Source organism: Dehalococcoidia bacterium, assembly GCA_025054935.1.
Taxonomy (GTDB): domain Bacteria; phylum Chloroflexota; class Dehalococcoidia; order SpSt-223; family SpSt-223; genus JANWZD01.
Map to the genome: position 1 here is coordinate 1 of JANWZD010000017.1, position 56,963 is coordinate 56,963.

50 protein-coding genes and 1 tRNA gene (1 of these 51 running past the window's edge) are annotated in these 56,963 nt (G+C 68.1%); 17 read left to right on the forward strand and 34 right to left on the reverse strand.

The window, feature by feature from the left end; translation table 11 throughout:
* Positions 1-1,570: hypothetical protein (locus NZ773_14790; protein ID MCS6803191.1), on the forward strand; the 1,570-nt coding region annotated here is incomplete at its 5' end.
* Here NZ773_14790 and NZ773_14795 read toward each other — a convergent pair.
* Positions 1,551-3,143 (reverse strand): MmgE/PrpD family protein, encoded by a 1,593-nt coding sequence (locus NZ773_14795; GenBank protein ID MCS6803192.1) that lies wholly within the window; start codon positions 3,141-3,143, stop codon positions 1,551-1,553. The two genes, NZ773_14790 and NZ773_14795, sit on opposite strands and share 20 nt — an antisense overlap.
* 502 nt (positions 3,144-3,645) lie before the next feature.
* Positions 3,646-4,743, reverse strand: coding sequence for a Gfo/Idh/MocA family oxidoreductase (locus NZ773_14800; GenBank protein MCS6803193.1), 1,098 nt, complete (start codon positions 4,741-4,743; stop codon positions 3,646-3,648).
* Positions 4,744-4,809: 66 nt separating this feature from the next.
* Between NZ773_14800 and NZ773_14805 the strand changes: the two genes are divergently transcribed.
* Positions 4,810-5,277 carry a BON domain-containing protein gene (locus NZ773_14805; protein MCS6803194.1) on the forward strand — a complete coding sequence of 156 codons (468 nt, stop codon included), beginning with the start codon at positions 4,810-4,812 and terminating at the stop codon, positions 5,275-5,277.
* Between the two features lie 309 nt (positions 5,278-5,586).
* On the opposite strand, the gene NZ773_14810 is transcribed toward NZ773_14805, so the two are convergent.
* From NZ773_14810 to NZ773_14825, 4 genes are all read right to left on the reverse strand, one after another.
* Positions 5,587-6,411, reverse strand: a complete 825-nt coding sequence (locus NZ773_14810; protein ID MCS6803195.1) for a slipin family protein — start codon at positions 6,409-6,411, stop codon at positions 5,587-5,589.
* Between the two features lie 5 nt (positions 6,412-6,416).
* The gene (locus NZ773_14815; protein ID MCS6803196.1) at positions 6,417-7,757 is read right to left on the reverse strand and encodes a nodulation protein NfeD; all 1,341 of its coding nucleotides are present in this window, start codon (positions 7,755-7,757) and stop codon (positions 6,417-6,419) included.
* A gap of 313 nt (positions 7,758-8,070) precedes the next feature.
* Positions 8,071-9,249: a M24 family metallopeptidase gene (locus NZ773_14820; protein MCS6803197.1), complete on the reverse strand. Its 1,179-nt coding sequence runs from the start codon at positions 9,247-9,249 to the stop codon at positions 8,071-8,073.
* Between the two features lie 370 nt (positions 9,250-9,619).
* Positions 9,620-11,065 carry an FAD-dependent oxidoreductase gene (locus NZ773_14825; GenBank protein ID MCS6803198.1) on the reverse strand — a complete coding sequence of 482 codons (1,446 nt, stop codon included), beginning with the start codon at positions 11,063-11,065 and terminating at the stop codon, positions 9,620-9,622.
* Positions 11,066-11,817: 752 nt separating this feature from the next.
* Here NZ773_14825 and NZ773_14830 point away from each other — a divergent pair.
* Positions 11,818-12,768, forward strand: coding sequence for a class II aldolase/adducin family protein (locus NZ773_14830; protein MCS6803199.1), 951 nt, complete (start codon positions 11,818-11,820; stop codon positions 12,766-12,768).
* Between the two features lie 10 nt (positions 12,769-12,778).
* Positions 12,779-13,264 (forward strand): DinB family protein, encoded by a 486-nt coding sequence (locus NZ773_14835; GenBank protein ID MCS6803200.1) that lies wholly within the window; start codon positions 12,779-12,781, stop codon positions 13,262-13,264.
* A 1,090-nt stretch (positions 13,265-14,354) separates the two neighbouring features.
* Here NZ773_14835 and NZ773_14840 read toward each other — a convergent pair.
* From NZ773_14840 to msrA, 7 genes are all read right to left on the reverse strand, one after another.
* On the reverse strand, positions 14,355-15,305 hold the full coding sequence (locus tag NZ773_14840; GenBank protein ID MCS6803201.1) for a glycosyltransferase: 951 nt from the start codon (positions 15,303-15,305) through the stop codon (positions 14,355-14,357).
* A 2-nt stretch (positions 15,306-15,307) separates the two neighbouring features.
* Positions 15,308-17,713 carry a glycosyltransferase family 39 protein gene (locus NZ773_14845; protein ID MCS6803202.1) on the reverse strand — a complete coding sequence of 802 codons (2,406 nt, stop codon included), beginning with the start codon at positions 17,711-17,713 and terminating at the stop codon, positions 15,308-15,310.
* Between the two features lie 182 nt (positions 17,714-17,895).
* Positions 17,896-19,806: a hypothetical protein gene (locus NZ773_14850; protein ID MCS6803203.1), complete on the reverse strand. Its 1,911-nt coding sequence runs from the start codon at positions 19,804-19,806 to the stop codon at positions 17,896-17,898.
* Positions 19,803-21,362 carry a hypothetical protein gene (locus tag NZ773_14855; GenBank protein MCS6803204.1) on the reverse strand — a complete coding sequence of 520 codons (1,560 nt, stop codon included), beginning with the start codon at positions 21,360-21,362 and terminating at the stop codon, positions 19,803-19,805. Before NZ773_14855 ends, NZ773_14850 begins: the two co-directional genes overlap by 4 nt.
* Entirely contained in the window at positions 21,359-22,621 is a 1,263-nt protein-coding gene (locus NZ773_14860) for a glycosyltransferase family 4 protein (protein MCS6803205.1), read from the reverse strand. Before NZ773_14860 ends, NZ773_14855 begins: the two co-directional genes overlap by 4 nt.
* A complete protein-coding gene (locus NZ773_14865) occupies positions 22,618-23,700 on the reverse strand; it encodes a glycosyltransferase family 4 protein (protein ID MCS6803206.1) in 1,083 nt (360 codons plus the stop codon). Before NZ773_14865 ends, NZ773_14860 begins: the two co-directional genes overlap by 4 nt.
* 61 nt (positions 23,701-23,761) lie before the next feature.
* Positions 23,762-24,292: a peptide-methionine (S)-S-oxide reductase MsrA gene (gene msrA / locus NZ773_14870; GenBank protein MCS6803207.1), complete on the reverse strand. Its 531-nt coding sequence runs from the start codon at positions 24,290-24,292 to the stop codon at positions 23,762-23,764.
* Between the two features lie 120 nt (positions 24,293-24,412).
* On the opposite strand from msrA, the gene NZ773_14875 reads away from it, so the two are divergent.
* On the forward strand, positions 24,413-25,084 hold the full coding sequence (locus NZ773_14875; protein MCS6803208.1) for an acetyltransferase: 672 nt from the start codon (positions 24,413-24,415) through the stop codon (positions 25,082-25,084).
* On the opposite strand, the gene NZ773_14880 is transcribed toward NZ773_14875, so the two are convergent.
* The 11 genes from NZ773_14880 to phnC are packed head-to-tail and all read right to left on the reverse strand — an operon-like array spanning position 25,071 to position 34,469.
* Entirely contained in the window at positions 25,071-25,829 is a 759-nt protein-coding gene (locus NZ773_14880; GenBank protein ID MCS6803209.1) for an MBL fold metallo-hydrolase, read from the reverse strand. The genes NZ773_14875 and NZ773_14880 overlap by 14 nt on opposite strands.
* Positions 25,820-26,551, reverse strand: a complete 732-nt coding sequence (locus NZ773_14885; protein ID MCS6803210.1) for an ATP-binding cassette domain-containing protein — start codon at positions 26,549-26,551, stop codon at positions 25,820-25,822. Before NZ773_14885 ends, NZ773_14880 begins: the two co-directional genes overlap by 10 nt.
* Before the next feature lie 9 nt (positions 26,552-26,560).
* Positions 26,561-27,415, reverse strand: a complete 855-nt coding sequence (locus tag NZ773_14890) for an ATP-binding cassette domain-containing protein (protein MCS6803211.1) — start codon at positions 27,413-27,415, stop codon at positions 26,561-26,563.
* On the reverse strand, positions 27,412-28,284 hold the full coding sequence (locus tag NZ773_14895; GenBank protein ID MCS6803212.1) for an alpha-D-ribose 1-methylphosphonate 5-phosphate C-P-lyase PhnJ: 873 nt from the start codon (positions 28,282-28,284) through the stop codon (positions 27,412-27,414). The genes NZ773_14890 and NZ773_14895 overlap by 4 nt, the downstream gene beginning before the upstream one ends.
* Before the next feature lie 2 nt (positions 28,285-28,286).
* Entirely contained in the window at positions 28,287-29,399 is a 1,113-nt protein-coding gene (locus tag NZ773_14900; GenBank protein ID MCS6803213.1) for a carbon-phosphorus lyase complex subunit PhnI, read from the reverse strand.
* Complete coding sequence (gene phnH, locus NZ773_14905; protein ID MCS6803214.1) at positions 29,399-30,016, reverse strand: phosphonate C-P lyase system protein PhnH; 618 nt, start codon at positions 30,014-30,016, stop codon at positions 29,399-29,401. Before phnH ends, NZ773_14900 begins: the two co-directional genes overlap by 1 nt.
* Positions 30,017-30,031: 15 nt before the next feature.
* Complete coding sequence (locus NZ773_14910) at positions 30,032-30,451, reverse strand: phosphonate C-P lyase system protein PhnG (protein MCS6803215.1); 420 nt, start codon at positions 30,449-30,451, stop codon at positions 30,032-30,034.
* Positions 30,441-31,730, reverse strand: coding sequence for an alpha-D-ribose 1-methylphosphonate 5-triphosphate diphosphatase (locus NZ773_14915; GenBank protein ID MCS6803216.1), 1,290 nt, complete (start codon positions 31,728-31,730; stop codon positions 30,441-30,443). Before NZ773_14915 ends, NZ773_14910 begins: the two co-directional genes overlap by 11 nt.
* On the reverse strand, positions 31,727-32,800 hold the full coding sequence (locus tag NZ773_14920; GenBank protein ID MCS6803217.1) for a phosphate/phosphite/phosphonate ABC transporter substrate-binding protein: 1,074 nt from the start codon (positions 32,798-32,800) through the stop codon (positions 31,727-31,729). Before NZ773_14920 ends, NZ773_14915 begins: the two co-directional genes overlap by 4 nt.
* Entirely contained in the window at positions 32,797-33,699 is a 903-nt protein-coding gene (gene phnE, locus NZ773_14925) for a phosphonate ABC transporter, permease protein PhnE (protein ID MCS6803218.1), read from the reverse strand. Before phnE ends, NZ773_14920 begins: the two co-directional genes overlap by 4 nt.
* Positions 33,696-34,469 carry a phosphonate ABC transporter ATP-binding protein gene (gene phnC / locus NZ773_14930; GenBank protein MCS6803219.1) on the reverse strand — a complete coding sequence of 258 codons (774 nt, stop codon included), beginning with the start codon at positions 34,467-34,469 and terminating at the stop codon, positions 33,696-33,698. Before phnC ends, phnE begins: the two co-directional genes overlap by 4 nt.
* A gap of 115 nt (positions 34,470-34,584) precedes the next feature.
* On the opposite strand from phnC, the gene phnD reads away from it, so the two are divergent.
* A complete protein-coding gene (phnD, locus tag NZ773_14935; protein ID MCS6803220.1) occupies positions 34,585-35,985 on the forward strand; it encodes a phosphate/phosphite/phosphonate ABC transporter substrate-binding protein in 1,401 nt (466 codons plus the stop codon).
* Between the two features lie 279 nt (positions 35,986-36,264).
* Positions 36,265-37,641 (forward strand): GTPase ObgE, encoded by a 1,377-nt coding sequence (obgE, locus tag NZ773_14940; protein ID MCS6803221.1) that lies wholly within the window; start codon positions 36,265-36,267, stop codon positions 37,639-37,641.
* A 62-nt stretch (positions 37,642-37,703) separates the two neighbouring features.
* Here the strand turns inward: obgE and NZ773_14945 are convergent, their stop codons facing one another.
* Positions 37,704-38,426 carry an enoyl-CoA hydratase/isomerase family protein gene (locus tag NZ773_14945; GenBank protein MCS6803222.1) on the reverse strand — a complete coding sequence of 241 codons (723 nt, stop codon included), beginning with the start codon at positions 38,424-38,426 and terminating at the stop codon, positions 37,704-37,706.
* 150 nt (positions 38,427-38,576) lie between these two features.
* Between NZ773_14945 and NZ773_14950 the strand changes: the two genes are divergently transcribed.
* Positions 38,577-39,701 (forward strand): kelch-like protein, encoded by a 1,125-nt coding sequence (locus tag NZ773_14950; protein ID MCS6803223.1) that lies wholly within the window; start codon positions 38,577-38,579, stop codon positions 39,699-39,701.
* A gap of 18 nt (positions 39,702-39,719) precedes the next feature.
* Here NZ773_14950 and NZ773_14955 read toward each other — a convergent pair whose 3' ends face one another.
* Positions 39,720-40,595 (reverse strand): alpha/beta hydrolase, encoded by an 876-nt coding sequence (locus tag NZ773_14955; protein MCS6803224.1) that lies wholly within the window; start codon positions 40,593-40,595, stop codon positions 39,720-39,722.
* A gap of 25 nt (positions 40,596-40,620) precedes the next feature.
* Here NZ773_14955 and NZ773_14960 point away from each other — a divergent pair, with 25 nt between their 5' ends.
* A complete protein-coding gene (locus tag NZ773_14960) occupies positions 40,621-41,373 on the forward strand; it encodes a polysaccharide deacetylase family protein (protein MCS6803225.1) in 753 nt (250 codons plus the stop codon).
* A gap of 311 nt (positions 41,374-41,684) precedes the next feature.
* On the opposite strand, the gene NZ773_14965 is transcribed toward NZ773_14960, so the two are convergent.
* Together NZ773_14965 and NZ773_14970 are read right to left on the reverse strand one after the other, a co-directional pair.
* Entirely contained in the window at positions 41,685-43,412 is a 1,728-nt protein-coding gene (locus NZ773_14965) for a thiamine pyrophosphate-binding protein (protein MCS6803226.1), read from the reverse strand.
* A 72-nt stretch (positions 43,413-43,484) separates the two neighbouring features.
* Entirely contained in the window at positions 43,485-44,105 is a 621-nt protein-coding gene (locus NZ773_14970) for a DUF1684 domain-containing protein (GenBank protein ID MCS6803227.1), read from the reverse strand.
* A 48-nt stretch (positions 44,106-44,153) separates the two neighbouring features.
* On the opposite strand from NZ773_14970, the gene NZ773_14975 reads away from it, so the two are divergent.
* From NZ773_14975 to NZ773_14985, 3 genes are all read left to right on the forward strand, one after another.
* Positions 44,154-44,507, forward strand: coding sequence for a helix-turn-helix transcriptional regulator (locus NZ773_14975; protein ID MCS6803228.1), 354 nt, complete (start codon positions 44,154-44,156; stop codon positions 44,505-44,507).
* The gene (locus tag NZ773_14980) at positions 44,504-45,544 is read left to right on the forward strand and encodes a TIGR03617 family F420-dependent LLM class oxidoreductase (protein ID MCS6803229.1); all 1,041 of its coding nucleotides are present in this window, start codon (positions 44,504-44,506) and stop codon (positions 45,542-45,544) included. Before NZ773_14975 ends, NZ773_14980 begins: the two co-directional genes overlap by 4 nt.
* 102 nt (positions 45,545-45,646) lie before the next feature.
* A complete protein-coding gene (locus NZ773_14985) occupies positions 45,647-46,066 on the forward strand; it encodes a ferredoxin:thioredoxin reductase (GenBank protein MCS6803230.1) in 420 nt (139 codons plus the stop codon).
* On the opposite strand, the gene NZ773_14990 is transcribed toward NZ773_14985, so the two are convergent.
* From NZ773_14990 to NZ773_15000, 3 genes are all read right to left on the reverse strand, one after another.
* On the reverse strand, positions 46,058-47,410 hold the full coding sequence (locus tag NZ773_14990) for a hemolysin family protein (protein MCS6803231.1): 1,353 nt from the start codon (positions 47,408-47,410) through the stop codon (positions 46,058-46,060). The two genes, NZ773_14985 and NZ773_14990, sit on opposite strands and share 9 nt — an antisense overlap.
* Positions 47,411-47,508: 98 nt before the next feature.
* Positions 47,509-47,940, reverse strand: coding sequence for a hypothetical protein (locus NZ773_14995; GenBank protein ID MCS6803232.1), 432 nt, complete (start codon positions 47,938-47,940; stop codon positions 47,509-47,511).
* Between the two features lie 35 nt (positions 47,941-47,975).
* Positions 47,976-49,793: a glycosyltransferase family 39 protein gene (locus NZ773_15000; GenBank protein ID MCS6803233.1), complete on the reverse strand. Its 1,818-nt coding sequence runs from the start codon at positions 49,791-49,793 to the stop codon at positions 47,976-47,978.
* Between the two features lie 53 nt (positions 49,794-49,846).
* On the opposite strand from NZ773_15000, the gene NZ773_15005 reads away from it, so the two are divergent.
* The 3 genes from NZ773_15005 to NZ773_15015 all read left to right on the forward strand — a co-directional run bounded on the left by NZ773_15005 (position 49,847) and on the right by NZ773_15015 (position 52,843).
* Entirely contained in the window at positions 49,847-50,794 is a 948-nt protein-coding gene (locus NZ773_15005) for an LLM class flavin-dependent oxidoreductase (GenBank protein ID MCS6803234.1), read from the forward strand.
* 73 nt (positions 50,795-50,867) lie between these two features.
* On the forward strand, positions 50,868-51,596 hold the full coding sequence (locus NZ773_15010; GenBank protein ID MCS6803235.1) for a hypothetical protein: 729 nt from the start codon (positions 50,868-50,870) through the stop codon (positions 51,594-51,596).
* 116 nt (positions 51,597-51,712) lie between these two features.
* Entirely contained in the window at positions 51,713-52,843 is a 1,131-nt protein-coding gene (locus tag NZ773_15015; protein ID MCS6803236.1) for a PAS domain-containing protein, read from the forward strand.
* Here the strand turns inward: NZ773_15015 and NZ773_15020 are convergent.
* The 3 genes from NZ773_15020 to NZ773_15030 all read right to left on the reverse strand — a co-directional run bounded on the left by NZ773_15020 (position 52,840) and on the right by NZ773_15030 (position 55,145).
* The gene (locus tag NZ773_15020; GenBank protein ID MCS6803237.1) at positions 52,840-53,859 is read right to left on the reverse strand and encodes an LLM class flavin-dependent oxidoreductase; all 1,020 of its coding nucleotides are present in this window, start codon (positions 53,857-53,859) and stop codon (positions 52,840-52,842) included. The genes NZ773_15015 and NZ773_15020 overlap by 4 nt on opposite strands.
* Positions 53,856-54,998 carry a glycosyltransferase family 4 protein gene (locus NZ773_15025; protein MCS6803238.1) on the reverse strand — a complete coding sequence of 381 codons (1,143 nt, stop codon included), beginning with the start codon at positions 54,996-54,998 and terminating at the stop codon, positions 53,856-53,858. Before NZ773_15025 ends, NZ773_15020 begins: the two co-directional genes overlap by 4 nt.
* Before the next feature lie 73 nt (positions 54,999-55,071).
* Positions 55,072-55,145 (reverse strand) — tRNA-Val (locus NZ773_15030).
* A gap of 346 nt (positions 55,146-55,491) precedes the next feature.
* Between NZ773_15030 and NZ773_15035 the strand changes: the two genes are divergently transcribed.
* Positions 55,492-56,379 (forward strand): 1,4-dihydroxy-2-naphthoate polyprenyltransferase, encoded by an 888-nt coding sequence (locus tag NZ773_15035; GenBank protein ID MCS6803239.1) that lies wholly within the window; start codon positions 55,492-55,494, stop codon positions 56,377-56,379.
* A gap of 95 nt (positions 56,380-56,474) precedes the next feature.
* On the forward strand, positions 56,475-56,963 hold the 5' portion of the coding sequence (locus NZ773_15040) for a hypothetical protein (protein ID MCS6803240.1). Its footprint extends 204 nt past the window's final position; the window shows 489 of its 693 coding nt (coding positions 1-489); it begins with the start codon at positions 56,475-56,477; its stop codon lies off the right edge, out of view.

Here is a 56,963-nt window from a genome sequence, read left to right on the forward strand (position 1 = left end):
CGGCACGCTGGCACTCTGCGCCGCGCTCGCGCTCCTGCCGCGGTTCCTTGAGGCTGCGGGGACGGTCACCAGCTGCACCACCCAAACCGACCTTGAGGCGAAGCTCGCCGGTGGCGGGACCGTGACCTTCAACTGCGGCGGGACGAACCAGCCGGCAACCATCCCCATCGCCAGCACGCTCGTCATCACCTTGCCCACCACCATCGACGGCGGCGGCGTCATCACCCTCGACGGCCAAGATGCGCGCCGCATCATTACCGCCAGCGCGCCGCTCACGCTCGTCAACCTCACCCTCTGGCGCGGGCGCGTCACCGGCCCGGAGGACGGCGGAGCGGTCCGCTCGACCAGCGCCGTCACGCTCGACCGGGTGAAGGTCATCTCCAACACTGCCGGCCGCAGCGGCGGCGGGCTGATTGCCGACACCGCCACCATCACCGCCAGCACCTTCCTGAGCAACTTCGCCGGCGGCAGCAGCGGCGGCGAAGGCGGCGGCGGGCTGGCCACCTCCGGCACAGCGGTCATCACCGGCAGCGCCTTCACCAGCAACACCGCCAGCCGCGACGGCGGCGGGCTGCTTGCCGGCGCCGCCACCATCTCCGCCAGCACCTTCACCAGCAACTCCGCCAGCCGCGACGGCGGCGGGCTGTGGGCCAGCGCCGCCACCATCTCCGCCAGCACCTTCACCAGCAACTCCGCCGCCGCGGAGGGCGGCGCCGTCAGCGCTTTCGGCCCCCTCACTCTCACCAACAGCACCCTCCACGCCAACAGCGCCATCACCGGCAGCGCCGTCTTCAACGCGAGCGCCTCCCAGCCGACCCGCCTCGCCTTCAGCACCGTCACCGACAACCCCGCCACCAATGGCACTATCGCCACCAGCGGCGGCAGCCGCATCCTCGCCAACAGCATCGTCTCCGGCACGGCGTCCGTCTGCGCCGGCCTCGCCACCAGCGCCAACGAGGGCGTCAACCTCGTCTCCGACGCCAGCTGCGGCGCGCCCGCCTCCGGCGACCCGCTGCTCGGCCCCTTGGCCAACAACGGCGGGCCGACCCTCACCCGCGCCCTGCTCCCCGGCAGCCCCGCCATCAACGCCGCCACCGACACCTGCCCGCCCACCGACCAGCGCGGCGTCCTCCGCCCGGTCGACGGCGCCTGCGACGCCGGCGCCTATGAGTACGGCGCCAAACCGACCCTGACTGCGCTCCAGCCGGTCAGCGCCCTCCAAGGCAGCCCCAGCTTCACCCTCATCGTCACGGGAACGAACTTCCTCTCGGGCACAGTGGCGCTCTGGAACGGCAGCGCGCGCGCCACCACGGTCCTCAACAGCACGACGCTGAGCGTCGCCATCCCCGCCAGCGACCTCACCACAGCCGGCACGGCGACAGTGACGGCGCGCTACGGGCAGGCGGCGGACAGCGTCTCCAACGGCCTGCCCTTCAGCGTCCTGCCGCCGACCCCAACGCCCACGCCGACCCCGACCGCCCCGCCGTCGCCCACGCCCACCCCGACGTCCGGCCGGACGATCACGCGCATCCTCGTGCCGCTCTTCTCCTTTAACGAGCCCGGGGGCTGAGCGGACGAGGCGCGGCCGCCGAAGGAACGACCGGCAGCGCCGCCATGACGCGCTCGACGGCGCCGCCGTCCGGCAGGGCCTCGACCGCGCGGATAAGGGCGTCCGGCGTCCGCCACGCCGGCAGGCCGGCAACGCTCCAGCAATGGGCGACTTTTGCCAGCCGTTCGTCGCGGCTGAGCGGGCGCGCGCGGCTGCCGCGGAGCGCGGTCACCTCGCGTCGCAGCACGGCGCCGGCGCGGGTGCGTACCTGAAGGCGGACCGGGACGAACGCCCCCGGAGGAATATCCGGCGCGGCGCGCACCTCGATGCGGGCCATCAGCTCGCGCGCGGCAGGGTCGGCCGCCGCTCCCGGCGCGATCTCGCCCAGCCCCACGCGGCCGCGCAGGAGCGCTTGAGCGACCGTAAACGGCACGCTCAGCCGCTGGTGGACAAGGGAGGCATCCGGCGCGGGTGTGCGGCCAGTACGCTCCGCAATCACGGCGCTGCACTCGATGACAATCCCCTCGACCTCCTCGGGACGCAGCCCTTCGGCGCGGAGCGCAAGCGCTCCGTCGATCGCGCCGTGGGTCAGCCGCCCGCAGGGATACGGCTTGAGCTCGCTGTCGAGCAGCAGCCACCGCTCGCCCAGCCCCTCGAGCGCGCGCGCGCGGTCCCAGCGGCCGCCTTCGTAGGTGCGGTAGTAGCCCGAGGGGCCTTCAAGCACGTCCGCCGGGCCGGTGCCGCCGTGGCGGGCAATCGCCACCGCCAGCAGGCCCGCCCGTGCCCCGAAGCCGGGCAGCGCGCCATGCACCGATGACCCTTCCGCATGGGGCTGCCAGCACGGCGCGCCGAGGCTGGCCGCGATGCCGAACGCATGCCGCGCCGCCATCCGGTCGAGACCGGCGACCCGCGCCCCGGCAGCCGCGCCGGCGAAAGCGCCCATCGCCCCGCAGCGGTAGACCGTCGGCACGCCGAGCGCCGCCGCGCTCACGCGGCAGGCAACCTCGCCCGCCACCGCGATCGCCGCGAGCAGCGCTCGGCCATCATTCAGCCGGGCTTCGGCTGCCGCCGCCAGCGCCGCCGGGACAGCCCCCGCAACCGAATGGATCAGGCCAGCCTCGAAGGCAGGGTCGAACTCGGTTGAATGGACGAGCGCCCCGTTTGCGAGGGCAGCATCCGGCGCCGACAGCCGGTCCGGAAAGCCGATCACCGGCGCGGGACCGCGGCTGCCGGCGCGCAGCGCCGCCACGAGCCCGGTCGTCCCCTCCGCGATCCTCCCCGCGAGCGCGACCGCAAGGCAGTCGAGCAGGAGCGTTGCTGTGAACTCAAGCACCTCGCGCGGCACCCGCTCAGCCGGCAGGCCAACGAAGGCCGTGAGCGGGCCGCTCAGGTCGTCTGCCTCGATGTCGACCGGAGCAGCGGCCGCCGGAGTGACGGCGGGAGCGGCGCCGTTTGGACTCGGACGCCCGCCCTCCCTTCCAAGAGCGCGCAAGCGGTCACGCGCTGCCGGCGTGACGATCGCGCCGGGCGGAATGACCAGCGGCGCGCCCGCTGCAGCCGCCGCCTCGACATCGCGCTCGGTGAAAATCCGCATCGCTCAATCATAGATCGCGCAGGGGGCTGGCCTGCGTAGCGACCCGGCAGCCCGCCCACCCCTCTGCGCATCAGCCTCCCCCGCAAGAGAAGCGCCCGGCCCGAAGGAGCAGCGCCGCCTCGCTCCCCGCGCATGCCCGCGGCACGGGGCGCAGAGAGCAAGACCGGCGCTCCGCTTGGAGCCCGGAATGCCACGGTAACCGCGCTCCTGACCGGGCTGCTCGTCGACGGCGTCCGCCTCCTCGCCGGCCCCGCCGCGCACGACCGGCAGACGATCCTCAAGAGGCCGTCATCCGGCCCGACCCCGCGCCGCCGAGCGACCCTTCATCATCGGCGGCGCTGTGCGAAGCGGCCGCTGAGCGAGCCGCGAGTGCCCCCAGAACGCATCGCCGCGTCCGCGCGCTGATGAGGGCGCCCCCTGCTTCGGCTGCTCGGTCAAGGCGCTCGCCGCGCTCGTTCGACTTCCCGGCGCTGCTGCTCCCGCAAAGCCAGTCCCCCGCCCCTTACGGGCAAGCGGGAGGATCCGGCCTCGTCCGGTGCCGCCACGGCGCGTCGATCTCCGCCGGGATCGCTATTGTCGTCCCCATCTCGGCAGCTGCCAGCGCCGCATCGATGATCTGGAGATCCTTCGCCGCCTCCCACGCCGTGCCGAGCGGCGGCGACCCTGTCGTCAGCGCGCGGTGGAAATCGGCAAGCTCCTGCACAATGCCCCCGGCGCTGTCCTCAAGCGGGATGACGTCCCGCCTCCCCTCAGCCTCGACTTCGATCCAGTCGTCGTAGCGCGCTCGGCCCTCGCCCTCACGCCGCTGCTGCAAGAGCGCCAGCGTGCCGCCCGTGCCGTAGACATGCATCGCGTTTGTCCAGCGGCTGGAGCTGCTAAACGAGAGCGCGAGCCGTCCTGCGGCGCCATCCGCCAGTTCAACCGTCGCGAGCAGCGTGTCGGGCTGGCCGCCGAAGAGGTCGGGAAGGATCGAGCGCGTCACCGCCTGCACTGTCGTCACCTCAGCGAGCGCCACCTGTCGGAACGCCGCGACCGCATGAACGCCGGAGTCGAGCAGCCAGCCGCCCTGATGATGCCCCTCGCGCCGCCAGACAGAGCCGGCGTACGGATTGTCCGGCGTCATCCGGCTGAGGACGGCGAAGTCATAGACAATCGGACGGCCGATCCGTCCCGCCTCAAGCAGCGCCCGTCCGGCGAGGAACCGGCCCTGATAGCGGAAATTCTCTGCAACGAAGTGCGGCACGCCGCGCTCCGCAGCAAGGCGCAGCAGCTCGGCGGCCTGGGCGACTGTCTCAGCAATCGGCTTCTCGGAGATGACGGGCTTGCCGGCGAGCAGCGCTTCTCGGACAATCGGCGCCGTCCGGTGGATCGGGACAGCGACGAGCACGACATCAACCTCGGGCGACATAAGCACCTCGCGGAAGTCCCGCGCTACCCGAGGTCGCGACGGCAAGGCTGCGCTGACCGCTGCGGCGCTTGCGCCCCGCTCGCTGCAGACCATGGTTATTCCGTAACGGTCGGCGAGCTGCGCCAGAGCCGGCAGATGACGCTGGCGGACAAAGTACCCCGTGCCGATCAGGCCGAGCCGCAGCCGCTCCATCGCCGCAACGGTAGCGGAGCTGCAACCGCCGGACAAGCCGCTTCGAGTAGAATGACACTACTCCTGTTGGCCAGAGGCGCTATGCCGTCCTCCACCTCGCGACTTGTCGAAACCGTTACCGATGCCCTGAACGACGCGGAGCCGTTGGCCGCCGTCGGCTTTCGGATCGCGGTTGAGGAGCAGGATGGCGTCGTTCATCTTCGCGGCGTCGTCCGCACTGAGGTCCACCGCCATTTGGCAGAGCGCATCGCCGCAGCGATCCCGCAAGTCAAGGCCGTCCGGAACGAGTTGCGCAGCGACACGGCGATCGCTGCCGATGTCTCGCGCGCCCTCGCTGCCGATCCAGCGCTCGCGCGGGTCTCCTTCCTCGTCGAGTCGACCCTCGGCGAGGTTCGGTTGCGCACTTCCGCCACCGACCCGCTCATCATCGACCGCGCCGTCGCGATCGCGCGTCAGATCCCCGGCGTGATCGAGGTGAGCGCGCGATCGATCGGCGGACACGGCGACGCGCCGCCGCTCCGCCGCGCCTCTTAACCGCGCTGCCGCAGCGGACCGAGCGGCGACAGTCGACCCGCGACGGGGCGGCTGCGCCTAGCAGGGCGGCATTCCTCTGCTGCTGCCCTCCCGGCCGTTGCCCGCCGCTGCCCCCTCAGCCGGCCTGTGACAAGGCGAACGACGAACCACGCCCCGCTCCCTGAGAGCGCCGCGTGCAGGGGACAGTCGGGGAATGGCGCATCGCGCGCCGCGGTCGCCTTGGGCGCTCTGCTCTTCGCCGTTGACCGACGCGAGGAGAGTGCCGCGGCCAGCACGCTCAGCGCGCCTGAGCAAGAGCGGGGTTCAGGGTCACCCGAGCGGCGGGGAGACCGTCGGACGGTCGACCGGCTGCGCCGGACGCGGCGCGGCGCCGTTCGCTCCTCCCAAGAATGGTGAGAGGAGATCGATCGGGATCGGCAAGACCAGCACTGTCCCGCGATCGTTCGACAGGTCGGAGAGGGTTTGGAGATAGCGCAGCTGCAGGGCGGTCGGCGTGGTCGCCATCACTCGCGCTGCTTCCGCGAGCGCGCGCGACGCCTGCAGTTCCCCATCGGCATGGATGATCTTGGCGCGTTTCTCGCGCTCAGCTTCCGCCTGACGCGCCATTGCCCGCTGCATGTTCTGCGGGAGCTCGACGTCCTTCACTTCCACGGCGCTCACCTTGATCCCCCACGCCTCGGTCTGCTCGTCGATGATCCGCTGCAGGCGAGCATTGATCTCGTCACGCTTCGCGAGGAGTTCGTCGAGCTCCGACTGCCCGAGCGTGCTGCGCAGGGTTGTCTGAGCGATCTGCGACGTCGCCCGAATGTAGTCAAGGATGCGATTGACCGCATCCGCCGGATTGATGACGCGGAAATAGAGCACCGCGTTCACCTTGATCGTCACATTGTCCCGCGTGATCACCTCTTGAGGGGGCACATCCATCGTGATCGTGCGCAGGTCTACGATGCGCATTCGCTCAATGACCGGGATCAGGAGGATGAGCCCCGGTCCGCGCGTGCCGACAAGCCGGCCGAGGCGATAGACCACCCCACGTTCGTATTCCTGAACGACCTTAATCGCCGAGAAGAGCAGAAAGAGGAGGATAATGATTGCGACAACCAGCACGACTGGCGCGCCGAAGAGAAGGTCCATCGTCCCTACTTTCTGGTCGGCTCCGGGCCGGCGGGCTCGACCTTCAACGTCAGTCCATCGATCGCCACAACCCGCACTCGCGCCCCCGGCTCGAGCGGAGTGTCGGCCACCGCTTCCCACAATTCGCCTTCGACAAAGACCATGCCCGCAGGCGCGAGGGGCGAGCGGACGACGCCGGTCGCCCCAATCAACGCCTCTTTGCCGGTGGTGACCGGCACGCGGCGGGTCCGCGCCCCAAACCAGCTCAGGATGAGGACCGCCGCCGTCAACCCAACCACCACTCCGAGGATTGCCGGCCGCGACACTTGCAGATAGGGCGCTGGGCTGTCGACCATCAGCAGCAGCCCGACGCCGAGCGCGATTGCGCCGCCAACCCCGAGCACGCCGCCGCTCGCGGTGTAGGCCTCTAGGCCCAGCAAGACTAGGCCGAGGATCGCCAGCGCGAGGGCGGCGATGTTCAGGGGGAGCGTCCCGAGACCGAACAGGCCCACGATCAGGGCGATCACGCCGACGACCCCGGGCACGATCGCCCCCGGGTTCTGCAGTTCAATGAAGATCGCAAGTCCGGCTATGCCGAGCAGCAGCGCCGCGATCGTCGGGTCGGTCAGAATGAGCAGCAGCCGCTCGACCGCGCCCATCGGCCGGTCGACGACCGCCGCGCCGCTCGTCCGCACTCGCACCGTCCCGAGCGCAGTGGGTACCGTCCGGCCATCACTCTGGGCAAGCAGCGAATCGAGGTCGGTCGCGATGAAATCGACCACCTTAAGCTCCACTGCCTCGCGGGAGGATGCTGAGATCGCCTCGCGAATTGCGCGGTCGGCCCAGTCTGCGTTGCGGCCGTTGCGCTCGGCGAGGTCGCGTGCGTACGCGGCTGCATCGTTCACCGCCTTCGCGCGCAGATCGCCCTCGACACTCTCGCCGCTCGAGGCGACCGGTGTCGCCGCGCCGATTGCCGTGTTCGGCGCCATTGCTGCGATCGGCGCGGCAAGCGCGATGAACATGCCCGCGGAGGCAGCACGCGCTCCGCTCGGCGCGACCCAGACGATCACCGGCGCAGGGCTGGCCAAGATCGCTTGGACGATCTCCCGCATTGAGGTGTCGAGACCGCCAGGCGTATCGAGCTTAATCACGATCGCTGCCGCGCCGGCGGCGTTCGCGCTCTCGATCCCGCGCGTCAGATAGCGCGCCTGCACCGGATTGATCACGCCCTGCACCGTCAGGACATGCACTGCCGCCTGCTGCGCTGCCGCCCGGCCGGTCTCCGCAAGCAGCGAAGCGCTCACTAGGACGAGGATGCCGAACCAGATAAAACGGAGCACCCGCTGCGCTGTGAGCTGTGCTGTCATCTGACGAACCTCGATTCACTGTATCACGGCGGCGCGCCTCCTGGCGAAACCCCGGGCGGACAGCCGACCGTCAGCCGCGCGCAGCGCACGGTTTGCTCACGCGGCGCGCTGAAAAACCCCGCACCCGGGGGCCGCTGAACTGCCGGCGCCGGATCATCGCTTCTAGGCAGGGCACGCCAGCCGCTGCCGTTGGCGTCGGGGCGCATCCCCGGGGAGCGATGCCCTTTTCACGCTGAAAGAGCAGCGTGTCGCGGCAGCACAAAACCGCCCGCTCTCGGCTCCCCGCGCGAACGCGCGCTTTCGCGCGGCAGCCTCAGCCTGCAAGCAGGGGGACGATCGCCTGCTGAATCTCGCCCGTCACCTCGACCGAGGCCGGCAGCAGCAGAACGTTCACCTCGCTTCGCACGCCGATATCAGGCAGATAGATGCCCGGCTCAATCGAGAAGCAGGTGTTCGGCAGGAGCACACGTTCATCGTGCGTCTCGTAGTCATCAATGTTCGCGCCTTCGCCATGGACATCCTGCCCGATGTTGTGGCCGGTGCGATGGACAAAGGCGTCGCCGTAGCCCGCCCGCGTCACGACCTCGCGGGCAACGCGATCAACCTCGTAGCCGCGGAGCGGCCGCCCTTCCTGCACGGCGCGCCGGACGGCGTCGATCGCAGCATCGCGCGCGGCGGCAACGATGGCAAAGAGTGCCGCCGGCCGCTCCGGCACGCTCTCCCCAACGTAGGCCATCCACGTATAGTCGGCGTAGACGGCGCCCGGCTCATCCAGCTTTGCCCAAACGTCGAGCAGCACCACCGAGCCAGGCGCGATCGGCGTCTGACGATCGGCCGCAGGCGAGAAGTGAGGGTCAGACGCATGGCCGTCGGTCGCTACCTCCGGCGCATGGTCGGTCACCATGCCTGCTGCGTTGATCCACGCCATGATCTGCTGCTGCAGCTGCCAATCGGTGATCGGCTGTCCGGCGCGCACCGCCTCGCGGAGAGCAGCAAAGGCGCGATCTTTGATCGCCAGCAGGCGGCGGGACGCCTCGCGATGCTGGGCGATCTGCTCCTCAGACCAGACGGCGACAGCGCGCTGAACGAGATCCGCCGAGCTGACAACCTCGACGCCGAGCGAACGGATCAATTCGATTGTGCCAGCGTCGACCGCGCCGACGGCGGGATTTTGGCCGTGGGGCGAATATTCGGCGGCAACGCGGGTGTGGCCGGCGAGGAGGAGCGCAAGCCCTGCCTCGCGCTCCTGCCAAGTGCGGTAGACATGTTTATCGCCCGGAAGACGGTCGAGCACGCCGGGCTCGACCGCGCTCACTAGCTTCCGCGGGGGCCCCTCTTTTGGAAGGAGGTAGTACCAGCGCCGAGTAGCGATCCCTCGCTCGTCGAGGCCAAGGGCACGGTAGGCAATCCGGTTTGAGCGGCGAAAGTCTGTCAGCAGCCAAGCCGAGCAGCCGCTCTCGGCGACGATAGCGCGCAGACGCTCGATGTCCACGAAAGGAGCATAGCACGAACGGCCGCCAACCTCGTCCTGCCCTGAAGGGAGGCTCACCGTCTCCGCCCCGCAGCCGCAAAGCGCGTTGCGCCGTTCGGCTGCCGCCTGCCGGCGGAGCAGCCGCGTCCCGTACTGCCACGCTCAGCGACGCCGCCTCCCTTCAGGGATACCGGCTCGACGTCGGCGGCAGTGCTCGGCTCTCGCGAAGTCCGGGGACGCCTCGCCGTCAAACGCTCCCGTTCAGGGCAGAGCGCTGGCAGCGCGGCGCAGGAGAAGCGCCTCCTCCAGCAGGAGATGCGCCGTCCATCGCGCCGCCAGCGTTCGCCCCGCAGCGCCCGGGTGTCCGCGCCAAAACCGGCGCGAGAGGGACCTAGACGGCCGCAGGAGCGGCGATGCCGAGCGCAAAGCGGACGGCGAGCCGCCCTGTCGTGACGGCCGCGCCGGCGGACATCCCTGAACAGAAGGCATCGCCCATCACTTGACCTGCACCCAGCACTTCGCCGGCAGCGTACAAACCTTCGATCGGCGTGCCGTCAGCGCGCACGACCTGCAGGTTGCTATTCACTTTGATCCCGCCCTGACTGAGGATTGTCACACCGTCCGAGCGGATGGCATGGAACGGCGGCTCGTCGATCGCTTTCGGCATCTCCTTGCGTCCCAGCCGATCGTTGCCCGACTCGACAGCGGCGTTGTACTCATCGACCGTGCGACGGAGGTTCGCCGGCGGGACCCCGATCTTCTCCGCGAGCTCCTCAATCGTGGGAGCGCTCGTAATCAGCCCAAGCAGGCCTAGCCGCCGCGTCAGTTCGTTGATCTCCTTGGTGAACCCTTGGCGCATCAGGTCGTCGAAGATCGCCCACATCACCCAGCCGGGCGTGCTCATGATCGCCCGCTCCTTGGCGTCCGGGTCTTTGGTGTCTTCGGCGATGAAGCGCTCGCCGTTGGCATTGACCCAGATATCGCCCGAAATCGCCGGGTTGCGACCATAGTGGAGGGTGATGCCGGGACGAGCATAGCCGGGGTTCTCTGGGTCCTCGACGAAGCCGAGCAGCGGGATCAAAAGATCCATATTGACGGTCGTCCCTCCGATCGCCTCAACGATCGGAATGGCGTCGCCAGTCGCGTGCGGACCGCAGAGCGTTACCAGTTTGGCGCCAACCGGGTGATACTTTTGCATGAGCTGGGGGTTTGCCATGTAGCCGCCGGTGGTGAGAATAACCGCATCGCCGCGGATCTCAACCGGCTGGCCATTTGCCTCTGCGCGAATGCCGACAACGCGCCCTTCCTCGACAATGAGGCCCGTCATCTTCGTCTTCAGCCGCACGTCGACTTTGCCCGCCTCGATCCGCTTTTGGAGCTCCTTGTTCAGCTTCTCGAAGATGATGCCGCCACCGCGGAAGCCACCCGTTGTCGAGGGACCGGGCTGGTTTGCATAGTAGCTGCGCGGCACGCTGTAGAGCGGATGCTCGGGAGCAAAGCGCGGCGACTCGGCGGTGTAGGGCACGCCGATCGACTCAAGCCAGTCGATTGTCTCCGCTGCATTCTCGACCGCCAGCCGCAAGATCGCCGGGTCGTTGCGACCACGACCGATGCGCATGCAGTCTTCGAAGTGCAGCTGGGGGCTATCGACGATCCCTTTTGCCTTCTGCATTCGCGCGCCGGCCGCGCTCATCGTCGCACTCGACCAATGGAGCATGCCGCCAAGCTGGTCGGTCTTCTCGACGAGAATGACATTCGCGCCGCGATCGGCCGCTTCAATTGCTGCTGGCATCCCGGCATTGCCGGCGCCGACGATGATCAACGTTTGCGCCATCATTTCCTCCAAAGAATGGTCACTTCAGAATATCGCGTTCCGGACACGATGAAAAGCGCCGTCAACTGCTCACCTCCTGCCGAGCGCCCCGCTTCACTCCGTCGGCACCGAGTGCGACACGTCCTCCCTCGGGCGCCGCTCCTGCCCTGCTGATTGCGGGCGGCGCGACCAATGCGCCCAGCCCGCCGTCAAGCAGCGCGAGGCGCCTCGCGGTGACCCAGCTTGTCGCCTGCATGGGGGTCACTCGGCGGGAATCGCGCTAGGCAAATTTCTCCTGTCCGCTCCTCTCACCGACAGGAGGCGTTCCCTCGGCCGGAATTGCTGCGGCACCTGCGGGAACTCGCAATGAGGGGAAGCATGCCCTAGTAACCATAAACCACGGGGTCCGCCGATACGCAACGATGCCCTCAACTCATCGTGACGGGAAGTACGCCCTGTCAGCCCGCCATCCGCTGCGCGCGTTTTCTGGCACTCCCTGACTGATTCGGTACGTCCACTTCGCAAAAGGACTGCCCCTCGGCCGTGTCGGCAGCGCCCTGCGCTGCTCCCCGCGCTTGGCTGCTCGCGCAATCCGTCCGTGAGGCGATTCCTCATGGGCAGTCAGAAATGGCTCTTATGAGAACTGCAGATGAGGAGAGGGGGTCGGCTGTCATGAAAGCAGAACAGTTGTCTTCCCCTCGGCCGCCGTGCCCCCCACATGCTGGTCGCGCCAGCAGTTCCGAGCGGCGCGCCCTATCATTCAAGAAAGGGGCCGAATGATGGATGAACCACGGCGTCTCGGGATTGATGAACTGGTCGAGTCGATCGGTCTTGCCGCTGAGCGGCTTGATGCCATTCAGGCGACGGAAGGCGCGGCGGGCAACATTTCTATCGGGGTCCGGTGGCCGCTTGCGGTGTCGGTCCGCTTTCCTCAGCAGGAGCCGATCCGCTTGCCAGAGCGCGCTCCCGAGCTAGCGGGGGCAGCCTTTATTGTCTCCGGCTCGGGCTGCCGCCTCGCCGCCATTCGACGCGATCCGGACGCGCATCTCGGCGTTGCTGTCGTCGACCAAGGCGGCGAGGCGGCGACGCTTCACACCTCGCCCCGCCGCAGCTTTCGTCGGCTGACAAGCGAGTTCAGCAGCCACATTGCCCTTCACCGCGAGGCGATGGCAGCCGGCGCGGAGTACCAAGCGGTCATCCACGCGCAGCCGCCGTACCTCACCTTTCTCAGTCACATTCCCCGCTACCAAGACGAAGCCGTGTTCAACCGCCGGATCCTGCGCTGGCAACCGGAACTGATCGTTCACTTCCCCAACGGGATCGGGGTTGTGCCGTTCATCGTGCCGGGGTCGGCGCGCCTAGCGCAGCTGACAGCAGAGCGGATGCGCGGCCGGACGCTGGTTGTCTGGGCGAAGCATGGGGTCATCGCCCGCTCGACCTACGCCATTGAGCATGCGTCCGACCACATCGAATATGCTGAAGCGGGAGCGCGCTACGAGCAGCTGAACCTGATGAGCGGCGAGCCCGCGGAAGGCCTGTCCGTCGAGGAGATGCTGACGATCTGCCGCGAGTATGGCGTGGCGCAGACGGTCTTCCACGAGCCAGGCCGTGCAGAAGGACAGCGGAGCATTCGGGAGTCGACTGTCGCCGTCGAGCTGGGCGGCCCTGCGCTCTCGATCGCCTTGTCATTGAATGGACGGCGGCGGCGTACCCGTCAGCCCGCCTGAAGGGAGCACGATGAACGGCGCATCCGCGCTTGCGGGGCTGCTCGCCATCGGCGAGCGCAACCTCCGGCGAGCGACTGAGGGACTGACGACCAAGGCACTGAGCTGGGCCCCGCCCGGAACAGCGAACCCTATCGGCGCAACATGGCTGCACGCCCTTGCAGTGCACGATTGGGGCATCCATCTCTTGCACGGCCAGCCATCGCTCTGGGACCGCGATGGCTGGAGCGATCGGCTGGGGGTCGCGGCGCCTCTCCGCCAAGACTACGCAGCAGCGCGAGCGATGCGGCTTGACCCAGAGGCGGTCCGCTCCTATGCCGATGCGGTTTTCGCGGCGGCACGCGCCTTCATGGAAGGGATGGCGGACGCCGACCTCGACCGAACGATCGAAACCCCAGAGCGACGAACGACGGTCGGCGAGGGGCTGCAACTGCTTGTTGCGCATCTCCTGGAGCACACAGGTGAGATCATGGCGCTGCGCGGCGCCCTCGGAGAGTAAGCAGCGCTCGCTCGCGAAGCTACCCCCAGCCGACTGGCAGGGCGCAGCTCCGATCGTCAAGACCACTCGCACCGTCATTGCAAGGCCGCCTGCCGCTCCCCTGCGCGAGTCGCATGCGGGTTATGGTTGCCAGGACATCCTCACTGTCATTGCGAGCCGTCGGCAACCCGGTGCGGGAGCGCTACCGGGGTTATGGTTGCCAGGACATCCTCACTGTCATTGCGAGGCCCCGCAGGGGCCGCGGCAATCCCGCGCAGGAGCAGCTCTCGTCCGAGAGCGGGACCGAACGGAAGCGCCGCGCGCTCCAACGACGATAGAGATGACAATAGGGGCTGGACGGAATTGCCGAGCGTCGCTATGCCCGGCATGCCACCACCCCGCCGGGCATGTCTCTCCGCCTTGCATCGCGACAATGGCGGCGACGCGGCATAGCGAAGGGGTATCCATCCGGTCTGCAACGCGATAACAACGGCGTCGCTCAGCTCCGCAAGCTTGATCGCCGCCATCCCGGATCATCGAGATGGACGCTCGTTCACCGGCTCAACGGACGCGCAGTCGCGCCGAATGCCTGGAATGCGGTGCCCCATTGTGCCCGGAGCGCGCACCGAGCGACCGTTCGATCCCGCACGCGCTCCGGCGAGTGCCGCGGCGCTGCCAACCGGCATGCAATGCGGCGGCTGATGAGGCGGGAGGGCATCGCTGCCCCGTCTCGACGGCTGCGCCGCTCATCGAGGCTGGCCGGACGAGACGGCGCAATGGCGCTTCGCTGCGATGCGCTGCGCCATCGGCTCGAGCGCCACGGCGCTGGCCTGCGGAGCGCTGACGACGCAATCGCGCTTCTTCCTTCCTTCGAGCTTTCCTTCCCCGCTACGAATGCGCCAGGAAGGTGGGCCCTACGACGGGCATAGTTCCTGTCCTGCCGTTCGTCTGCAGTGCCGGGAAGTACTGGTCAGTTCACCGCTCCACGTCGGCATGGCCAGCGTTCGTTCAAAGGAAGCCGTCCTCGACCTTCCTGAAGGAGCTCTCCGGACTGCCGAGCGCTGACGGCTGCGCTGTGCGTGCGGCGACGGCGCTCCTGCCGGCTTGCCGACTACCGGCGCCGAGGACGGCGCAGCCGCCACCAAATGCCGACCGGATAGCCCGCCATCTTCGCGAGGTCGCCCACCACTCGGATGACCGGCAGCCAGAGGAGACCGCGCAGCCGCTCGCCGAGGGAGAGCGCGGCGCTCTGGCGGCGGTAGCGGCGAAGCGGCGTCCAGAGGTAGGCGAGGAAGCCAGCGAGCAGCAGCAGCCATGCGAGCGGCGACCGACGCCCAGCAGCGAGCAGCGCCGGTGCAGCAACGCCGTAGGTCAGGTAGCGCACCGCATGACGTTTCCGCCACAGGTCCGCTTTGCCGTCGCCGCGGGCATAGCGGAAGTACTGCAGCCAGAAGGCGCGTAATGAGCCTCGCGGGCGGAAGTGCGCAACAGCGGACGGAACCCACACTTGGCGAAAGCCGGCGCGGCGATAGGCAAAGTCGAAGACAAGATCTTCGCAATAGTCCAGCCATTCCGGATAGCCGCCGACCTGCTCCCAGACGGCACGCCGGAAGGCGATCGAGCGGCTGGAGGGGAGAAAGCGCGCCGGATCGATGTCGCGCGCCTCAGGCAAGACGGCAGCGCCCATCGCTACTTCAAAGGTCGTGCGCGGGTCCGGCAGAAAGAAGCCGGCGGCAACATCGGCCCCCTTCTCGATCGCCGCAATGAGGTCGGCCAGCCACCCGGGCGCGAGGCGCACTCCAGCATCAGTCACTGCAATCAGGTCGCCGGTCGCGGCGCGAATAGCCGCGTTCCGACCAGCACTGATCGTCCCCGGCACAACGAGCAGCCGGATCGGCAGGCGGTCGCAATAGGCGCGGATACGTTCGACAGTGCCGTCGCGGCTGCCGCCATCGGCAATGACGATCTCGTCCGGCGGACGCGTTTGCGCACGCACCGACTCCAGCAGCTCATCGATCGACCGCGCTTCATTGAGCACCGTCAGGCAGAGCGAAACGCGCACGCTCAGCGCACCGTCAGCGGGCCAAGCTCGATCAGCGGCTCGCCATCCAGCCCCGCAAACAGGCGGTAGCGGCCGGGCAGCACATCGAGGGCAAACTTGTGCTGGTCGCGCACGATATCGCCAACCTGCCACGTCGTCAGCGGGGCGAGCCCGTTCGTCACCGGCGCGATCACCGTGCGCACCGAGTTGCCCGCATCGTTGCGCACCTCAATGCGGAGCGGCGGGTCACTCGTCGGCCGGCTCTCGGCGCGCCAGTAGAGCGTAAGATGCGCCAAGTCGCCGCTCGAAAAGTCGGTGGCGCCGCGGTCGAAGCCGAGCTTGTGAAAGTCGTAGCCGAGCAGCCGAAGCGGACCATAGGGGACATCGCGAGGATGCTCAATGAAGAGCTGCTCGACGGTCGGCTGCCGCTCGGGGCGGGTGATCGTCACCATGCCGAGCAGAACGCGGTCAGCGATGACGCGGCCATTCTCAAGGATGCCGAGCCGCCTGCCGTCGCTCGCCCGATAGAGGCCAATCTCGATGTAGTATGCCCCCGGCGGAGTGCCCGCAAACACTGGCAGCCCATAGCGGTCGACAATGGTTTCCCCCGGCGTCCACGAATCGGTGGGGCGGCGGCCGCTCCCCGGCTCCGCATCACGCTGCCCCCAAATCAGTTCGGCCGCATCAATCAGGTGGGTGAAAACGGTGTACCGCTCATCGACCGGCGCGGTGGCGCGCCAGAAGAGGGTCAGCTGCAGCGCCTCGCCGGGGCGGCTCTCGCTCTGGGCAAGCGAGTAGCCGAGCAGCTCAATCCCGCGCTCGAACTGGACACGCTCGGGGAATTGGATCGTCCCCGCCTCCGTTTGGATGGGAACGACGTACTGGACGAGCCGAACGCCGCCGTACCAGCGATTGTAGGCGCGGAAAGCATGTTCGTTCAGCCAACCTTCGACAACCCCGTTCGGGTCCGCCTGCTCGCTCGCCCACAGCACCAGCCAGATCCGCCGCGCGGTGGCGATCAGCTGCTCGAGCTCGGCGACCGTTCGGGCATCATCGGGCGGACGCTGCGTCGGCAGCCCGATCACCGGGAGCTGGTCCCGATAGTAGTAGTCAAAGATCTCGCGCTGGCCCGGGGCATTGAGGACTATGACATCGCCCGGCTGCGAGGTGAGGGCAAGATAGCGAACGAGACCGCGATAGTCATCGCGAAAGTACTTCGGGTCGTGATAGCTCGCCAGCAGCGCCCGCCCAGCCGCATATTCCTGCCCGCCGACCAGGGCGACCACCACGAGCGTCCCTACCGCGAGCGGCAACCGGCGCTGCGCCCTCGCAAGCCGACCCGCCATGCGCTGCGCGATCGCGCCTGCCGCCGCCACGCCCGCGCCCTGCAGAAGGCAGAAGGCCGGCACGGAAATGAGGAGGAACTTGGGGTGAGGGACCACCGGCCGATTGAGCGCCACGCCAAAGAGGGTGAGCGGCGCCGCCACGGCGAGGAGCACGACCGCCGCCACCGCCTGTGCGCGCCGCGCCTTTCCCGGTCCAGCGATAGACCACGCCGCCGCCAGCACCAGCAGCGCAATCCCCAGCGCTATCGTCTTTCCCGTGACGGTCTGGTCCCACGCTGGCCCGTAGGCGAAGAAGCGGAAGACCCGCTCCGCGAACGCAAGCGGGCTCAGCCGCTCGGCAGTCACCTCCCAGCTCCGCAGCTGGTTCGAGGCGTAGAGGAGCCAAGGGATGACCAGCACAATCGCGCCGCCCTGCACTGCCGCCCACGCAAGCCAGCGCCGCCACCAGCGCAGCGGGCTGGGGTGCAGCGCCACGAACGCGAGGGTCGCCCCGACCATCGCCGTCACGCCGAAGAACTGCGTAAGCACTGCTCCAGCAAAGGCAAGCACAAGCAGCAGCGGGAGCAGCGCACTCGGACGCCCGCGGTCCCAGCGCCGCCACCAGAGGAGACTGCCCGCAATTGCTGCCATCCCAAGCAGCGCCATCTGCTCGTACATGCGCGTCTCTTGGGAGTAGTAGATGAGCAGCGGCGAGACGGCAGCGAAGAATGTGCCAAGCAGCGCCGCCGCCGGACCAAGCAGCAGCCGCCCCACAACCGCGGTGAGCGCAACGACCGCGACCCCAGCGAGCACCGAGAGAAACCGCAGCGCATACTCCGTCCGGCCCGCCAGCTCCGCCCAGCCGCGGAGAGCGAGGTAGTAGAGCGGCGGATGAATATCTCCGGCTGCCGCCTCGAGGATCGCCGCTGGGGAGCGATAGGTCATCACGACGCTCGCCCCTTCGTCAGCCCAGAGGCTCTGCCCATCAAGCCGATAGACCCGCAAGCCGAAAGCGAGCAGCAGGATGACCGTCAGGGCGAGAACCGCGAAGCGCGGCTCCCCCCACGGACGCCGAAGCGCGCGAGGAGCACTCTCCAGCGGCACTTCTGCAGGATGCCGCGCGTGTCCTCCCTCAGCGCGGCCAGTTAGAACGCTCTGCTGGTCCGCCGCCCGGGGCTGCGTCTTCGCTCGGCCGCGCCCTCGCCACCCCCATGCAAGAGCGCCGGGAGAGACGCTCCCCACGCCGCGCTGCAGCGCGACATCCGCGCTCCTTCTACCCCACCAGCTCACGGCCGTCCCTCGCGGCGGTTTCCTGCGGACGCAAGCGCCTCTGCGTCGGCCGGCGCGGGCTGGCTGCGGCGACGGCGCAGCGCCTCGGCCACTGCGGCAATCACAAAGGGCTGGCGGCGGTCGGGCGGCACCTCGCGAACGAGCTCGTCCCACAGCTCGGCGGGAAGCAGCACCCGAACCCACCTCCGGCGCGGAGAAGCGGCGAGGCGCCGGCGGCGGACGACCGCATCTGTCATCAGCCCGCCAAGGAAGAAGACGCCGCCGAGCAGCGTAACCGCGGCTACCGCCAGCCCGACCGCGGCCGTGGCGAGCGTGTCGTCTCGGCGACGGACCACGACCCCATCGAAGGCGAGCCGTCCGTCCTCCACGACTACATCGACCCGATGCTCGCCGTCGGGCAGGCGATCGGCAAGCGTCACCGTTTCCCAGCCGCTGCCGCTCTCCACGTTGAGCTGGCCGTCGGGAAGCAGCGGTGCCGGCCTGCCATTCACCAGCACGCGCGCCCTCCCCTCACCGCGGCGGACGACGAGCGCCGCCGACGTGCCGCGGAAGCGAAAGGCAAGCGCATCGCCGGGCGCGCTCGAACGGAGGACCCAGCCATCAGCCGCGTCGTCGCGCTCATAGCGCCACGCGCCCGACACCGATATCGCCGGATGGCTCTCGCTCCGGCGGCCAGGATAGACGACCAGTTCGTCAGACGCGACCCGCTGATAGGCGTAGTAGGCCGGATGAACGGCAAAGTCGGCATCGAGCAAGCCGAAGTAGTAGAGGGGCTGATCGCGATTTTCATCGTGGACCATGCGCAGATGCCACGTAAAGACAACGCCGACCCACGGCCACTCCTCTTGAATGCGCCGGTAGGCATCGGCAAGGTAGCGCGCTTGCATCTCACGCGACACTTGGCCGTGCGTGGCGATGATCGGCGCGTCGATAGGCAGCGCGTTCCAGCCAAGTTCTGCGATCCAGATCGGCTTGTGCGCATCGCCGTTGCGCACCATCACGTCGCGGATCAGCCGCACCCGCGAGAGGTTCACCCGCTCGAAATCGGCTCGGCGGTCACGCGGGCCGGTCCAGAGCGAATAGCCCATCGCGCTCATCACGTCGAAGTAGCGTCCCCCGCCAGCGTCGTACAACTTTTGAAGATAGATCAGGTCATTCTCGTTGAAGCCGTCCTCGGTGCCGAGCGTCGGGGCGAGGGCCGCCGCGACGATGACCGCGTCGGGATTTGCCGCTTTGGCGCGCTCCCAAGCGACGCGGAGCAGCGTCGCGTACGCGCCGGCATCGGCGGGCTGCCAGCCCCATTCAGGGAAGATGTTCGGCTCGTTCCAGATCTGGAAGTGGTTCACCTTCCCCCGGTAGCGCGTCACGAACGCTTCAACAAAATCGCCGTAGTCGTCGAAATTATCCGGCGGGCGGTTGTGAACGCGGTTGTCAGCTCGTGACCAGTTCGGCGGCGAGTCGAGCCGGGCGAGGATCTGAATGCCGTACTCGTTCGCCAAGTCAATGAAGCGATCGTATTTCGCCCACGTCGAGCCATACTCGGTCTCGAAGTCGCCCTTCGCCTCAACCTCGATGTCAGACCACGGGATCTGCTGGCGGATCCAGCGCACCTTCGCCGCCTGCAGGAGGTCGAAGGTGTAGCGGAGCTTCCATTCCTCGACCTCTTGTTCGAGAAAGACATTCATCCCGAAGGGAACCGTTTCGTGCTGGATCAGCGCCTCGTCGGCCGTGTCAAGCGGCGCGTAGGAGAACGCAGAGAGGAGATTGACAACCTGGAAACGAAGCTCTTTTTCGCCGGTGACCGCTTCGAGCCAAGCCGCGAACGAAGGGCGAAGCGCCAGCGTCCCCACGACGAGCGCGAAGACCACACCGACAACCGCTCCGGCCGCCGCACGGAGCCGCTTCACGGCAGCACCTCGCGGACGACTTCGCGACCGCAGAGGAAAGCATCGACCCGCCGCCACGGAAAATCGCTTGGCCCAAGCCCGGTAACGCGGCGGAAGAAGGCGGCGTCATCCTCGGAGAGCGTGTCGAGGCGGACAAGGTAGACCCGGCCGCCGGCAGCGCGGGTGGCGGCGATCCGCCGCTCGACGACCTCGAAGAAGGTGGCGCGGTCGCCTCGTGCCGCCAGCACGTAGGCGTCGTTGAGGCTGAGCACGTTCACCGCGGTGAAGTATGGCAGGTAGTCGCCGGCCCAATCCCAGCCCGGCGTAATGACGAGGTCGTTCGCCCCGAGGCGCTCACTGAGGCAGCGCGTCGCCGCAAGGCCGGCGTTCATCGCCGGGTCGTGCCGCGGTAGGATGCCCGCACCGAGATTCCAGAGCGCGAGCGGCAGCGCTACCACCCAGAGCGCGGCTGGCGGCACGCGCCGCGCCGCCAGCAGGTAGAGCGGCGGCAGCACCAGGAGCCAGAACTGCGGATCGTCCGGCGCCCAGTACGCGCCGAAGGCCGCGATGACGCCCGCCCAGAGGACGAGCGCACCATCCAGTCGGTCGCGCGAGCGAAACACGGCGACCGCAGCTGCCGCCAGCCCCGCTGCCATGGCCGCCGTCGCGGCAACGCTGAACAAGGCAGCGGGCTGGAGCGCGCGCACCCCGGCGAGAGTGGGCGGGGCAGGAAGCCAGAGTGCGGCTGCCGTAAGGCTCTGCAGGCCTGTCCAGAGATTGCGCGGCGAAATCCGCCCCCAAACGCCTTGAGCTGGAGCGGCAAGGAGCCAGCTCTGCCACGCTCCCACCTCGCGATGGCCATGGAGGCCGATCCCAATCCCAAGATAGGGCACGCCGACAAGCAGCGCCCCGAGCGTGCCGAGCACGACCGCCTCGCGCCGCGTCGCATCGCGAAAGAAGAGCAGGAGCACCGCCGGCATCATCAGGATGCTGGTAGCGTGAATGAGCATCGCGACAGCAAGCCCGAGCACAACCGCCCAGCCGCGCCCGGTCGGCAGCGCGCCGCGAAGATAAGGGCCACGCGCCGCCACAAGCGCGGCAACCGCGATCAGGATGCCGGCATTGGCGAGGATCTGATCCTCGGCGTCGGAACTGTGGTACCACCAGCCGTAGCTGGCAGCGAGCGCCACTGTCACTGCGCCCGCCGCCGTTGCCGAGGGCAGGAGCCGCAGCGCCATCCAGCAATATGCGCTCACCGCAACCGCGCCGCCGAGCGCATTCAGCACTTGGAGGGCGAGCAGCGGGTCGCTCAGCCCGAACGGCGCAAGCACCCGCAGAAAGAGCCAGCCGACGAAGGGATAGAGAAGATGCTCTGCTTGGAAGAACAGTGGCGCGGTCAGGTCGCCCTCGCGGGTGAGGCGAGCGAACGCCATCCCGTCGGAGCTGTAGTGCGCCGAGAGCGTGAGGAGATAGGCCGCTCCTGCAAGAAGACCGGCACTTGCGGCCGCTGCCCAGCCGCGGCCGCCAACGCATTCTGCTCGCGAAGCCGCGGGCGCTGCCGGAACGCTGGAAGTCACGCTGCCCTCCCGGCTTGGATCTCCGCTGCCAACCGGTCGTAGAGGGCAGCGAGGGCCGGCAGGATTGCCCGCCAGTCGTAGCGTTCGACGACAAGCGCCCGCGCCCGCGCAACTCGCCTGCGCGTCGCTTGCGGGTCGCGCAGCGTGCGCCGGATCGCGTCCCGAAACGCAGCAGGGGTATCGGCCATCAGCAGATGCTCGCCGTGACGCGCCGCAACGCCGTCCGCTCCGAAGGTGGTCGTGACAACCGGCACCCCAGCTGCCATCGCTTGGACGACCTTGAAGCGCATCCCGCCGCCGCTGCGCATCGGCACGACGTAGATACTCGCCGAGCCCAGAAGCGGCCGCTCATCCTCCACCGGGCCGACAACCTCGACGTGCGGCCCCGCCAGCGCCCGCACCGCCGGCGCGGGGTCGCGGCCAGCGATGACGAAGCGTGCCTTAGGAAACTCCGGAACGATCAGCGGCAGCACTTCGCGAGCAAACCAGGTCACGGCATCGACGTTCGGGCGAAAGTCGAGGGTGCCGACGAAGAGCAGGCACGGCGCCTCCGGGTTCAGCGCCGGTCCGCTCGGCGAGGGAGCGTAGCGGTCGGTGTCAACACCGTTCGGGATGACGACCGGCCGGACGCCCGCCAGTTCCTCTAGACGGGCGGCATCTCCCTCGGAAACTGCGATGACGGTGGCCGCCCGGCAGAGCCCGGCCTCCCAGCGGCGGAGCCGCCGCCACTGGATGAGGCTGTAGAGCGCGAAGGGCAGGCGACGCGGGTCGCCGATCTCGGTGCGCCAGATGCGCTCTTGGAGGGCGAACTCCGCGTTGTGCGCGTCGTAGATGAGCCGCGGTCGATAGCCGGCGGCGCGGAACGCCTCCCCCAGCGGGCCAACCGCACCAGCTGCTTCCACCGCCTCGAACTGGACAACATCCGGCCGCCACGCGCGCAGCAGCGCGACAAAGCGCTCGTGGGCCGCCGGCGTGCGCAAGCGGAGAACGAGGTCGGGCAGCGCACTGCCGACGAGGTCCGCCAGCCGGCGCGCTGCCGTCCGCCGCGGCGGCGGCACCACCGCTGTCGGGAGGTCGGGGACGGCCTCGGCGCTCGCCAGCCTCGGCGGTCGAGGAGCGAAGGGAGGGGCGCTGTCCCCTATCGTCAGCAGGTGCACCTCATGGAAGCGGGCAGCTTCGGCAAGGAGCGCGGCATTGCGCAGCGTCGTGCCCTTCTGCGGCGGGAATGGTGGCTGCGGCGTGACGAAGAGGATCCTCACCCCAGCACCCGACGATAGACGGCGAGGGTCTCCTCGGCGCAGCGGTCCCACGAGAAACGGGCGACATGCGCGAACCCGCGTTGGCGCAGCTCGTTGGCGAGGGCAGAGCTGCCGAGTACAGCGTCGATGGCGCCGGCGAGCGCCTCCTCATCGCGGGGGTCAACTTGGAGGCCGCCCTCGCCGGTCACTTCGGCGAGCGCCCCGGCGTTGGAGGAGACGACTGGCGTGCCGCACGCCATCGCCTCGAGGACAGGAAAGCCGAAGCCCTCGTAGAACGAGGGGAAGACGAAGAGGGACGCGCCGTTGTAGAGGTGGACGAGGTCATCCTGGCTCGGCCCCCAGCAAAAGACGACCCGCCCTTCAAGACCGAGCGAGGAGATGAGGCGCTCGACCTCGTTCTCCAGCCAGCCAGGCCGGCCGGCGAGCAGGAGCGGAGGAGCGTCGCGCAGCCGGGCATAGGCGCGCAGCAGGCCGGGCACGTTCTTGCGTCCTTCGAACGTGCCGACCCAGAAGATCGCGCCCAGAGGCAGCCCGCGTGCCGCGAAGAACGCCTCCACCTGCTCGCGCGGCAGCGGCCGGAACGCCTCGTCGGGCGCAAGATAGATCACGTCAACGCGCTCGGGCGGCACGCCAAGCTCGCGCTCAAGGTCACGGCGGACCGCTTCGGCGTCAACGATCACTGCGTCGGCGCTCGCGATCGCGCGGCGGATCTGGCCGTAGTAGCGGCGGCTTTCGGCAGTGATGAACTCCGGAAAAAAATGGAACGCGAGATCGTGCACAGAGATGACCGAGCGAAACGAGCGATAGAACGGCGGAATGAAATCCGGCGAATGGAGGAGATCGATGGGAGCGCGAAAGAGTTCGACGGCGAGCGCTGCCTGCTCAAACCGATGATGGCAGGGGGTATACAGGATGCGCGTTTCCGCCTTCACCAGCGGCTGGCGCGTCTTGCGGCTCTGGTAGACCACCAGCTCGACCTCATCCGGGCGCCGGGCAAGCGCGCGGGCGAGATTGAGGGCGTAGGTGGCGATCCCGGCAGGACGGTAGCTATAGAGGCGAAGATCGATCCCGACACGCACCGAGCACTCCGGCGAGCGGCGCTCATCGGGGGAGTGTAGCCGATGCTGGGACGCCGCCGAGCTACCTCTTCAGGCGATCGGCAAATGCCTTGCGCGCTTTGGCAACTTTGGGCGCGACGACGAACTGACAGTACGGCTGGAGAGGGTTGTTCTCGAAGTAGCGCTGGTGATAGGCCTCGGCTGGATAGAAGGCCTCAAGCGGCACGACTTCCGTCACGATCGGGTTCGGCCACCGCTTTTCGGCCTCCAGCTGCCGGATCGTCTCTTCCGCGATCCGCTTCTGTTCCTCAGTGTGATAGAGGATGATCGAGCGGTATTGCGGGCCGACATCGTTGCCTTGGCGATTGGGCGTTGTGGGGTCGTGGATCGCGAAGAAGACCTCAAGAAGATCGCGGAAGGAGATGACCGCCGGGTCATACGTGATCTGCGTCACCTCGGCGTGACCCGTGCGGCCGGTGCAGACTTGCTCATACGTGGGGTTCGGCACCGTCCCGCCGGCATAGCCGGAGACGACCTTTTCCACTCCCCGCAACTGGTCGAAGACCGCCTCCAAACACCAAAAACAGCCCCCGCCCAGCGTCGCCTGCTCCATCTCGCTCCTCATTCAGGATGTGACCTGTCTTCAGGAGTATACCGAGCGCAACAAAATCCTAACCTCCTGTTTACCTCCCGAACATCTTCAGAAGGGGGGTCCGTTGCTACGATTCGTTCCATGGAGATCACCCAGTCGTCTCGATCAGCGGAAGCGCGCTCGGCCATCGGCCCTGCGCCGCGCATCCATCCCACCGCCGTCATCCGCGACAGTGTCCTCGGCGAGTGGACCTCTGTCGGCGCAGAAACATCGATCGTCGAATCGACGATCGGCGACTATACCTACCTCGTCGATCACTGTCAGGTGATCTATGCCGAGATCGGCCGGTTCTGCTCGATTGCGTCCCACGTCCGCATTAACCCCGGCAATCATCCGCTCTGGCGCGTGACCAGCCATCACATGACCTACCGGCGCGCCGCCTACGGGTTTGGCGAGGATGATGCAGCGTTCTTTGCTTGGCGGCGCGCGCATCCGGTGCGCATCGGCCACGATGTCTGGATCGGGCACGGCGCGATCATTCTGCCGGGAGTAACGATCGGCAACGGCGCCGCGATCGGCGCGGGAGCGGTGGTGACGAAGGATGTTCCCCCCTATATGGTCGTCGCGGGGGTGCCGGCGCGCCCGATCCGAGAGCGGTTTCCCCCCGCCATCGCCGAGCAGATCGAGCGATCGGCGTGGTGGAACTGGAGCCGCGAGGAGTTAGAAGAGCGCATCGACGACCTGTGCGACCTCGAGCGGTTCCTGCGCCGTTTCGGCGGCTCCCGCGAGGAGCGGGACGTCAGCTCGGCCTGACGGAAAAGCGCCGGCCCGGCGCTGCGAGCTCGGGGACTGCTCCGAAAGTTTCGGCGGCTTCTCGCGCGAAGAGGGTCCGGTCGAAGCCCGGCCAGAAATGGGTCAGCACGAGGCGGTCCGCGCCCGCGGCACGGCCGAGTGTCCCCGCTTCTGCCGCGAGAAGATGGTTTCCTTTCTGCACTGGGCCGTGCTCCGCCGGCAGCGTGGCTTCGCAGAGAAAAAGGTCCGCTCCGGCCGCAAAGTCGCCGAGGGCGGGGTCGAAGGCCGTATCGGCGGAGTAGACAACGACTGCGCTCCCTTCGATGCGCATCGCGTAGGTCGGCACGTCGTGCCGGGTGCGGAAGAAGCGCACGCTCAGCGGCCCGAGCGTGAGTGCGGCCGCGGGGTCATACTCGGCGAGGTCGAAGACGGCGGCAAAGAAGTCCGGCGCGCCCCGGAGCGCAACCCCGAGCGAGGCGAGAAAGTCGCGTCCGCCTGGCGGCAGATAGAGGCGCGGACGCGCCCCGCTCCCGCCATAGCGGAGCGCATACCGAAGCGGGACGAGGTCCAAGTAATGGTCGGGGTGGAAATGGGAGATGAGAATGGCGGCGATCTCGCCGAGGGTGACTTCGGCGAGAAGATGGCTGAGCGCTCCCGGTCCACAGTCGATCACGATGGTGAGGCCGGGAAGGCGCAGGAGATAGGCCGCGCAGGCATCCCCCGGCGCCGGGACGGCAGCGCTCGAGCCGGCGACGATCAGCTCCACCGGGCACCCGCTGCGCGCGGTTGCGCCAGTCGGCCGCGGTCGAGGCGGATCACCTCGTCGGCAAGCCGCCGGAGCAGCGCTTCATCATGCATCACGCCGATCATCGTCACGCCGCGGCTCCGCTCTTCGGCAAGCAAGTCAACCACCGTCTGCTGGAGCGAGGGGTCGAGGGCTGAGGTCGGCTCATCAAGCAGCAGCAAGCGCGGACGCAGGGCGAGCGCGCGCGCAAGATTGACACGCTGCTGCTCGCCGCCAGAGAAGAGGGCAGGGTAGCTTTCCCAGAGCTCGCGCGGCAGCCGCAGCCGATCAAAAAGGGCGGCGACCCGCTCGCGCGCTTCGGCATCTTCCACCCCTTTGGCAATGAGCGGACGAGCCGCAAGGTCGATCGCCTTCACCCGCGGCGCGGGGCGCAAGAATTGGGAGACAAAAGCGAGTTCCTGCTGACGGAGATCGAGTTTGGTCTCTTCGTCGGCAGTCGCGAGATCGACAATCACCCCATCGCTCCGGCGATAGAGCATAGCCCCTGACTGCACGAGGTAGGTGCCGTAAATCGCCTTCAAAAGCGATGACTTGCCGCTGCCGCTCGGACCGGCTAGTCCTAGAAACTGCCCCTCAGCGACATCGAACGAGATCCCTTCAAAGCCGACGACCGTTTTCCCGCCAAGCAGGTGCAGCACAAACCGTTTTGTGAGATCGCGGATGGAGAGATGGACGACGGTCATCGCGCTCCCTTAGGTGTTGATCGAGCTGACAAGCAGCTGGGTATAGGGATGCTGAGGATCTTCGAGAATTTGGTCGGTCAGCCCGGCTTCGACGATGCGGCCGTTCTTCATGACGATCGTGCGCTCGCAGAGCAGGCGAACGACGCCGAGGTCATGCGAGACCACCACCATCGCCATCCGTTCGGTGCGCTGAATCTCTTGGATAAGGTCGAGGACACCAGCCTGAACGGAGACATCGAGCCCCGACGTCATCTCGTCGAGCAGAACGACTGACGGCCCGTTCGCGATCGCCTTGGCGATCTGGACGCGCTGCTGCATCCCGCCGCTGAAAGTCGACGGCGGATGGTCCATCCGCGAGCGCGGCACCTCCATCCGCTCGAGGAGGGTCATCGCTCGCCGCCGGATCGCCGCCACCTCGCGCCATTCAGCAGCGAGCAGCCGCTCAGCGATGTTGCCGCCGGCGCTGATCCGCAGGTTGAGGCCCTCGCGGGCCGACTGGTAGACCATGCCGAGGTGGAAGTTGCGGATCTGGCGCCGTTCCTGCGCGCTGACAGAGAAGATGTCGCGTTCCCCGCCGCCAACTGAGCCGAGCAGCGCGATCCCTTCTGTTGGGGTGAGATCGCCATTGAGGCAGCGCAGAACGGTGGTCTTGCCGCTCCCGCTTTCGCCGACAATCCCAAGCGTGCGGCCCGGCCGCAGGTCGAACGAAACGCCGGCGCAGGCGACGACGGTGCCGCAGCGGGGGCAGGTCGAGCGGCCGACCTCCGGCCCGGTTTCGGCCAGACAGAACTCACAGCCCGGGCCAAACCGCTTGCCCAGCCCAATCACCCGGAGCGCCCAAGGGCCTGCCGATGTCGCAGTCATCGCGCCGCCTCCTGCAGCGCGAGCTGCTCGTCGCAGTACTCCGTGTCGGAGCAGACGTACCGCGCATTCCGCTCATCCGGGATTAAGGTTAGGAACGACGTGCGTGAGCCGCAGCGGGCGCAGGGGACATCGAACCGCTCCACCGTGAAAGGATGGTCGGCGAAGGCGAGAGGCTCGACATCGGTCCATGGGGGCACGGCGTAGACCCGCTTCTCTCGCCCTGCGCCGAACAGCGAGAGGAACTCGGCCTGATGCAAGCGAGGGACATCCCAGCGCGGAATGGGGCTTGGCGACATGATGTGGCGTCCATTGACTAAGACGGGGTAGCCGGCGGCCCGCGTGATGCGGCCGTGGCGAACGATATCTTCGTAAAGCGCCACCCAGATGCGGCTGTAGTCTGCTTCGGCATGCATGCGCCGCGTCTCCTCCTCGCGCGGCTCGACAACGCGCAGCGGCTCGGGCAGCGGCACTTGGAAGACGAGGATCTGATGCGCCCGCAGCGGCGTCTCGGGAATGCGGTGGCGCGTCTGAATGATTGTCGCCTCGGTGGTAGCGGTCGTCAGCTTGACTCCGGGGGAGGTGCGCTCGATCAAACGACGCAGATTGACGGCATTGACGCTCTCATCGGCGCCTTGATCGATGACCTTCACGACGTCGCCGTGCCCGATCAGCGAGAGGGTGATCTGCAGACCGCCGGTGCCCCAGCCGCGAGCGATGGGCAGTTCGCGCGAGCCGAAGGGCACTTGGTAGCCGGGGATAGCAACGGCCTTGAGCAAGGCGCGCCGAATTGCTTTCTTGCTCAGTTCATCGAGAAAGCCAAAGTTATAGCCGGTTTCCGGGCTGCGAGCGGTTAGCGTCTGCAGCTCCATGATCAGCTCCTCCCCCCGGCGAGCGTCGGGTCCGCCTCCTTGCGCTCGAGCGCCAGCTGGAGCCCGCTCCCAAACGTGACAAAGTGCGGCAGCTTGAGATGCTCGACGAAGCCAGTGCTTTCGATGCCGTCGATGTGATACAGCACCATCTCCGGGTCTGCCGCGGGACCGCCGCCGGTGCCGGATTGCAGGCTCGAATCGAGCATGGCCATCGCGATCGCCTTCCGTTCGTGCTGGCCGAAAACAAGCCCGTAGCTCATGCCGTACTGCGCCGGCGACGAGGCGGCAGCCCCGCGTTCTCCCGAGGCCCGCGCGCTTGCTCGGCCGAACATTTCGACCTCTGTCGCTCGAAACCAGCCCACTGTGACTGGTTCGCCAAGAAGCGGGTGGACGACGCGCAGCGGCAAGTCTCCCACGCGCAGTTCACCGATGGTGCCGTGATCGCCGCCGCCGCCGAAGCCGCGCTGGGCGCTATAGGCAAGGCACACCATCGCCCCGCTCTCGCCGCGCGCGAGCGCTTGAAGCCACGCCGACCGCGGCACCGGAAAGCGCAGCGGCTCGCGCGTGAGATCAAACGGCTCCTCGGCCCGGGGCGTGAGCGGCGCCATCCAGCCGAGGGCGCGCATTGTCGCTGACACCTTCGGCAGCCGCTGACCGATTGGGCCGGGCGGGACCGCATCAGCGGCTCGGCGCGCAAGCCGCGGGTCGTCGCGCAGCAAGCGGAAGTCGAGCAGGCGTTGGGTGTAGTCGCGGGTTCGGCCGAGGAGCTGGCCCCCGGGGATATCCTTAAAGGCGGAGGAAATCCGCCGCACGACCAGCATCTCCTCGCCAGAGACGGGCTGCGCATTGGCAAGACGCGGCAAGGTGCTGCGGTAGGCGCGCAACAGAAATGCTGCTTCGATGACATCGCCTTCGGTCTGCTTCAGCGCGAGAGCGGCAAGGATCGGCGCGTACAGCCCGCCCTCACCGATCACGCGGTCGACCGCGGCGCCGAACTGGGAGAGCACCTGCCGAACTTCGATCGCCGCTTCGTCCGGAGCGACGTCGAGTCGCTCGATCAGGCGCTCGGCGGCGAGGATAGCGTCTTGTCCCCCCTTGACGGCGGTGTAGCCCATCAGTGCGCTCCTTCCAGCACGCGTTCGACGAAGGTCGAGCGCGGGATTGCCGCGAGCTGGCCAGCAGCATCGACGACCAGCAGGTCGATCCCGCACGGGTATGACGCGACGGCGGCCGCCCGCGCAGCGAGGAGGGCCCACGGCAGCCCCTGCACTCTGAGCGTGGCGCCGGGACAGCAGCCCGGGCCTCGGAGCGACAAGTGGAGCGGGCCGAGCCCAAGCGCATCGACGAGGAGAATGGCCGTCGCTCCCCGGTCCGGATAGGCCAAGGAGCCGCGGGGAAGCCGAGTGATCCACTCCGGAGCGCAGCTGCTGGCAGCGCTGAGGAAAAACTCCGCTTGGTCCACCGGCACGCGCACCACACCAACCCGCTGTTGGAGGTGACGGAGCAGTTCAGCGCTGCCCGCCTCCAGCTCAACCGCAACCCGCGTTTCGTGGTCGCAGAGGGTGCGAAGGATGGCCGTTGCCCAGCCTTCGATCGGCGCCTCCTCGTCGCGGACGGGCAGCGGCACGATCGTCCCTGGAGACGCAAGCGCGCCAAGCACCGCTCGGAAGGTCCGTTGGCTATCGTGGACCGGGTCGAATCGGGGTCTCGAGCCCGGGGTGACAAGCAACATCCGTTTACTCCCGCATCAGAAGTTCTCAAAGGCGACCCGGGTGGCTTGGAGCTCCTCCCAGGCGGGATGCACAGGCGGGCGGCTCTCGATGATCTCGCGGAGCCGGCGCTCGACGACGGCGGCAAGCGGCCCGCCGCGCGCGATCGCAGCATCAATCAGCGCGATCGCCACAGCATGGTCGGGCGCACTCCCGATAACCATGCCCCATCCTTCCGCCTCGCTCAGCGCGACCCGCGCCTCCGTGACCAGCACTTCCCCAAGGTTGAAAGTCTCCCCGAGGGCGCCATCGATTGCGCGCGCCATCACCATCCCCACCGTTGGCGGCATGACAAGGGAGACTGGCTCGGCGCAGTGCTCGAGCACAAGCCGACCAAGCGCAAGCGCCTCTGCTTCGCTGAGCGAGGCCGCCCATTCATAGCAGGTCTTACGATCCACGAGAGACCTCCTGCGCCGCTTCTCTTCGCAGTGGTTCGGGAGCCCGACCGCTGTAGGTGTACACGAGCCGTCCCGCAGAGAAGACCGCTTCGACGATTGGCACGCTTGTCTCGCGTCGAACGATCACGACATCGGCGCGTTTGCCGACCGCAAGGATGCCGCGGTCGGTCAAGCCGAGAGCGCTTGCGGGGTTCGCTGTCACCATCGCCACCGCCTCGGGAAGAGAGCACAGTCCATCATCGACGAGCCGAAGCAGTGCCGGCAACAGAGAAGCTGCGTGATAGTCGGCGCAAATGATGTCGGCCAGCCCTTCGGCAATCAGTTCGACCGCGGAGAGGTTGCCGCTGTGCGACCCGCCACGGACGATGTTCGGCGCGCCCACGACGATCGCCATCCCACGGCGCCGCGCTTGGCGGGCGGCCTCACGGGTGACAGGAAATTCGGCGATCGTCGCCCCAATCGCCGCTTGGGCATCGACTTTCTCGGGACTGTCATCGTCGTGGGTTCCCACGATGCAGGGAAGAGCGGCTCGCCGCGCGGCAACGGCGCGGTAGATCCCCTCCAGCCAGCCATCGGCGACTGCGCGCTGACGCTCTTCCATCCGCCGCCGCAGTTCGTCGGGGTCGATGTCGCCCACCAGCCGCCGCTCACGGTAGGCAGCAAGCCGCTCAAGGTGCTTCGCGAAGTCGCGATATTGGCCTTGCCCTGGCGTATGGTCGTTGAGCGAGAGGTAGCGAACGGGGAGCTTCGCCATCGACTCGAAGATCGGGTCGAGCGTATCCGGGCTCCAGACGTCGAAGCGATGCAGCACGTGGTGGTCGACCGGCCGGCGCTGCTGCTGCTGGATGAATGCAGCGCGCTCCCACGCGCTCCCGACGGAGCGGCCGAGGTCAGGACGGTTCGCGAACGAGAGCGCATGGAAGACGGTCGTCACCCCCGCTCCGAGGGCTTGCCGCTCGAAGTTGGTCAAAGCGAGCGGCAGCGGGAGGTTCGTGCCGGGCCGCGGGTTCACTTCAAACTCGAGGCCGTCGTTGTGAACGTCGATCAGGCCCGGCAAGACATAGGCGCCCTTGGCATCGAGAACGACGACCGGAGCGCCAGTCTCCGGCCGGTCGTCGCCGAGCCCGACAATGCGGCCGCCCGCAATATCAAGGCGACATCCCTCCTCGACTCGGTCGCGAAGGACTAGCCGCGCATTGACAATTGCGATCGGGGCGTCGGGGAGGCTGTCGTCTCGGCCGCCGACGACAACCTCCCGCGGAGTGCGTTCCGCCCTCACTCGAGCGACCGCAGGTCGAGCTTGAGCAGCCGAGCGACATCACGCAGCGGGTTGTACGCTTCGTCAAGCCGGGAGAGCTTCAGCTCCTCGGTCGGGTCGAGGAACCACTGCCGACGCTGGCGAATGTACTCCGGGTCGTTTTGCGTTTCGAGCAGCGCTTGGCGGAGTGCCTTCTTGAAGGACTCGGGCAGATCCCGGCGAACTGCAAGCGGCGTGTTCGGGATCGGCCGGCTGTAGAGGAGAGGCACAATCTTGCCGTCAGGGCAGGAGTCGAACAGGCGCTGGATCTCGGCGGGCGTCCGGTCGACATTGATGCGCTCATCAGGGAAGAAGCACAGTTCAATCTGGCCGTTCTGAGCAGCGGTCACGAGGGTCCGCTCGGTCGAGGCAGCGGCATCGACTTTGCGGTTCCAGAGCGCGGCGACGGCAGTGGGATGGCTCCCAGCGAAGATCGTCTTCATGTCCTTGTCGGGATCGATGCCGGCTTGGATGAGCGTCGTCTTCGGGACGAGATGACCGGAGGCCGAAGCAGGGTCAACGAAGGCGAACTGCTTGCCCTTCAGGTCGGACACTCGGGTGATGCCGGTGCCTTTGATCACGGAAATGACGCTGAAATACGTGGGGCGGATCGAAGGGTCAAAGACCGGCTCGCGGGCAGTCGTCGAAACGCCGACGACGAGGGCTTCGGCGTTCGCCTCCTGCACTGCAAGAATGTAGGCGAAGGGACCGACGAACATCGCGTCGACCTTGTTCGCCCGCATCGCTTCGATGACAGCGCTGTAGCTGGTGCCGGTGAAGAATTCGACGGGGATCCCGAGGCGAGCCTCAAGGAACGTTTTCAGCGGCCGCGCGTTTTCAATCACCTGCTCGGCATCGTCGCCGCCAAACAGGCCGAGGCGGAGCGTCCGCGGCCAATTGGCCCGGTCGTCGCCGGGTTGGACTTGGACGCTCGGACCGGCGGCGCCGGTGGTCGCTGGGCGCGGCCCGCCGGGCGCAATGCAGGCGCTCAGCGTCACAGCGAGCGCCATTCCCGCTGCGAGCGCCGGAAGAGGACGAAACCACGCGATCATATGAGCCTCCTTCGAATGAAATCGCTGAACCGGTCGATGATGGTCACGGTGATCAGGATCAAGATGAGCGCTCCGGTCAGGAGCTGGTACTGAAAGAGCGCCATGTACTTCGACAGCACGAAGCCGACGCCGCCGGCGCCGACGATGCCGAGGATGGTGGCGCTGCGGACATTCCCCTCGAAGACAAGCAGCGAGTAGGAGGTCGCCACCGGCAGCGCTTGGGGAATGACGCCGTAGACGAACACTTGGAGCGGGCGCGCTCCGGTCGCGCGGACTGCCTGCACCTGCTGCGGGTCGATCGCTTCGATCGACTCGGCGAACAGCTTGCCGAGAACGCCGATCTCGCCGATCGCGATGGCGAGAACGCCTGCGAACGGCCCCAGGCCGACCGAGGCGACGAAGATAAGCGCCACGATCAGGCCGGGAATCGCGCGGGCCGAGTTCAGGAAGAAGCGGGTGCTCTGATAGACCCACGGATGGGGAGAGGTGTTGCGCGCCGCAAGCAGCCCAAACGGCAGCGAGAGCATAATGCCGAGCGTCGTCCCCACGATTGCCATCTGGACGGTTTGCATGATCGAAGGAATGACTTCGGGCAGCGTGATGGCGATGCTCTCGCCGAAGTAGGGCAAAGACAGCCCGAACGGCACGTCGACAGTGAAGGTGTCCATCGCGAACCGCGGCGGCACCATTCGGCCGAGCAAGCCGAAGATGTTGGGAATTCCGCGCACCAGCTCGGCCGGGCTCATGTTCGTGCCTGTCAGCGACCACCAGTAGACGAGCACGACAAGCAGCACGACAAAGAACGCGCGCACGCTGAGGCGAGGCCACGGGGCGAGAAGCGAACTGCGCAGGGCCTCGTCGGAGGAGAAGCGGGGAGCGGCCGAGGGAAGGGTCGTCATGCTGCCACACCGACCGGCTGAGCCGCCGGCTGAGTCTCTACGCGGTAGATCAGGTCCATCGCTGCCTCATCGAGCTGGTCTGGGGTCCCTTCGAAGACGACGACCCCGCGGGCGATGCCGACGATCCGGTCGCAGAACGCTTTCGCCAATTCGACTTGATGGATGTTGATGACCGTCGGCACGCCCTCATCGCGAGCGACGTGGGTCAGGTCGCTCATGACTTGCCAGGACAGTTCTGGGTCGAGGCTCGCCACCGGCTCATCGGCAAGGAGGATGTGCGGCTCCTGGGCGAGTGCGCGCGCGATCCCGACGCGCTGCTTTTCGCCTCCCGACAGCTGGTCGGCGCGCTGGGTCGCGCGGTGGAGCATGTTGACCCGCTCGAGGCTGCGCACGGCGATCTCGCGGTCGCGCCGGCTGAAGTAGTGGAAGAGCGAGGGGAGCAGAGCCGAACTGCCCAGCCGGCCGCACAGGACGTTCTTCATCACGCTCAGCCGGAGGACGAGGTTGTATTCCTGCCAGATAAACCCGATCCGCTGCTGGAGCCGCCGGAGCGCCTCGCCACGGAGCGAGGTAATCTCCACGCCATTCAAGCGGATCGTGCCGCTCGTGGGACGCTGGATCCCGTTGATACACCGCAGCAGGGTGGACTTGCCCGCCCCCGAGCGGCCGACCACGGCGACGATCTCGCCCGGGCGCACGGTCAGGGAAACGGACTTGAGCGCTTCCACCCCATTGGGGTAGATCACCCCTACCTGATCGACTTCGAGCATCGCACCTCCTTCGGGCTGAGCCAGCTGGCGCCGCAAAGGACAGTAAGATGCTTGGGTGAACCGGGCGTAAGAACTGAGTTAAGAGTCCGTAAAGCTTTTCGGAGCCGCGATCCGCTTGACAGCCGCAGCAGACAACGCTACGACTTCCGTGATGGGCTCTTCTTCACCGTCTCCGCTCCGCTTGGCTCTCGCGCCAACGGTCGGCGAGTCGGCAGCGGTTCGCCTTGCGCGCGCCCAAGCGCTCCGCCGCTTTCTCGAGGCGGAAATGGACCGTCCCGTCGAGATTGTGATTGAGCAGAGCTATGACGCCTGCGTCACGGCCCTGCGAAACGGCCAGCTCGACGCGGCGATGCTGGGCGAGCTGGCCTACTGGCGCGCCCGCGAGCGCGCGCCAGTCGAGGCCTTGGTGACACCGGTCGGAGAAGATGGGTCGATCGCGTCGTACGAGAGCGTGATCGTCACTGTGCGCGGGTCAAAGATCACCTCGCTCGCCGGCATTCGAGGCACTGTGTTCGGATTAGTCGACACGGAATCGGCCTCCGGTTACCTGATCCCCCGCGCGATGCTCCGAGAAGCCGGCATCGACCCGGACCGCGAGGTCACTATCCGCCTGTTCGGCAGCCACCGGCGCGTGGTCGAGGCGCTTCTCGAAGGAGAGGTCGCGGCGGCGGGGGTGCATGCCGGAACCTTGGCGCCGCCGCAGCCGGAGCGCGCTGTTCAATACGCGCGGCTTCAAGAGCTCGCCCGGTCGCGCCCGATCCCGCGGGGCCCGCTCGTCGTTCGCGCTACCCTCCCGGCGGATACCCGCGCTGCGCTGGCTGGGGCCCTCCTGCGCATCCATGAAGCCGACCCCGAGGCGGCGAAGGTGCTGAACGTCGGCGCAGGCCAGCGGTTCATCCAATCGACCGGCGGTGCGCCGCCAACCCTGCGCCGGATCGCCGCCCTCGCCGGTGTCTCCTACGCCACCGTCTCCCGCGTCGTTAATGGCGCCGGCGAGGTCGCTCCCGCAACGGCCGCTCGCGTCCGCGCTATCATCGACGAACTCGGCTACCGCCCGAATGGGAATGCGCTCGTTCTCCGCGGGGAGCGCGCTCCCCTCGTCGGGTTCCTGACCCCCACCCCCCCCGACCCGCTCTCTTTGCGCCTCGCCGATGCTGTCCGGCAGCAACTCCACCGCGCCCGCATCCCACTCGTGCTCTGTCCCGTCGAGGGCGCAGTCGCGGATACCCCCTTTCCTGACCTTCTCCTCGACGGCCGTCTCGGTGCCCTCATCTGTCCGCCACCGTTCCACGAGGATCCCGGGCTGCAGGAGGCTATCCGCACCGACCGCCTCGTGGTTGCCGTCGGCGACCCTCCCTCAGCGTCGTCCGCTCTGGTCCGGTCGGTTGATGATGCTGTGGCGATGCTGGTCGACCGGCTCGGCACTGCCAAAACTTCCTTCCCTGCCGCTCGCGTTTCGGCCGCTCCTCGTCCTCCCCGAGGCCGCCGGAAGCGCTCGCGCTCCGGCGCCGCGTGAGCGCTTCACTGAGGCCTTCGGGGAAAACTGGAAACGCAGTGCCCCGCCCAAACGAGAACTCCCCTTCTGCCGCTCGACCTTCCCCGCAAGGCGGCAGTCTTCCACGATGCAGCCAAGCAGTCTTCCACGATGGACTAGTCCGGACGCTGCGTCATCCTCGCAATCCCCAGTATGCGCCGTTCTACGACGACTAGGACGACAGAGATCGATCGAATCACTCTGAAATCGAAAGCGGAGAGATGTTCTTGGGGGCGTGGAAAATGGGGATATACTGGAAAGATGAGAGAGTCCGGATTTTTCGATGAGGCGACGATCGTCGTCAAAGCGGGCAGCGGCGGCGCGGGCGCTGTCAGCTTTCGGCGTGAGAAGTTTGTCCCCTTTGGTGGGCCGGACGGCGGCGACGGCGGCCGCGGCGGCTCGGTCTATCTTCGGGCTGACCCGCGACTGAACACCCTTCTTCCCTTCCGGTATGAGCGCATCTTCTCGGCTGGAGCGGGCGGCGCGGGCAGCGGCAGGAAGAAGCACGGCAAAAAAGGTGAAGACAAGATCATCGCCGTTCCTCCCGGCACCGTTGTCCGCGAGGTGAAGGAGGATGGCTCGCTCGGGTCGGTTCTCGCCGATCTTGTCGTCCCTGGCCAGCAGGTGCTGGTCGCGCGGGGCGGCCGCGGTGGCCTCGGCAATACCCACTTTGCGACCAGCACCAACCAAGCGCCTCGCTTCGCCCAGAAGGGCGAGCCCGGCGAGACGAAAACGCTGCATCTTGAGCTCCGACTGATCGCCGATGTGGGGCTGCTCGGCTTTCCGAATGTCGGGAAGTCGACCCTGTTGGCGGCGGTGAGCGCTGCCAAACCGAAGATCGGCGACTATCCCTTCACCACGCTGACCCCAAACCTCGGTGTCGTCGAGGTCGATGACCGCACCTTCGTGATGGCGGATATCCCGGGCTTGATTGAGGGCGCGAGCCAAGGAAAGGGCCTCGGCCACGACTTCTTGCGCCATGTCCAGCGGACCCGGCTGCTCCTTCACCTGATCGACGGGACGAGCGAGCACCCGCGTGAGGACTTCGACCGGCTGAACGCCGAACTCGCTGCGTTCGACCCTGACCTTGCCGCCAAACGCCAGATCATCGTCCTCACGAAGCAGGATCTTCCCGAGGCCCAAGAGCGCCTTCCCGCGGCGCGCGCCGCGTTCTCGGGGCTGCCCGTCTTTCCGATCTCGGCGGCGACTGGCGCTGGCCTGTCGGAGCTGCTTCGCGCGACGGCGGCCGCGCTTGCCGAGGAGGAGGCGAAAGCGCCGCCGGTCCCCGCTGCGGAAGAGCTGCCGGTTATCCGGCCCAAGCCGGCTGTCGGCGGCTTCGAGGTGCTCCGCCACGGCCGGCGCACCTATCAGGTTGCTGGTCAGCAGGTCGAGCGGATGGTCGCCATGACCGACCTTGCCAACGAAGAGGCATTTCGCCACCTGATGCGCAATTTCAATCGTCTTGGTGTCCCGGCGGCGCTGCAGCACGCCGGCATCACTCCCGGCGCGAAGGTGACGATCGGCGGCGCTGTCTTCCAGTGGACAGAACTTGGCCTGCAGTGGCTGCCGCCCCCGCCGCCGAAGAAGCAGCGCTCCTCCCAGCCGGCCGCTGGCCGGCGCGCCCGCATGCGCGCCTAGCCAGCCGCTTGCAGGGCCGCTCTCACGGTCTCGCTGCTCCGCGGCGACTGGGGTGGGGAGCGTTACTGCCGCGTGATGCCGAGCCGGCGGGCGAGCCGGCGCTCGATGAGAAGACCCTGAGGAAGCGGGAGGTCGCGGGCGGCGTGCAGCGCCCGCTTCGCTGCTTGGACCGCCGCCGGCGGGTTGGCGGCGATGCGGCGCGCCAGCGTCTCTGCCTCTTCCTCCAGCCGCGCGGGCGGGACGACGCGGTTCACCAGCCCGATCGCCAGCGCCTTCGTCGCGTCGAAGCGCTCGCCGGTCAGGATCGCCTCGCGCGCCCAGCCGGGACGGACAACGCGTGGCAGCGTCTGGCTGCCGCCGGCGCCGGGGATCAGGCCGAGCGTCACCTCGGGGACAGCGAATACCGTTCCCTCGGCGGCGAGGCGGAGGTCGCAGAGCGCTGCGAGTTCGACCCCTGCGCCGATCGCGTAGCCGTGAATGGCGGCGATGAGCGGCTTCGGGCAGGCGGCGAGCAGCTGCCAGACCGGGCGCAGGTGTCGGATGCGCTTCGCCTCGATAGGGGAGGGAGCAGTGCCGAACTCGCTGACGTCTGCCCCGGCCGAAAAGGCTCGCCCCGCCCCGCGGACAATCGCTACCCGCACCTCGTCGTCGAGCGCGATTGCCGGCAGGATTTGGACAAGGTCGTCGCGAATCTGGACGTTGATGGCGTTGAGCACCGCCGGCCGGTTCAGTGTCACCACCGCCACGCCGTCGTGCTTTTCGTAGATCACGGCGTCGAAGCCCATCGCTCCCCCACCGGAAGTATGGATCAGCCAAGTGCCGGCGCGGCGGCACCATGCCGAGGCGTCGCCGGCGCGGCTGTGGGTTCCTAAGGCGAGGAACATTCGTGGATCGCGCTGCTGGCGATGACGTAGCCTCTCGCCGGGAGGATGCGAATGAAGCAGAGTGCGTTGACGGGCGGCGTGCGGATCCTTGTCAGTACGGCGGCGCTGCTCCTCGTCGCCTGCAGCGGAACGCCTGCTGCGCCGCCGCCGACCCCGGCAGCCGCTCCGGCCTCGCCGGCTCCCGCAACCGTGTCTCCCCCATTGCCCGCCCCGCCCGCCATCCCGCCGGCGCCGCCCACAGCAGCGGGTCCGGTCTGGGCGACCCGCGCTCCGCTCCTCGTCCCAAACTCCGAGACCGCCGTCGCGGAGCTGAACGGCAAGATCTACGTCATTGGCGGCTATCCCTCGAGCCGGGTTGTCGCGAACACCGTCCAGGTCTACGACACGGCGCGGGATGCGTGGGAGTTCAGCACGCCGCTGCCGATGGCGCTCCACCACACGATGGCCGCCGCTGTCAACGGCAAGCTGTACGTCATCGGCGGCGAGACCGCCGGCTCTGGGGCGACCTTTGGGCCAATTCCACCCACCGGCGCGGGGTTCGTCGATCGCGTCTTCGAGTTTGACCCGGCGACGGGGGTGTGGTCGAGCCGAGCCTCGATGCCCACCGCCCGCAGCGCCGGCGCGACGGCCGTCGTCGACGGCAAGATCTACGTTGCCGGCGGCCGTCCGCCGCGGGGAGCGGACTTTGCCGTCTACGACCCCGTCGCCGATCGGTGGACGACCTTGCCCAACCTGCCCACCCAGCGAAACCACCTTGCCGCCGCCGCAATCGACGGCAAGATCTACGTTGCCGGCGGCCGCTTCGGCGCCGGCGTCGGCAGCGAGATGACGGCTGTCCTCGAAGTGTTCGACCCGCGGACGAATACGTGGGAGCGGAAAGCGCCGATGCCCAAGCCGCGCGCCGGCATCAACGGCATCGCCGCGCTCGGCTGCTTCTACGTCTTCGGCGGGGAAGGCAACGATGCCGTTCCCAGCGGCGTCTTCGCCGAGATGGAGGCCTATGACCCGAAGACCGACCGCTGGACAACTCTGACGCCGCTGCCGACGCCGGTCCATGGGGTCACCGGCGCTGCCTTCGTCAACGGCTGGATCCACCTGCCCGGCGGCGGCACCGAGCGCGGCGGCAGCAGCGGCTCAACTATCCACCAAGTCTACCGGCCCGAGGTCGCCTGCTGAGCCGCGTTCGCTGCCGTCTCAGTCGAGCGGGACGCCGAAGAACTCGGCATAGGCACGAATGGTGTCGCGCGGGTTGTCCTCGTGCACCGGATGGCCGGCCCGCTCGATGACAATATGGCGGGCGTTCGGCATCACCCGCGCCATCCGGTCGGCGATCTCGGCGGTCAGCACATCGCTCTCGCTCCCGCGGACGATCAGCGTCGGACAGGTGATGCGCGTGATGTGCTCCCAGAGGTCGAGCGCGGTAGTGAGGGGCGCGTTCTGCGACTCATTATGACGATACTTGTTCTCGTATGTGCCGTCAGGCAGCAGGCGGGTGGCATGGCGCGCTTTCTCGCGCAGCCACTCCTCATCCGCAAACTGGAGCGACTGACGCGACCACGCGATGTACTCGTCGAGCGAGCGGAAACGCTGAGGCGAGCTCCGAATGCGCTCCATCACCCGCGCTGTTGCTTCCGGGGGCGTCTCCGGGCCGATGTCCTCGATGACCAGCCGCTCGACCCGCTCCGGATGGTGGCCGGCGTAGACCATCGCCGTTCGGCCGCCCATCGACAGCCCGATCAGGCCGAACGTCTCGAACCCGAGCGCGTCGACCGTCGCCGCCACGTCGTCGGCGAGCATATCGCGGTTGTAGGGAACGGGCGAGGTGTCGCTGTCGCCGTGGTTGCGGGCATCGAGAGCGACTGCCCGGTACTTCCGGGCGAGCATCGCCGCCACCCGGTCCCAGGAGTGGGCATTGGAGGTAGTGCCGTGGAGCAGGACTACCGGCGGCGCGGTGGGGTCGCCCCAATCGAGGTAGTGGAAGCGCATTCCATTGACGGTGATGAATCCATCGCGATAGTCGGCCATCTCGCCTTCTCCCGCTGCCCAGGTGGTGGGGCAGCCAGCGGTCATTCTACTCGCACGGTACACTTCAGCGATGGCCCTGATGCGCGCGCTTGCGGCTGCAGCGATTGGGCTCGCCGGCGTCGAGGCGATCACGGCAGTGGTCGAATGGGTGTGGCCGGCCTCCCTCGGCGGGCGAGTCTACTGGCGCGGCCGGCGCGACCGCCGCGCTGTCGCCCTCACCTTCGACGATGGCCCAACACCCTATACCGAGCGTGTGCTCGACCTGCTCCGCGCGGCGGGCGCGCCGGCGACCTTCTTTGCCATCGGTCAGCGCGTCGAACGGCTTCCCGCGACAGCCCGGCGGGTCGTCGCGGAAGGACATGAGATCGGCAACCATACCTACTCGCTCGCTATCCAGCCGCTCCCGTGGCGCTTCTCGCTTCCGACCATCGCCGGCGAGGTGGCGCGGGCGCAGGAGGCGATCGCTGCCGTAACGGGCGTCCGTCCGCGCTACTTCCGGACGCCTGCCGGCCAGATCGGCCGCAACCTGTGGCGCGAGGTGCGCCGGCACAATCTCGCTGTCGTCCACGGGGCGCTGCCGGTCGCCCCGCCACGCTGGAGCGCCCGCCTTCAGCTGCGTCTCCTGGAGCGCCAAATTGCGCCCGGCGCAATCCTGATCCTGCACGACGGCCTCGACAGCGACCCGATGTCCGCTGCTCCCGAAGCGACGGTCGCGCTCTTGCCGGCGCTGCTCGCTGCCATCCGCGAGCGTGGCTTTGACATCGTTCCGCTCGGCGTGCTGCTCGGCCACGACGGCATGGCGGTTGGTCCCCGTCCTCCTTGACACAGCCGCTCCGGCCATACCCGGCGTCATTGCGCTGCGGCTGCTGCGGCAACCCCGGCGTGGGCTGGGGCCTGCCTCTGGACGGGATTGCCGCGCTCGCTGCGCTCGCTCGCAATGACGGGTGAGGGCGGCGGTGGCGCGCTGGCGCGGCGGCGGCCCGCCCGGGACCGGCGTCGTTGCGAGGCGGCCGCTGCGGTAACCCCGGCCGAAGCACGCGCGGGGAAGGTCGGTCAGAGGGGCGACGAGTGGGATTGCTGCGCTCACTCGCAATGACGGGTGAGGGCGGCAGGGGCGCGATGGCGCGGCGGCGGTTAGGCGACCGAGGGCGTCGCGTGCGGCCGGCGGCTGGTCGTGATGTCGTCGTGCGGGATCATCTGGAGGCGCGGGTCTTCCTTGCGCAGCGCCCCCGCCTCGCGGTCGACCCAGCAGTCGACGAGCGCCGGGCCCGGCGCAGCGACGAGCCGCTCGAGCGCCGGGCGCACCGCCCGCGGCGCGGCGACATGAAACGCCTCGATGCCGAACCCCTGGGCGATCCGGTCATAGCGCGTCTCGCCAAGGTCGGTGTTGACTGTCCGTCCCAACGTTCGGCGCTGGCCGTGGCGCTCTGTCCCCCACGCATTGTCGTTGATCACCACGATCCGGATCGGCAGCTTGGCGAGCGCGATGCTGTTCAGTTCGGCGAGGTAGAAGCCGAACGCGCCGTCCCCCGTGAGCAGAAAGACTGGCCGCGGCGATGTTCCCGTCGTCTCGGCGAGTTCGCGGGCAGCGGCGGCCGCGCCGATTGCGAGCGGCGTGCCGATCCCCATCGAGCCGGAGGGGTAATGGTCTAGGTAGCTGGGGGCTTGGTAGATGCGAAGGTAGGCGAGCATGAAGTTGAGTGCATCGGCGCCGTCACCAACGACGATCGCGTTGCGGGGAATGAGCGGGGTCAGGTCGCGGGCGATGCGGTAGGGGTGGAGGGGACCGTCGTCGCCGAGACCGACCTCCGCGATCCGGGCGAGGCGGTTCGCCAGCGCGGCAGTGACATAGCCGGGCGCAGCGTCGGAGAGCGGGCGGGCGCCGCCGAGCTTGCGGGCGAGCGCGTCGGCGAGGGCAAGCGCGGCCCGTCCCGCGTCGGCAACGATCGGCACCTCGATCGGCCGCGCCCGCCGCAGCTCCTCGCCGGCGATGTCTACTTGAATGAAGCGTGCTTCGGGGTGAAAGCGGGGCGGCAGCCCATAACCGAGGCGGTCCGACAGGCGTGCTCCGAGCACCAGCACGACATCAGCCTCCTTGGCGGCCACCTGCGCCAGCGGCCACGGAAAACCGAGTTCCATGTCTTCCGGAACTGCACCCCGACCGAGCGCGTGGCCGAGCACCGGGATGCAGAACTCCCGCGCCAGTCGGCTGAGGCCCTCGCCGGCCCGCACGGCGCCGCTGCCGGCGACAATCAGGGGTCGGCGCGCGGCTGCGAGCAGGGCAGCGGCCGCCTCGATCGCCGCCGGCGACGGGTCCGGCGGCGGTGGGGGAACGATCGGCTCATCCTCGCGGCGTTGTTCCTGCACCTCGGCAGCGAGCAGGTCCTGCGGGATGGCGAGCACCGCCGGCCCAGGACGGCCGCTCCGCGCTACGTGGGCCGCATGATGGACATACTCGGCGAGCCGTTCTTGGTCGTAGACGATGCGCGCCCATTTGGTGAACGGACGGACGAAGGCGAGCTCATCGTCCAGCCCGCTGCCGGGATCGTCGTGGGAGATCGGCGGCCGCGCGAGGATCACGACGACGGGCGAGCAGGCCTGCCGCGCTTCCATGATGCCGGTCAGCGCGTTCGGCAACCCTTGTTTGCTGATCAGGACCGCGAAGCCGACCCGCCCGGTAATGCGGGCGTAGCCATCTGCCGCGACGACAGCCGCTGTCTCGTGGCGAGCGCTGACGATCCGCACGCCGTCGCGGTCGAGTGCGTCGAGGATGCGGGCATGCCCTGCTCCCGCGAGCGAAAAGACCGTCCGCGCGCCCTCGCGCTGGATCGCGCGGCTGACCGCTGCGCCGCCATTTGCCATCCTGCACCTCCCAGCGGCAATACCGCCGCGCTGCTTGGTCGGCTCCGGCTCGGTCCTGAGTGCGCGGCATGCTCAGGCGGGCGTCGGGCGGACGAAGGCGCGCTCGCCGGCGCGTACCGCTTGGGCTAAGGTGTTCTCCGGCGGGGCGAGCGGGCAGACCCAGCGGTCATCGTAGCAGCACGAGGGGTTGTAGGCGTAGTTGAAATCGAGCACTAAGGCGTCGCCTTCGCTGCCAAGGTCGGCGCCCTTGATCGTGTCGAGCAGGTAGCGGCCGCCGCCGTAGGTTTCGCTGCCGTTCGTCGCGTCACGGAACGGCAGAAACACGCCGCCGCCGTAGCCGGCAATCCAGTACAGGTCGAGCGTCGCCGGCAGTCCAGCGAGCACGAACCGGACACGGCCGAACCGCTCCAGCCGGACGACGCCATCTGCTCCCGCTGGGACTTCGCGCCAGGCCAGCGGCGCCGGCTCAACGGGCGCGACGACGCGGTAGGCCGGGTCGTAGGGATACCAGCGCAGCCCGGGGAAGCCGACCCGCGCTGCGCCGAGCGGCGATTGCGGGTGCTCGGCGAAGAGGCGGTCGCGGGCGGCGCGGAAGCGAGCGGCGGCGGTGGGGTCGGGTCCGGCGGCGCGGACCTCAGCATAAAGTGCTGCGACTTGGCGGCGCCAGTCGAGAAGAGCGAGGCGATCCTCCATTGTCACCTCCGGCTATACTGGCCGCACTCCCCACGCGACGAGGAGCCGATGCCCGAGGAGACTGCGGTCGCTCAGCTGATCCGCCGTCGGCTGCAGGCGCTTGGCCTCTCAGTGCGGCAAACCTCCCTGCAGGCCAACCTCAGCCATAATACTCTGCGCGTTATCCTCGCCGGCGCGCGGCCAACAGCGGAGACATGCGATGCGCTCGAGCATGTGCTGGGCTTGCCGAAAGCAACGCTCCGCCTCCTTGCGGGGTGGCCGCTCCCCGAAGAGTGCTTCCACTTTTCTGAGGAGTGGGCGCGCCAGCTCCTCGAGCTTGCGACCCCAGAACTGCGCCAAAAGGTGATCGGGTTCTTGCTGGCGCAGACGCCGCGCTCTTCGCCGCCCGGGGAGAGCGCGTGAAGATCGAGCTTGCTCTTCGGGTCCTCCCGCCCTCTCGCGTCGCGCCGTTGGCGCGCCTCGCCGAGGAGGCCGGCTTCGACGCGGTCAGCGTCAACGAGACCGCGCGCGACTCTGTGGTGGCGGTCACGGCCGCGGCAGCAGCGACCCGCCGGATCGAGGTCGCCACCTCGGTGACCCTCGCCTTTCCACGCAGCCCCACAGTGACGGCGATGGCGGCGTGGGATTTGCAGGAGCTGAGCGGCGGGCGCTTCACGCTCGGGCTTGGCTCCCAAGTGCGCGGTCACCTTATCCGCCGCTTCGGCGTCGAGTGGCGGCCGCCAGTGCCGCGGATGCGCGACTACGTCGGCGCGCTGCGGGCGCTCTGGCACGCCTTTGCCACCGGCGCCCCGCTCAATTACCAGAGCGAGCACTATCGCCTGACCTTGCTCACTCGCGAGTTCAACCCTGGCCCGCAGCCGTTTCCGCCGCCTCGAGTGCACCTTGCCGCCGTCAACCCGGCGATGTGCCGGCTTGCCGGCGAGATTGCCGACGGGCTGCGGACCCACCCGCTGATGACACCCCGCTACCTCGAGACAGTCGTTCTGCCGGCCGTCCGCGCGGGACGGGAGCGCGGCGGCCGCGCCGGCCAGCCGTTCGACCTCGTCGCCGCCTCGTTTCAAGCGCTCGGCGACAGCGACGAGGCGGTCGCGCGCGCCCGCGAGGAAGCGCGGCGAATGATTGCCTTCTATGCCTCGACGCCGGCCTATCGGCCGGTGCTCTCGACACACGGGCTGGACGACCTCGGCGAGAAGCTGGCGCGGATGGCCGCCGCGGGCCAATGGGATCACCTCGCTGCCGAGGTCGCTGACGATGTGCTCGACACCTTCACCCTAAGCGGGCGCTTGGACGACCTGCCGCGGCTGGTGGCCGAACGCTATCAGGGGCTCGTCACGCGCTTCGCGCTCTTCTCGCCGCCGCGCGAGCTGCTCGCTGACCGCGACCGGCTCGCGGCGCTCGTCCGGGCTCTCCGCGATTGCGCCATTCCCGCTGCGTTCTGACCTCGACGCGCCTGCGCGCCGGGCCCGCCTCCCGCGGCGCCCGTTCCGTGACCGTCCGCGTCACCGCTACAATGGAGGCGGCAGCAACGCGAAGGGACGACAATGGATCAGCCAAGCCCGAAAAACGTCGAAAAGATGTGGAACTACGCCCGCGCCTACGCCGCGAAGTCGGGAACAGTCTTTCATCCTGACCCGACGGTCACCGAGGCGGTCATTCTCGGTTTGGCCGCGAACATCGATCAGGTGGGGCGGCCGCTCTGTCCCTGCAACTTCTACCCCGACAAAGCAGCAGAAGCGAAGCGCCGCGAATGGATCTGCGCCTGCGACGAGATGCAGAAGTGGAAATACTGCCACTGCCTGCTCTTCGTCCGCGAGGATGGGCTGCCGATCACCGAGTATCTGCCGGAAGGACACGAAGGCCGGGCGATTTATGGGCTGGTGACTGACCCGACGCCGGACAAAGGGCGCGCGCTCGGCCGTGTCCTCGAACGCCGCGGGGAGGAGGGCCGCGCCTCAGGGTGAGGGCTGCCCGGCCGTCTTGGACGCCGCGTCGCCTTCCAGCCGCGTCAGACGGAGCCGGCTGATCCGCATGCCCTCGACCGCCACCACCTCGAAGCGATAGCCGTCAACGTCGATGCGGTCGCCAACGCGCGGGGCGCGTCCGAGCGCGCCGAAGACATAGCCGCCGATGGTGTCATATTCCGAGTCGTCGAGCGTCAGGCCGAAGCGCTCATTGACATCCTGAATGTCGGTGTGGCCGTCGATCAGCGCGCCGTTCTCGGTCGCGATGATCTCCTCTTCCGTTTCGTCGACGTCGGACTCGTCGCGGATCTCGCCAAAAATCTCCTCGATGATATCTTCCATCGTGACGAGCCCAGCGGTGCCCCCGAACTCGTCGAGCAAGATCGCGAGGTGGAGCTTCTGCTCGCGCATCCGCTTGAGCAGCTCATCGATCGAGATCGTCTCCGGCACCAGCAGCACCGGCCGCATGACCTGCTGAATATCGAAGGAAGGAGCGGAGCCGTTGCTCACCTCCGGAAGAGCGCGGAGGAGATCCTTCAGCAGCACCATGCCGATGATGTTGTCGATCGTGCCGTGGTAGACCGGGACGCGGCTGACATTCTGCTCGCGGGCGACGGCGAGCAGCTGCGGCAGGGTTGCCGTGTCGGGAACGGCGATGATCTCGGTGCGCGGGGTCATAATGCGGTGGGCTGGGCGTTCGCTGAAGTCGAAGACGCGGCCGAGCAGCTGCGCTTCTTCTTCATCGAGCACCCCGGCCCGCTTGCTCGACTCGATGAGAATTTCGAGCTCTTCGACACTATGCACGAGCTCATGCCCGCTCGCCGGGCGAAGTCCGAGGCGTCGGACGACCCAGTTGCCGGCGCCGTTCAGTACCGCGATCGCGGGCCGGAAGACGAGATAGAAGAGCTCGAGGGGGCGCGCGATCGTCAGGGCGACCTGCTCGCTCCGCTGCAGGGCGAGGGTCTTCGGCGCAAGTTCGCCAAGGATGATGTGGAGCGCGGTGATCGTCGCGAAGGCGACCGCGACGGCAAGCGCGTGAGCGCTGACCACGGGAAGAATGCCGGGCAGAAAAGCAAAGAGCGGCTCGAGCAGATGGGCGACTGCAGCCTCGCCGATCCAGCCAAGGGCGATGCTTGCCATCGTGATGCCAAGTTGGGTCGCGGCGATAGCGCCATCAAGGCGGTGGAGTGTCCGCTGCACCACCTTGGCTGACCCCACTCCTTCCGCGACCAGCTGTTCGATCCGAGAGCGACGCACCGAGACAAGGGCGAACTCTGAGGCGACAAAGAAGCCATTGGCGAAGACGAGCGCGGCGACGGCAAGCAGTTGTAAAACGGTTTCCAACTGTCTACTCGTTCTCGATCACTGACGGCTCTTCATCTTATCATTCTTGGCCTTCGTAAAGCCCGGAAAAGGCGGCCCCTTCGCGGAGAAGCAGGGGCTTATCGGCGCGGGGAGAGGTCCACAACGGTGAGATACGTCAGCATGCCGTCGTCTCGATGGTCGCCGATCGGGCACCAGAGCGTGTATTCGCCTGGCCGAAACTCGATCTCGGTCTGCTGAACGCCGCCCGCGCGCAGGCGCCGTGACTCGAAGTCGACCCCGGGCCCGGCGACAGAGACCGAATGGACATGCCTGCCGAGATTGACGATTTCGACGCGATACCGCCCGGGCGGCAGTTCTGCCGGCTCGACATGGATGCTCCACTCGTACAGCTCGATGCGGACGACGTCGGGTGGGAGGGGAGGGGAAGGAGTGGCGCGGACGACCGGTGCTTCAGCAGAGACGACGGTCGGCGGCGCGGCGGGCGGCGCAGGCGCGCACGCGCTCAGCAGAAGGAGAAGGGCAGGAAGGACGCCGCGCCGCATCGTCATTTGTCTGAGAACACGGCGAACCAGCACGGCGAGTTTCAGCGTACTGTGAGTTCGCCGATAGCGATCGCGTCGCGCCCGTCCGCAGCACGCAGCCGTCCGCTCGTTTCTCGGTAGAGACCGACGAGGATCCGGTAGTGGCCGGCGGGCAGCTGCAGTTCGTGCGGGTCGACAACCAGCTCTCCCGGCGTCCAGCCGGTTGTCGGCCGCCGCCAGTTGGCCGGAACACTGTCACTCTGCGCGATCAGCTCGCCGCGATCGGTGACCGCGTGGACGAACACTTTGTAGTTGTCCCGAACCTGCTGGGTCGCGGTCCAGACGAGCCGGATCGACGCCTCGCAGAGCGGGGAGCAGCTCTCCGGCGCGTCGATCGCTGCGCCTCGGAGGCGGATAGGGCCAAGGTCGATATCAAGCCGCCGCGCCGCTGCCAGCACGGCGTGGGGGGTCTCATACAGAACGACCCGGACCTGATGCCAGCTTCCCGTGGCGACAGGCAGCGCGTGTGTCTCCAGCCACTCTTCAACAAATCCCTCGCTATCCCAGTTTGGAGCGCGCACCGGGATCAGCCAGACCCGCTGAGCAGCGGCCGTGAGCTCCCCAAGCTGACGCGCCACAAGGGGGCGGTCGACTGGCGCGTGAGCAGGGATCAAGCGGACGGGGATGGGGCCGCGGTAGTAGTACTCGAAGGTGGGGTCTGGATAGTTGAGGACGATAACATCGCCTGGGCGAGCGTCACGGGCGATGGCGCGGGCCGGCGAGCGCCAGTCGGCGGCTTTGGCGTAGGCAGGGTCCAGCCAATAGTTCCCGAGCGCAAGCGCAGAAGCGACGAGCAGCACGGCGAGCGCCGCTCCGCCGGCAATCGGCAGCAGCCACTGCCCAAGAGCGACAATCCCCGCTGCGAGCAGCACGGGATACAGCCCGCTTGACGGCAGCAGGTAGGTTTCGGCGAAGACCGGACCGCGCAGGCTTGCTGCCCACTGCGCTCCGAACCCGGCCGCGACCACCGCCGCGGCAAGCCAGCCCCGCGCGCCCGATTGCCGGCCGAGCCAGGCCGCGCCGACAATCGCAACCGCAGCGCCGAAGATGGCCGCAACAGCTGCCCATTCCGGCGACCCGCTCCGTCCTGTCAGGTAGGCGATGGCGGCCCGCAGGAGCGCCGCGGGCAGCGCAGGCTGATCGCCGTTGCCGACATAGTGCAGCAGGAGAGCGCGGTTCCAGAAGAGCCAGCTGAGCGCAAGGGCAGCAAGGACCGACTGCGCCATCAGCCAGCGTTGCAGCGCCAGCCGCTCGCGGCGGTGGCGGAGCAGCCAAAAGCCGTTCTGCACCGCCGCGATCGGGAGAAAGGCGTAATGGGTGAGGAGGGCGAGCGCCGAGAATAGGGCGTACTGCGCGAGCCGGAGGAGGTCGGTTGGCCGGTCATCCAGCCGCAGGAGCGCGAGCAGCGAAAGCAGGCCGAGCGCGAGGGCCTGAGTGTACATGCGGGCGTCTTGCGCATTCCAGATATAGAACGGATTGACCGCAAGCAGCAGCGCCGCGACAAGCGCGACAGCGGGGCCGCCAAGGCGCGCGCCGATCTGGGCTCCGGCCGGCACGGCGAGCACACCAAAGAAGAGAGGAACGAAGCGAAAGACTGTTTCGACATCGCCGACCGCCTCGCGCCACCCTTTCGCGATCAGGTAGAAGAGCGGGGGATGCGGCTCATTGCGGGCGATACTGGCGAGCAGCGACAGCCAGTCCTGCTGAACGAACCAAATGACGAATGTCTCGTCGCCGCGATAAGGGTGGGCCTCAAGCCGGAAGACACGGATCGCGAAGGCGAGCCAGACGGCCACGACGAGCACCCAGCTGCGCGCCATGCGGGAATTCTAGTCTTCGTCTGCGCGGTTGCCCTCTCTATAATCGCCGCGGCATGGAGGAGAAGATGAGCGGCACCGTCGGGATCGCCTGCATGGCAGCGGATGCGCCGAGCGCCTTGGCGAACATCGAGCGGGCGGAGCAGCTGGGCATCCGCGCTGCCTGGCTGACCGCCGGCGGACTGACGAGCGACTCACTGACCCTCTTCGCGGCGGCCGCTGTCCGAACACGCCATATCCTGCTCGGCACCTCCATCGCCCAAACGTGGACGCGCCATCCCCTCCTGATGGCGGTCCAAGCGGCAACGGTGGCGGCGCTCGCGCCCGGCCGCTTCCGGCTAGGCATCGGCCCGAGCCACGGTCCTCAGATGGAGCCAACGTGGGGCATTCCCTACGAGAAGCCGCTCGCCCACCTGCGGGACTACCTCGCCGTGCTTAGGCCCGCCCTTCAGCGCGGGGAGGTTCACGTCGAAAACCGGCGCTATCGTGTCCATGCCGTGCTGCCGAAGGCGCCGGGCGTGCCAGTGCTGATCTCGGCGCTGCGCGAGAAGTCGTTCCGGCTCGCCGGCGAGCTGACCGATGGCGCGATCACGTGGGTGACCCCGATCACCTTCGTCCAGCAGCGCGCCGTGCCGGCCATCGCCGAAGGCGCCCGAGCAGCGGGGCGACCCACGCCGCCGATCATCTTTCATGCGCCCGTCTGCCTCACCGATCGCCCGCAGGAGGCGCGCGCGGCAGCGCGCCAGCAGCTCGCGCTGTACCCGCGGCTGCCGAACTATGCCGCGATGTTCCGCGCGGCCGGCTACGAGCCCGAAAACGACAGCTGGACCGACGCGATGATCGACGCGGTGGTGATCTCCGGCGACGAAACGACGGTCGCCAACCGGCTGCGTGCGCTCTTCGCTCAGGGTGTCAGCGAGGTGATTGTCCATCCCATCGGAGCGCCGTCCGACCCTGCGGGCTCGACCGAGCGGGCTTGGCAGCTGGTCGCCAGCCTGCAGTAACAAGGCGCCGACCGTTTGCGCGCCAAGCATGCGGAGATTCGTCTGCTACGATCCCGGGCGACGGGAGTATGCCGTGCTTCGCTGGCTCCTCTTCTGCATACCAGTTGCCTTCTTGACGGCGGGCTGCGCCGCTGCCCCGAACCTCCCTCTGCCCGGCCTGCCGCGGCCTGCCGCAACGCCGTCTCCCACCCCAACCGTCCGGACGATAGGGGCGCCGCCGCTCGCCGCCTCGCCGACGCTGACGCTCACGGTACGACCGGGCGGAACGGTTACGCCGACTGCTCCTGTGCCCCTCACCCCCACCGCAGGGATCACTCGGACGCAGACGGCCCTTGCCGCGACGCGCACCGTGACGCCGACAGCCACTGTGACCCGGACGGTCACCGCCACCCCGACGGTCACCCGCACGGCGCCGCCGGGCGGGACTGCCGTCCCGGCTCAGGGACCGGGCGTGCCGGGAGGGCTCGGCGACGTGAACGCCATTATCAGCGCCACCGTCTCCTATGTCTTGAGCAACACCACCTTGACCGGCTTTGAAGTCGAGTATCAGACGACGGTGCGCGAGTACGCCCGCACTCGTGTCCAACGGCGCGGCGACCCAACGAGCACCACCTACGCCATTCTCCGCTGGAACAACGGGGTCTGGGCAGTGATCGCGTATGGGACGTCCTTCCCGAACGCGCGCGAGCTCGGCATCCCCGACCAGCTTCTCCCGAGTGGTCCGCCGGTCGGCACGCCGCCGACGCCGACGGTGACTGCTCCCCGCCCCCCGCCGACGCCGACGCCCCTCGGAGCGCGCTAGGCGGCATTCGGGGCGGCGAGCGCTATTGCGTCGGCAGGCAACGGCCGATACTCGCTGTAGAGGGGGCCGCCGAGACGACGAGCGCGGTCCGACAGCGCAGAACGAGAGCGGCAACGATGACAATCTCGAAAGGTCTGACCTCGTATCGCCATCCAAGCGGCCTCCACGATATTGCCCCGGCGGTCGAGCCGATCGACAGCGCGTTTGACCGGCTGATTGCCTGCGCTGTTCGGGTTCTCGGCGTTGAGGTTGCGGCGCTCTGCCACGGCGAGCGAAGGCGCGTTATAGCGCAGACGGACGCTCCTGTGCTAGTCGACGCAGTTCGTCAGGTTGAGGAATGGATTGGGGGCAGCGCCGCGCCGGTCTTTCTTGACGACCTCTCGACCGCCCGCGACGCCCCGATGTTCGAGCCTCTCACTGCTGCCGGCCTGCGCGCTGTGGCGGGCGTCCCTCTTTCCCCGGGCGCCGGCACAGTCGTCGGCGTCCTTTGCGTCTGCTCGACCCTGCCGCGCGGGTGGACGGACGACGATCGCGCCGTTCTGCAGGGGCTGGCTGCGGCGGCGCTCAGCGAGATCATGCTGCGCGAGGCGATGGCGCGCGTTGCAGAGCAGCGCGACCTGATGCATCGGATGCTGGACCGGGTGACGGACGGCTTCGTTGCCATCGATCGACAATGGCGTTTTGCCTATCTCAACGCAAGCGCGGAACAGGTGATCGAGCGGCCGCGGGATGAGGTGATCGGCCGCGTTGTCTGGGAGGTCTTTCCCGGGGCGATGACGACGCTGTTCGGGCCGGCGGTGCGGCGCGCGGCCGAACGCGGCGAGACAGTCATTGTTGAGGACCAGCTCCCCTGGAGCGGGCGCTGGCTTGAGGCGCGCATCTTTCCCAGCGCTGATGGACTGTCGATCTACCTCCACGACACGACCGATCGGCGGCTGGCCGCTCAGGAGCGCGAAGCGCGGGCAGTGGCTGAGGCGCAGCGCGACGGCGTCATCCTCGCGAGCCGCGAAGCGGCGCATCTGCTGAACAACGACATTGCTCTCCCGATGGGGCTGGTCGAACTCGCGCTGCTTGACTCTAGCCTCTCTGCGCGCACTCGTGCGCTGCTCGTTGACATCGGCCGGTCTCTGGAGCGGCTGCACGCGACAATCCGCCGCTTCCAGTCGATCGCGCGGGTGGAGACGAAAGAGACGCCCGTGGGGCGGGCGCTCGACTTGGCGCGCTCCACGGAAGAGACTGCCGGTTAACGCGGAGCAAGCGCCTCAATCACCTCGAAGTAGGCCGCGACAGCCGCCGCTCCCGGCACACGCCATTCGGGGATGTGGAGGATCGCCTCGTCCAGCACGCCGTCATAAGCGGCGAGGCGCCGGCGTATTTCGGTCGCGTCGCCGCAGAGCGCGAACAAGTCGACGAGGTCATCTGGGATCGCCCGGGCCACCGCTGCGCTGTCGCCGTCGGCGAGGGCGCGCTCGATCGCGGCTTTGACATCCTGCCGGCCGTAGTGCTCGAGCACGTGGCGGTTGTGGCTAATGACGAGGTAGGCCTGAACGCCGGCTCGGCCGCGGGCGATTGCCGCCGCTTTACTGGGACCGAGCGAGACGAGGAACGCGCCGATCCGCCGCGCTGTCCCCACCGGTCGGCAGGCATGACGCTCCCCCGCCTCGACTGCTGGCAGAGCAACGTCGCGTAAGAACGGCCCGGTGTGAAGATCGTTGAACATCACGCCGTCACCGAGGGCGCCGGCGAGGCGGAGCATCTGCGGACCATTCGCGGCGAGATCAATCGGCAAGGATGGAGTGGCGGGCGGGCGCAGCCGAGCATAGCCGCGAAAGCGGTAGAACGGCCCCTCGTAGGAGGCGGGCGCGCCGGGCGTCGTCGCCCAGGCGGCGCGCACCGCGCTGACATAGTCGCGGAACCGGCCGACAATCCGTCCGTAGTCGATGTCGTGCCAGCCGCTCGTGCGCTCGCGCGAGCCGGTGCCGAGCCCAAGGCGATAGCGTCCCGGGGCGAGCTCGTCGACCGTCGCGGCTGCGGTCGCCGTCTGGACGGGCGTCCGACCGAGGATCGCCACGCCGTTGCGCAGGTGAAGCCGCTCCGTGGCGGCGGCAACGGCAGCGAGCGCCGCGAACGAGTCGAGCGCGGAGTCGCCGATCGAAATGCCCCACCAGCCGGCGCGTTCGAGGGCGCGAGCGACGGCAATCGCGTCGCGGGGGGAGGCGCCGCTCGCGTGGACACCGAGTGACAGCCGGTCGAAAATCGTCATCGCGTCGTTCCTCCGGCGACCGTCCGGTAGACGGCCAAGGTTTCGAGGGCGGTCTTCTCCCACCGGAAGCGGCGCGCTCGGCGCAGCCCCTTCTCACGCAGCGCGGTGACAAGGGGGTCATCGGCAAGCACGCGCCGGAGGGCGGCAGCAAGCGCGGCGCGGTCGGTGGGAGGCACGAGCAGCCCTGCATCGCCAACAACTTCCGGTAAGGAGGAGGTGTTGGAGGCGACGACCGGCGTGCCGCAGGCCATCGCCTCGAGGGGCGGCAAGCCGAAGCCCTCGTAGAGCGAGGGAAAAACGAAGGCGCGGGCTGCCGAGAGGAGGGTTGGGGTGTCGGCGTCCTCCACCCATCCCAAGAAATGGACGCGGCGTTCGAGGCCGAGCCGACGGACGTGAGCGAACACCGGCTCGAACAGCCAGCCGCGGCGTCCCGCGATAACGAGGTCGGCCGTCTCGCCGGCGGCGACGAGCGACTGGTAGGCGTCGAGCAGCGCGATGAGATTCTTGCGCGGCTCGATCGTCCCGAGATAGAGCAGAAAACGCTCCGGCAGGCCAAGCCGCTGCCGGAGCGCGGCACGCTGCGCCGGGTCGTCCACCGGCTGGAAGCGCGAGGCGACGCCCTCGTAGATGACGTGGATGCGCTCCGCTGGCACGCCGTAGAGCGCGACGACATCCCGCTTGGTCTGCTCTGAGACGGCGATCAAGGCATCGGCGGCGCGCAGGAAGCGGGGCATCATCAGCGTCAGATACCAGCGATTAAGCGGCAGATGATGCTCCGGGTAGAAGCGAAAGATCAGGTCGTGGACAGTGAAGACTGTCCGGATGCGGCGCGTCGGCGGGAGCAGATGGTCCGTACCGTGGAAGATCGTCGTCGGCCCGATCGCGGCGTCGAGGGGCAGATGAGCAAAGGATGCAAGCAGAACACTCATCCGCCATGGCTTGGCATCGAGGGGGATGCGCCGGACAGGAAGACGGTCAAGCGGCGGGTCGGGCCGGAGGTCGCGTCCGGCGGAATGGAGAAACGCCTGATAGTCGTCGCCGCGGTCAAGCGCGACGAGAGCGGCGGTCAGTTCGTGGGCGTAGCGGCCGAGCCCGCCGTGGCGGCGCACTGCGGCGGAGAGATCGATCGTAATCCGCATGTGCGGGATGGTAGCGGAGCCGCGTGAGGCTGCGAACGCCCCCGCTGCCGCAAGCAGCAAAGGAAGAGAGCAGTGGGCGGTGAGGGGCTCGAACCCCCGGCCTTCTGGGTGTAAACCAGACGCTCTGACCTGCTGAGCTAACCGCCCGCACCTCAATGATAGGGCACGCTCAGGCGCCGGCTCATCGACCGCGAGGCGTCTCTCACCTCTTCCGCCGCGGAGAAGGACCGAGCGAGCGGCGGCGCTTGCGCTGCGGGAAGAGGAGGTACCGAGCCGGCGCCGCCGTTCGGCAGCTGGCTGCGGCTAGGGGGACCATCGTGGGGACAGCGGCCCTCGCGTCTGAGCGGGTTCTCGATGGCCGGTCTCAGCGCGCGGAAGCGGCACTTGCCGAAGAAAGGAGGCTTCTCTCCGGACCGCTGGCGCGCTCTGCGAAAGCAGCCGCGCCGCGGGGCCGCACGAGCGCATGGCGGCATGCTACAGTCTTCCTCGACAGATGACGCGCTCGGACCGTCCCTCCGTGCTGCAGGTTTGGCTGCTGGCGATCCGCTGGCGGACACTCTCGGCAGCGGTTGCGCCGGTCCTTGTAGGGACGGGCCTCGCGATTGGCGACGCGGTCTTCGACCCGCTTGCAACTGCGGCAGCGCTGATCGCAGCACTCTGCATCCAGATTGGCACCAATCTTGCCAACGACCTCTACGACTATCGGCGCGGCGCTGATCGTGAGCGTGTCGGTCCGACGCGCGTGGTGACGGCGGGCCTGCTGTCGCCGCGGGCAGCACAGCGCGGGGTCCTCGCCTTTTTCGGGCTGGCGCTGCTGGCAGGGACGGTGCTCGTCTTCCGCGGGGGGTGGCCTATTGTGATCATTGGTCTTGCTTCCCTCGCCGCCGGCTATGCCTACACTGCCGGCCCGTTCCCGCTCGCCTACAACGGCCTCGGCGATCTCGCCGCCTTTCTCTTCTTCGGGGTCATCGGCGTCACCGGGATGTACTACGTCCACGCGCTGGTCTGGTCGCCCTGGGCGCTGCTCGCCAGCTTGCCGGTCGCCGCGCTGGTAACCGGGATCCTGATCGTCAACAACATCCGCGACCTCGACGGCGACCGCCGGGTCGGCAAACGGACGCTGGCCGTCATCCTCGGCCGCGCCGGCGCGCGCCTCGAGTTCTGCTTCCTGCTGGCGCTCGCCTACCTTGTTCCGATCGTCTTTGCCTTCGCCGGCCGAAGCTGGGCAGCGCTCCCGCTCTTAAGCGCGCCTCTCGCCGTTCCGCTCGCTCGTACGGTGCTGCAGCGCGACGACGCGGCAGCGCTCAATCCTGCGCTCTTTCGAGCAGCGCAGCTGCTGGCGCTGCACAGCGCCCTCTTCGCTCTCGGCTTGGCCCTCTAGCGAGCTGGCGGACGAGTTGACGCTCCGATTGCTGCTCGCTATTCTCCTATGACCGAGGAGGGGGCCCCATTCGGTTCGTCCTAGCCGTCGTGCTGATGCTCAGCGGAGCGGGCTGCACGCCAGCAGTCCGCCAGCCGCTCGCTACGCTTCAAGCGACGGCTGCCACGCTCGCCCGCGATCGCGCCAACACGATGGCAGATCATCTCGATGCGGCGCACCGCTACGCCAACAGTGTCGACAATCCCGATCTGCGCGATGCTGTCAATGCGCTCGCTGCGGCCTGGCAGCGTCCGGATACTCCCGGCGGCGTCCAAGTGGTGATCGAGCCGGTCCGCAACACCGAGGTCGCGCTCAATCTGAACGCTCCGGGCCGCACCGTCAAGCTGATCCCGATTGTCGAGAACGGACGCGTTCGCTACCTCCTCCGTGTCGATACGCCGCGCTACCACGCCGAACTGCAAGGTCCGGGAGAGCTGGCGCTCCACCTCTATGCTGCCTCGCTTATGCGCGACTGGTACGAAGCGAACCGCGCGAAGGGGCTCGACGGTCCCGCGCTCGTCGATGCGCTGATTGCCGAGCCGGAT

Bases quoted from the DNA above. Each gene is read 5' to 3' on its own strand.
- NZ773_15020 (MCS6803237.1), bottom strand. From the start codon at position 53,859: ATGACGATTTTCGACCGGCTGTCACTCGGTGTCCACGCGAGCGGCGCC.
- NZ773_14945 (MCS6803222.1), bottom strand. From the start codon at position 38,426: ATGGGCTTCGACGCCGTGATCTACGAAAAGCACGACGGCGTGGCGGTG.
- NZ773_14895 (MCS6803212.1), bottom strand. From the start codon at position 28,284: ATGGAGCTGCAGACGCTAACCGCTCGCAGCCCGGAAACCGGCTATAAC.
- NZ773_14970 (MCS6803227.1), bottom strand. From the start codon at position 44,105: ATGGAGGATCGCCTCGCTCTTCTCGACTGGCGCCGCCAAGTCGCAGCA.
- NZ773_14800 (MCS6803193.1), bottom strand. From the start codon at position 4,743: ATGGAGCGGCTGCGGCTCGGCCTGATCGGCACGGGGTACTTTGTCCGC.
- NZ773_14885 (MCS6803210.1), bottom strand. From the start codon at position 26,551: ATGACCGTCGTCCATCTCTCCATCCGCGATCTCACAAAACGGTTTGTG.
- NZ773_15005 (MCS6803234.1), top strand. From the start codon at position 49,847: ATGGAGGAGAAGATGAGCGGCACCGTCGGGATCGCCTGCATGGCAGCG.
- NZ773_14795 (MCS6803192.1), bottom strand. From the start codon at position 3,143: ATGCGGATTTTCACCGAGCGCGATGTCGAGGCGGCGGCTGCAGCGGGC.
- NZ773_14920 (MCS6803217.1), bottom strand. From the start codon at position 32,800: ATGATCGCGTGGTTTCGTCCTCTTCCGGCGCTCGCAGCGGGAATGGCG.
- phnC (MCS6803219.1), bottom strand. From the start codon at position 34,469: ATGCTCGAAGTCGATCAGGTAGGGGTGATCTACCCCAATGGGGTGGAA.
- NZ773_14975 (MCS6803228.1), top strand. From the start codon at position 44,154: ATGCCCGAGGAGACTGCGGTCGCTCAGCTGATCCGCCGTCGGCTGCAG.
- obgE (MCS6803221.1), top strand. From the start codon at position 36,265: ATGAGAGAGTCCGGATTTTTCGATGAGGCGACGATCGTCGTCAAAGCG.
- NZ773_14890 (MCS6803211.1), bottom strand. From the start codon at position 27,415: ATGACTGCGACATCGGCAGGCCCTTGGGCGCTCCGGGTGATTGGGCTG.
- phnH (MCS6803214.1), bottom strand. From the start codon at position 30,016: ATGTTGCTTGTCACCCCGGGCTCGAGACCCCGATTCGACCCGGTCCAC.
- NZ773_14995 (MCS6803232.1), bottom strand. From the start codon at position 47,940: ATGACGATGCGGCGCGGCGTCCTTCCTGCCCTTCTCCTTCTGCTGAGC.
- NZ773_14960 (MCS6803225.1), top strand. From the start codon at position 40,621: ATGGCCCTGATGCGCGCGCTTGCGGCTGCAGCGATTGGGCTCGCCGGC.
- NZ773_14900 (MCS6803213.1), bottom strand. From the start codon at position 29,399: ATGGGCTACACCGCCGTCAAGGGGGGACAAGACGCTATCCTCGCCGCC.
- NZ773_14825 (MCS6803198.1), bottom strand. From the start codon at position 11,065: ATGATGGCGCAAACGTTGATCATCGTCGGCGCCGGCAATGCCGGGATG.
- NZ773_14815 (MCS6803196.1), bottom strand. From the start codon at position 7,757: ATGACAGCACAGCTCACAGCGCAGCGGGTGCTCCGTTTTATCTGGTTC.
- NZ773_14965 (MCS6803226.1), bottom strand. From the start codon at position 43,412: ATGGCAAATGGCGGCGCAGCGGTCAGCCGCGCGATCCAGCGCGAGGGC.
- NZ773_15035 (MCS6803239.1), top strand. From the start codon at position 55,492: ATGACGCGCTCGGACCGTCCCTCCGTGCTGCAGGTTTGGCTGCTGGCG.
- NZ773_14830 (MCS6803199.1), top strand. From the start codon at position 11,818: ATGATGGATGAACCACGGCGTCTCGGGATTGATGAACTGGTCGAGTCG.
- NZ773_14985 (MCS6803230.1), top strand. From the start codon at position 45,647: ATGGATCAGCCAAGCCCGAAAAACGTCGAAAAGATGTGGAACTACGCC.
- NZ773_15000 (MCS6803233.1), bottom strand. From the start codon at position 49,793: ATGGCGCGCAGCTGGGTGCTCGTCGTGGCCGTCTGGCTCGCCTTCGCG.
- msrA (MCS6803207.1), bottom strand. From the start codon at position 24,292: ATGGAGCAGGCGACGCTGGGCGGGGGCTGTTTTTGGTGTTTGGAGGCG.
- phnE (MCS6803218.1), bottom strand. From the start codon at position 33,699: ATGACGACCCTTCCCTCGGCCGCTCCCCGCTTCTCCTCCGACGAGGCC.
- NZ773_14835 (MCS6803200.1), top strand. From the start codon at position 12,779: ATGAACGGCGCATCCGCGCTTGCGGGGCTGCTCGCCATCGGCGAGCGC.
- NZ773_14875 (MCS6803208.1), top strand. From the start codon at position 24,413: ATGGAGATCACCCAGTCGTCTCGATCAGCGGAAGCGCGCTCGGCCATC.
- NZ773_15015 (MCS6803236.1), top strand. From the start codon at position 51,713: ATGACAATCTCGAAAGGTCTGACCTCGTATCGCCATCCAAGCGGCCTC.
- NZ773_14950 (MCS6803223.1), top strand. From the start codon at position 38,577: ATGAAGCAGAGTGCGTTGACGGGCGGCGTGCGGATCCTTGTCAGTACG.
- NZ773_15025 (MCS6803238.1), bottom strand. From the start codon at position 54,998: ATGCGGATTACGATCGATCTCTCCGCCGCAGTGCGCCGCCACGGCGGG.
- NZ773_14810 (MCS6803195.1), bottom strand. From the start codon at position 6,411: ATGGACCTTCTCTTCGGCGCGCCAGTCGTGCTGGTTGTCGCAATCATT.
- NZ773_14955 (MCS6803224.1), bottom strand. From the start codon at position 40,595: ATGACCGCTGGCTGCCCCACCACCTGGGCAGCGGGAGAAGGCGAGATG.